Annotated in this window: 39 protein-coding genes and 4 tRNA genes; 34 read left to right on the plus strand and 9 right to left on the minus strand. The window is 35.2% G+C overall.

Annotated elements, in window-relative coordinates:
- Positions 1-329: 329 nt before the first annotated feature.
- The 4 genes from PHI38_RS01980 to PHI38_RS01995 form a co-directional block, all read right to left on the minus strand.
- Positions 330-418 (minus strand) — tRNA-Ser (locus PHI38_RS01980).
- A 30-nt stretch (positions 419-448) separates the two neighbouring features.
- Positions 449-522 (minus strand) — tRNA-Cys (locus PHI38_RS01985).
- A gap of 23 nt (positions 523-545) precedes the next feature.
- Positions 546-632: transfer RNA gene (locus tag PHI38_RS01990), tRNA-Leu, on the minus strand.
- A 45-nt stretch (positions 633-677) separates the two neighbouring features.
- A tRNA-Gly gene (locus PHI38_RS01995) sits at positions 678-752 on the minus strand.
- A gap of 141 nt (positions 753-893) precedes the next feature.
- On the opposite strand from PHI38_RS01995, the gene ilvD reads away from it, so the two are divergent.
- The 4 genes from ilvD (at position 894) to PHI38_RS02015 (ending at position 6,954) form a co-directional block, all read left to right on the plus strand.
- Positions 894-2,579: a dihydroxy-acid dehydratase gene (ilvD, locus tag PHI38_RS02000; RefSeq protein ID WP_299852065.1), complete on the plus strand. Its 1,686-nt coding sequence runs from the start codon at positions 894-896 to the stop codon at positions 2,577-2,579.
- A 60-nt stretch (positions 2,580-2,639) separates the two neighbouring features.
- Complete coding sequence (gene thrS / locus PHI38_RS02005; RefSeq protein ID WP_299852176.1) at positions 2,640-4,406, plus strand: threonine--tRNA ligase; 1,767 nt, start codon at positions 2,640-2,642, stop codon at positions 4,404-4,406.
- A 23-nt stretch (positions 4,407-4,429) separates the two neighbouring features.
- Positions 4,430-4,921, plus strand: coding sequence for a translation initiation factor IF-3 (gene infC / locus PHI38_RS02010; RefSeq protein ID WP_299852179.1), 492 nt, complete (start codon positions 4,430-4,432; stop codon positions 4,919-4,921).
- Between the two features lie 116 nt (positions 4,922-5,037).
- Positions 5,038-6,954, plus strand: a complete 1,917-nt coding sequence (locus tag PHI38_RS02015) for a glycosyl hydrolase (RefSeq protein WP_299852068.1) — start codon at positions 5,038-5,040, stop codon at positions 6,952-6,954.
- On the opposite strand, the gene PHI38_RS02020 is transcribed toward PHI38_RS02015, so the two are convergent.
- Both PHI38_RS02020 and PHI38_RS02025 read right to left on the minus strand, forming a co-directional pair.
- The gene (locus tag PHI38_RS02020) at positions 6,935-8,704 is read right to left on the minus strand and encodes an ABC transporter ATP-binding protein (protein ID WP_299852071.1); all 1,770 of its coding nucleotides are present in this window, start codon (positions 8,702-8,704) and stop codon (positions 6,935-6,937) included. The genes PHI38_RS02015 and PHI38_RS02020 overlap by 20 nt on opposite strands.
- 7 nt (positions 8,705-8,711) lie before the next feature.
- Positions 8,712-10,028, minus strand: a complete 1,317-nt coding sequence (locus PHI38_RS02025; protein WP_299852074.1) for an MFS transporter — start codon at positions 10,026-10,028, stop codon at positions 8,712-8,714.
- Between the two features lie 109 nt (positions 10,029-10,137).
- Here PHI38_RS02025 and rdgB point away from each other — a divergent pair, with 109 nt between their 5' ends.
- Positions 10,138-10,737, plus strand: coding sequence for an RdgB/HAM1 family non-canonical purine NTP pyrophosphatase (gene rdgB / locus PHI38_RS02030; protein WP_299852077.1), 600 nt, complete (start codon positions 10,138-10,140; stop codon positions 10,735-10,737).
- 132 nt (positions 10,738-10,869) lie between these two features.
- On the opposite strand, the gene PHI38_RS02035 is transcribed toward rdgB, so the two are convergent.
- Positions 10,870-11,640 (minus strand): undecaprenyl-diphosphate phosphatase, encoded by a 771-nt coding sequence (locus tag PHI38_RS02035; RefSeq protein ID WP_299852080.1) that lies wholly within the window; start codon positions 11,638-11,640, stop codon positions 10,870-10,872.
- 272 nt (positions 11,641-11,912) lie between these two features.
- Here PHI38_RS02035 and PHI38_RS02040 point away from each other — a divergent pair, with 272 nt between their 5' ends.
- From PHI38_RS02040 to PHI38_RS02175, 28 genes are all read left to right on the plus strand, one after another.
- A complete protein-coding gene (locus tag PHI38_RS02040; protein ID WP_299852083.1) occupies positions 11,913-13,025 on the plus strand; it encodes an alanine--glyoxylate aminotransferase family protein in 1,113 nt (370 codons plus the stop codon).
- Positions 13,026-13,028: 3 nt separating this feature from the next.
- On the plus strand, positions 13,029-13,877 hold the full coding sequence (locus tag PHI38_RS02045) for an ATP phosphoribosyltransferase regulatory subunit (protein ID WP_299852086.1): 849 nt from the start codon (positions 13,029-13,031) through the stop codon (positions 13,875-13,877).
- A 9-nt stretch (positions 13,878-13,886) separates the two neighbouring features.
- Positions 13,887-15,137, plus strand: coding sequence for an adenylosuccinate synthase (locus PHI38_RS02050; protein ID WP_299852089.1), 1,251 nt, complete (start codon positions 13,887-13,889; stop codon positions 15,135-15,137).
- A gap of 40 nt (positions 15,138-15,177) precedes the next feature.
- Positions 15,178-15,597, plus strand: a complete 420-nt coding sequence (locus PHI38_RS02055; protein WP_299852092.1) for a flagellar export protein FliJ — start codon at positions 15,178-15,180, stop codon at positions 15,595-15,597.
- Positions 15,594-16,103, plus strand: a complete 510-nt coding sequence (locus tag PHI38_RS02060) for a PDP protein (protein WP_299852095.1) — start codon at positions 15,594-15,596, stop codon at positions 16,101-16,103. Before PHI38_RS02055 ends, PHI38_RS02060 begins: the two co-directional genes overlap by 4 nt.
- Before the next feature lie 60 nt (positions 16,104-16,163).
- Positions 16,164-18,035 carry a bifunctional diguanylate cyclase/phosphodiesterase gene (locus tag PHI38_RS02065; protein ID WP_299852098.1) on the plus strand — a complete coding sequence of 624 codons (1,872 nt, stop codon included), beginning with the start codon at positions 16,164-16,166 and terminating at the stop codon, positions 18,033-18,035.
- 64 nt (positions 18,036-18,099) lie between these two features.
- Entirely contained in the window at positions 18,100-18,651 is a 552-nt protein-coding gene (locus PHI38_RS02070; RefSeq protein WP_299852102.1) for a DUF507 family protein, read from the plus strand.
- Position 18,652: 1 nt separating this feature from the next.
- Positions 18,653-19,798, plus strand: a complete 1,146-nt coding sequence (gene carA, locus PHI38_RS02075; protein ID WP_299852105.1) for a glutamine-hydrolyzing carbamoyl-phosphate synthase small subunit — start codon at positions 18,653-18,655, stop codon at positions 19,796-19,798.
- A gap of 222 nt (positions 19,799-20,020) precedes the next feature.
- Positions 20,021-21,514, plus strand: a complete 1,494-nt coding sequence (ccoN, locus tag PHI38_RS02080; protein WP_299852108.1) for a cytochrome-c oxidase, cbb3-type subunit I — start codon at positions 20,021-20,023, stop codon at positions 21,512-21,514.
- Positions 21,515-21,529: 15 nt separating this feature from the next.
- Positions 21,530-22,222, plus strand: a complete 693-nt coding sequence (gene ccoO / locus PHI38_RS02085; protein ID WP_299852111.1) for a cytochrome-c oxidase, cbb3-type subunit II — start codon at positions 21,530-21,532, stop codon at positions 22,220-22,222.
- A 9-nt stretch (positions 22,223-22,231) separates the two neighbouring features.
- On the plus strand, positions 22,232-22,435 hold the full coding sequence (locus PHI38_RS02090) for a cytochrome c oxidase, cbb3-type, CcoQ subunit (RefSeq protein WP_299852113.1): 204 nt from the start codon (positions 22,232-22,234) through the stop codon (positions 22,433-22,435).
- 9 nt (positions 22,436-22,444) lie between these two features.
- Positions 22,445-23,368, plus strand: a complete 924-nt coding sequence (locus PHI38_RS02095; protein ID WP_299852116.1) for a c-type cytochrome — start codon at positions 22,445-22,447, stop codon at positions 23,366-23,368.
- Positions 23,369-23,378: 10 nt separating this feature from the next.
- Positions 23,379-23,588 (plus strand): DUF4006 family protein, encoded by a 210-nt coding sequence (locus tag PHI38_RS02100; protein ID WP_299852118.1) that lies wholly within the window; start codon positions 23,379-23,381, stop codon positions 23,586-23,588.
- A 111-nt stretch (positions 23,589-23,699) separates the two neighbouring features.
- Positions 23,700-24,404, plus strand: coding sequence for a 3-dehydroquinate dehydratase (locus PHI38_RS02105; RefSeq protein ID WP_299852121.1), 705 nt, complete (start codon positions 23,700-23,702; stop codon positions 24,402-24,404).
- Positions 24,391-24,897 (plus strand): FixH family protein, encoded by a 507-nt coding sequence (locus tag PHI38_RS02110; protein WP_299852124.1) that lies wholly within the window; start codon positions 24,391-24,393, stop codon positions 24,895-24,897. Before PHI38_RS02105 ends, PHI38_RS02110 begins: the two co-directional genes overlap by 14 nt.
- Positions 24,898-24,911: 14 nt before the next feature.
- Positions 24,912-27,257: a PD-(D/E)XK nuclease family protein gene (locus PHI38_RS02115; RefSeq protein ID WP_299852126.1), complete on the plus strand. Its 2,346-nt coding sequence runs from the start codon at positions 24,912-24,914 to the stop codon at positions 27,255-27,257.
- Positions 27,258-27,485 (plus strand): VF530 family protein, encoded by a 228-nt coding sequence (locus PHI38_RS02120; protein ID WP_299852128.1) that lies wholly within the window; start codon positions 27,258-27,260, stop codon positions 27,483-27,485.
- Between the two features lie 7 nt (positions 27,486-27,492).
- Positions 27,493-30,204, plus strand: coding sequence for a RecB-like helicase (locus tag PHI38_RS02125; protein ID WP_299852130.1), 2,712 nt, complete (start codon positions 27,493-27,495; stop codon positions 30,202-30,204).
- A gap of 50 nt (positions 30,205-30,254) precedes the next feature.
- Entirely contained in the window at positions 30,255-30,767 is a 513-nt protein-coding gene (locus PHI38_RS02130; RefSeq protein WP_299852132.1) for a C40 family peptidase, read from the plus strand.
- Between the two features lie 120 nt (positions 30,768-30,887).
- Entirely contained in the window at positions 30,888-31,310 is a 423-nt protein-coding gene (gene rplM / locus PHI38_RS02135) for a 50S ribosomal protein L13 (protein ID WP_011371728.1), read from the plus strand.
- Between the two features lie 10 nt (positions 31,311-31,320).
- Positions 31,321-31,710: a 30S ribosomal protein S9 gene (gene rpsI, locus PHI38_RS02140; protein ID WP_299852140.1), complete on the plus strand. Its 390-nt coding sequence runs from the start codon at positions 31,321-31,323 to the stop codon at positions 31,708-31,710.
- Positions 31,711-31,825: 115 nt separating this feature from the next.
- Positions 31,826-33,322 (plus strand): peptide-binding protein, encoded by a 1,497-nt coding sequence (locus tag PHI38_RS02145; protein WP_299852143.1) that lies wholly within the window; start codon positions 31,826-31,828, stop codon positions 33,320-33,322.
- Position 33,323: 1 nt separating this feature from the next.
- Positions 33,324-33,962 carry an HAD family hydrolase gene (locus PHI38_RS02150; protein WP_299852146.1) on the plus strand — a complete coding sequence of 213 codons (639 nt, stop codon included), beginning with the start codon at positions 33,324-33,326 and terminating at the stop codon, positions 33,960-33,962.
- Between the two features lie 118 nt (positions 33,963-34,080).
- The gene (locus tag PHI38_RS02155) at positions 34,081-34,638 is read left to right on the plus strand and encodes a pyruvate flavodoxin oxidoreductase subunit gamma (protein WP_299852153.1); all 558 of its coding nucleotides are present in this window, start codon (positions 34,081-34,083) and stop codon (positions 34,636-34,638) included.
- A gap of 10 nt (positions 34,639-34,648) precedes the next feature.
- Positions 34,649-35,044, plus strand: coding sequence for a 4Fe-4S dicluster-binding protein (locus PHI38_RS02160; RefSeq protein WP_299852156.1), 396 nt, complete (start codon positions 34,649-34,651; stop codon positions 35,042-35,044).
- Positions 35,044-36,267 (plus strand): 2-oxoacid:ferredoxin oxidoreductase subunit alpha, encoded by a 1,224-nt coding sequence (locus PHI38_RS02165; RefSeq protein ID WP_299852158.1) that lies wholly within the window; start codon positions 35,044-35,046, stop codon positions 36,265-36,267. The genes PHI38_RS02160 and PHI38_RS02165 overlap by 1 nt, the downstream gene beginning before the upstream one ends.
- A 10-nt stretch (positions 36,268-36,277) precedes the next feature.
- A complete protein-coding gene (locus PHI38_RS02170) occupies positions 36,278-37,234 on the plus strand; it encodes a thiamine pyrophosphate-dependent enzyme (protein ID WP_299852161.1) in 957 nt (318 codons plus the stop codon).
- 275 nt (positions 37,235-37,509) lie between these two features.
- Complete coding sequence (locus PHI38_RS02175; RefSeq protein ID WP_299852164.1) at positions 37,510-38,118, plus strand: LysE family translocator; 609 nt, start codon at positions 37,510-37,512, stop codon at positions 38,116-38,118.
- A 68-nt stretch (positions 38,119-38,186) separates the two neighbouring features.
- Here PHI38_RS02175 and PHI38_RS02180 read toward each other — a convergent pair whose 3' ends face one another.
- The gene (locus PHI38_RS02180) at positions 38,187-38,579 is read right to left on the minus strand and encodes a hypothetical protein (protein WP_299852167.1); all 393 of its coding nucleotides are present in this window, start codon (positions 38,577-38,579) and stop codon (positions 38,187-38,189) included.
- Between the two features lie 338 nt (positions 38,580-38,917).
- Here PHI38_RS02180 and PHI38_RS02185 point away from each other — a divergent pair, with 338 nt between their 5' ends.
- A complete protein-coding gene (locus PHI38_RS02185; protein ID WP_299852170.1) occupies positions 38,918-39,427 on the plus strand; it encodes a flavodoxin in 510 nt (169 codons plus the stop codon).
- A 17-nt stretch (positions 39,428-39,444) separates the two neighbouring features.
- On the opposite strand, the gene PHI38_RS02190 is transcribed toward PHI38_RS02185, so the two are convergent.
- A partial coding sequence (locus tag PHI38_RS02190; RefSeq protein ID WP_299852173.1) for an EAL domain-containing protein occupies positions 39,445-41,268 on the minus strand: 1,824 nt, incomplete at its 5' end.

A 41,268-nucleotide genomic window follows, 5' to 3' on the forward strand; every position in this document is an offset into this window, starting at 1 on the left:
TACTCTTCTTATTTTTATTATATAATGCAGAACCACTCTGCTTCTTGTTTTGCGCTAAACTTCTAAGTTTACATCTTAATTAATTTAATTCATTATGCATAATCCGAAAGTGTCAACTATGACTTCACTCTCTCTTTGTGCCATGCATTTTATACTTTTTAAGTAGGAACTTCAATTTTGTCAAACATAGTAGTTTGAACATAAAAATTTTAACCGAAAAAAGTAAATTTGTAAAAGATGGGTAGCAATAGGGTAACAATGAAGTTTTTTTCGTAAGCTTAAAGTGTTGTTTAGAAGCCTATTTTATGAGGTTTTAAAGGATTTTAAAGTGGTGGACCCTCAGAGATTCGAACTCTGGGAGGTATAACCCTCGCCGGTTTTCAAGACCGGTGCAATCGACCAACTCTGCCAAAGATCCACGTTTGTAAATGAAGTAATTATAAATAATTGGAGGTGCCACCCAGATTTGAACTGGGGATAGCAGCTTTGCAGGCTGCGGCCTTACCACTTGGCGATGGCACCAGATCAACAAAAATTTATAACAATGGTGCCCGAAGCCGGACTTGAACCGGCACACCCTTACGAGCGAGGGATTTTAAATCCCTTGTGTCTACCGATTTCACCACCCGGGCAGGGTATTTCTAAGATATCGGATATCTTCTATTTTGTATATTTAATGGAGCGGGAAACGAGGTTCGAACTCGCGACCCCAACCTTGGCAAGGTTGTGCTCTACCACTGAGCTATTCCCGCATCTACGCACTTATTGATTTTAAGTGAGCGGAATTATAGCCACTTTATTTTTGTTTGTAAAGAGTTTTTATAAAAAAAAATAGAAATAATGTTATAATCGCATCAATAATGAAAAATAACAAATATATATAAAGGATTTTTATGAGAAGTGATACTATAAAAAAGGGATTTGATAAAGCACCTCACCGCTCACTACTCCGTGCAACAGGCCTAAAAGACGAAGATTTTGACAAGCCGTTCATTGGAATAGCAAACAGTTATATAGACATTATCCCAGGGCATTTCTTTTTGCATGAGTATGGCGAAATAGTTAAAGCGGCGATTCGTGAAGCGGGCGGAGTTCCGTTCGTATTTAACACTATTGGCGTCGATGATGGTATTGCTATGGGGCATGATGGAATGCTCTACTCTCTTCCTTCTCGTGAAATTATTGCAGACTCTATAGAGACAGTTATGAACGCACATAAACTTGACGCACTTATCTGTATCCCAAACTGTGACAAGATTGTCCCAGGTATGATTATGGGTGCACTCCGCGTTAATGTTCCTACTATTTTTGTCTCTGGCGGGCCAATGGCTGCAGGGCATAAAGCAGATGGTACGCCTATCGATTTATCGACCGCTTTTGAGGCTGTTGGTCAGCATGCCGAAGGAAAAATGACAGATGAAGAGCTGTATGAGATAGAGTGCAACGCATGCCCAAGTGGCGGAAGTTGTTCTGGTATGTTTACTGCAAACTCTATGAATACTCTTTGTGAAGCCATGGGTATAGCTCTTCCTGGAAATGGGACAGTTCTGGCTATGACACCAAAACGTATAGAGATGGTTAAAGCGGCTGCTAAGAGAATTGTTGAGATGGCAAAGGCTGATGATAGCAAGTACAATCTGAAAAATGTACTCAATGAAAAAGCTATTCACAACGCATTTGTTGTAGATATGGCAATGGGTGGAAGCTCAAACACTGTTCTTCATATGTTGGCAATTGCAAGAGAGGCTGGCGTTGAGTATAAGATTGAGAAAATTAATGAGATAGCTGACAGTGTCGCTCACATCGCTAAAATATCTCCTTCATTAACAACTGTTCATATGGATGATATAGACAAGGCTGGCGGAGTTAATGCGGTTATGAAAGAGATAAGTAGAAGAGGGGGACTTCTTTATCTTGATAACCCTACTGTTACTGGCGAAACACTTGGCGAGAGAATAAAAGATGCAGTGATTTTGGATGAAAGTATTATTCATACAAATGAAAATGCTTACTCTCAAATCGGTGGACTCTCAATCCTTTTTGGAAACTTAGCAACTGAGGGTGCAGTTGTAAAAACTGCCGGAATCGAGCTAAGTATGAGACAATTTAAAGGCACAGCGATCTGCTTTAACTCTCAACCAGAAGCCATTACTGGAATAATGAAGCATAAAGTAAAACCTGGAAATGTTGTAGTTATCCGTTATGAAGGACCAAAAGGTGGACCAGGTATGCAGGAGATGCTTGCACCTACTGCACTTATTCAAGGAATGGGACTTGGCGATAGCGTAGCTCTTATAACTGATGGTCGATTCAGCGGTGCTACAAAGGGTGCTAGTATCGGGCATGTCTCTCCAGAAGCTGCTGAGGGTGGTTTGATAGCGTTTATCGAGGATGGTGATGAGATAGAGTTAGATACTGATAAACACCTCTTACGCTTAAATGTTAGTGACGATGTAATAGCAAAAAGAAAAGCAAACTATAAACCTTACAAAAATGAGGTTAAATCAAAATGGCTAAAGCGTTATCAGCTTTTAGTCTCAAACGCTTCAAACGGCGCAATTTTAAAAACTGAACTTTAAGAAAGATAGGAAGATATTTTGGATGCAATAGCAATAAAACATAATGGTGAAATTATCGACATGCAAACTGCCAAAGAGTGTGGGTTTGAAGGAGAGCAGATACATCTTGATAACTCTGAAGAGTCTTTAAATGTTTTAAGACATTCAACCGCTCATCTTATGGCTCAAGCTATAAAATCTCTCTATCCTGATGCTAAGTTTTTTGTTGGACCAAATGTAAAAGAGGGGTTTTACTATGACTTTAAAACTTCTAGCGAGATTGGTGAGGGTGATTTAAAAAACATTGAAAAAGAGATGTTGTCTCTTGCTAAGAAAAAATACGAGATACAAAAGTATGAAATCTCTATGGATGAAGCAAAAGAGAAGTTTAAAGACGACCATCTAAAACTCTCAGTTATGCAACGCATCAAAAGTGATAGAGTATCGATATACAAGCAAGGCGAGTTTGAAGACCTATGTCGCGGCCCACACTTACCAAACATTGGACTTATAAGACACTTTAAACTTACTAAAATAGCTGGTGCTTATCTTGGAGGAGACTCTAAAAATGAGATGCTAACTCGTATATATGGTATAGCATTCGCAGATAAAGAGTCTTTAAAAGCTTATCTTGACATGATGGCAGAAGCTGAGAAGAGAGATCACCGTAAGATAGGCGCAGAGATGAAGATGTTTACTTTCCGTGAAGAAGTAGGGGCTGGATTTCCTATCTGGCTTCCAGCGGGTGGACGTCTTCGTGCAAGACTTGAATCACTTCTTTTTAAAGCGCACCGTAAACGTGGATATGAGCCTGTAAGAGGCCCAGAGATGCTTAGAAGTGATCTTTGGAAAACATCAGGGCATTACCAAAACTATGGCGAAAACATGTACTTTACAAATATAGACGAGATAGAGTTTGGTGTAAAACCGATGAACTGTGTCGGACATATCAAGATATACGAAGAAAACTTGCACTCATACAGAGATTTACCTCTGAAATATTTTGAATATGGTGTTGTTCATCGTCATGAGATGACAGGTGCGCTTCATGGACTCTTCAGAGTTCGTGAGTTTACTCAAGATGATGCGCATATCTTTTGTAGAGCAGATCAAATTGAAGAGCAAATCATTGAAGTAGTTGATTTTGTTGATAAAATCATGTCTACATTTGAGTTTAATTATAAAATGATGCTCTCAACTAAACCAGAAAAAGCAGTTGGAGATGATGATGTGTGGGAAGTTTCTACACAGGCACTAAAAAATGCAATGGACAAAAACGGCCTTATTTATGAGATAGATGAGGGTGGCGGAGCTTTTTATGGTCCAAAAATAGATATAAAAATCACTGATGCAATTGGGCGAGAGTGGCAGTGTGGTACTATCCAGTTGGACTTTAACCTACCTGCAAGATTTGAGCTAGAGTATAACGGTGAGAATAATGACAAAATTCAGCCAGTTATGATACATAGAGCAATTTTAGGTTCTTTTGAGCGTTTTATTGGTATATTAACAGAGCATTACGCTGGAGAGTTTCCAATGTTTATCGCTCCAACTCAAGTAGCAATCGTTCCAATTGCCGCTGCGCATAACGATTATGCCAAAGAGTTATCAGACAAATTGCTTGATTTAGGGGCTGATAGTGAAATCTACTCAAAGAATGACTCTTTAAACAAAAGAATCAGAACAGCAGAGAAAACAAGAGTGCCTATGCTTGTGATTATAGGTGATGAAGAAGTTGCATCTCGTAGTGTTGCCGTGCGTGACAGAAGAACTAGAGAGCAGTACAACTTAGGTGAGAGTGAATTTCTCTCTCTTATACAAACTAAAATAAATGAGGTAAATTTTTGAGTAAAAAAACAGACCGTGTCATAATGAATGACGATATCCGCGTTTCAGAGTTGCGTTGTAATGTAGATGGAGCAGAATCACTTGGGATTATCTCAACTGATGAAGCTATGAAAAAGGCAAATGAGTTAGGTTTAGATTTAGTTTTAATTGCTCCAGATGCGACACCTCCTGTTGCCAAGATTATGGATTACGGTAAGTATAGATACCAAGAAGAGAGAAAACTCAAAGAGCAAAAGAAAAATCAAGTAAAAATTGATGTTAAAGAGATTAAACTCTCTGTGAAAATTGCCGAAAATGACATTAACTATAAAGTTAAGCATGCTAAAGAGTTCTTATCAGAAGGCAAGCATGTAAAGTTTCGCGTATTTTTAAAAGGCCGTGAGATGGCTAACCCAGAATCAGCAAAAGATGTTCTTTTAAGAGTTTGGACAATGATAGAAGATGTTGCAGTGATGGATAAAGAGCCTAAATTTGAAGGCCGTTACTACAACATGTACGTAGTTCCTCAGAAATAATACATTTCCTTAAAAAATAAAGCCCTCTTTTTCAAGAGGCTTTAATCTTCAAAAACAAATCATCAAAAAATTGAGTACTATTGCGTTTATAATTTAAAGCACAAAAGATACTACTTATGAAAAAAATATCAGCACTTACTTTAAGCATCTTAACAATAGTTATTTTTTGGCTTTTAGCTGGAGAATTCTTTACTTTAAAAGAGAGTAGTGCTTCATCTTCAAAACTTCAATGTGTCTCTTATGCACCTTTTTCAAAAGATGAATCTCCTCTTACTTCTTCAGGCGTAATTGTTGTCTCAGAAGAGTTGGTAAGAAATGATTTGGTGCTACTTGCAAAACAGACTTCTTGTATAAGAACATACTCAACACTAGGGCTAGAGATAGTTCCAAAGATAGCAAGAGAAAATGGACTTATGATGTACATGGGTGCATGGGTCAGCAGTGATAAAATCAATACTCAAAAAGAGATAAATAAACTTATAGAGCTTGTACGTAAAAATCAAGATGTGATAAAAGCTGTAATAGTAGGCAATGAAGTCCTTCTTCGCGGGGACACAAGTGAAAATCAACTAGTGAGTTATATCAAACAAGTAAAAGAGGCGCTGCCAGAGACTAAAGTAACTTACGCTGATGTATGGGAGTTTTGGGTAAAGCATCCAAAGATAAGAGAAGTTACAGATTTTGTGACAATTCATATCTTGCCTTACTGGGAAGATGAGCCAAAAAATATAAAAAAATCTATTGGTCATTTAGCGGATGTAAGGGGCGAAGTAGAAGCCCTTTTGGGAGATAAAAATATTCTCATAGGTGAAACTGGCTGGCCATCAGAAGGCAGAATGAGAGAAGATGCGCATCCAAGCAAGATAAATCAGGCTATTTTTATAAGAGAATTTGTTAAGTTAGCAGATAAAAATTCTTGGGATTACAACATTATTGAGGCGTTTGATCAACCTTGGAAAAGAGTAAGTGAGGGCGCAGTTGGGGGCTTCTGGGGACTTTTTGATAAAGATAGAGTTGATAAAGGAGTTCTAAGTTCAGAGGTATCAAACTTTTCAAACTACAAAATTTTGATGTTTGGCTCAATCACTCTTGTATTACTCTTCTCTCTAGTTCTAAAAAATAAGGAAATAAGCAGAAAAAACTTAGCTCTTTTTTATCTATTTAACACTCTTTTTGCTATTTTATTTACTCTTGGACTTGAGCAGTACAGAGTTACCATAAGAGATGTCTGGGAGTTTATTTGGGCGACACTGGTTATATGTGTACATCTCTCTCTCTATTATTTAACAGTTGCATATATCTCACATGATAGAGCAGCCTATGTTGTTGGGGTTAAAGATGTTTTATCACAGAAGACAAGAGGTGTGGATGCCTTTTTAATGCTTCTTTTTTATATCTCATCTGTTTTAGTTGTTATTTTAAATCTCTCTCTTGCATTTGATGGAAGGTATAGAAACTTTGAAGTTTATATGTTTGCAATCTCTATTATCTCATTTGTGTTTTTATATAGAAAAGCATACACAAAATTTATCTTTGGCAGATTTGAAAAAATCATTTTTGCAATAATTTTACTAACATCGCTTACTATTTTTATAAACGAGACATATCTGAATCTATTTTCAAATATATGGGTTCTAATCTCGCTTGGATATGCTTATATGCTATATATAGGAACTAAGCAGGTTTCATATAACGAGCTAAGAAAAGTTACGATTTATATTATCCTCTCTCTTGCTCTGTTTTGGGCACTGAAATACGGTTTTTTAAGAAATAGTGCTCTTATTTTGGAGTGTGGTAATAAGTCATCATCTTTGTATTGCTCTATCAGAGACTCTTTAGGACTTTATATCTATCTTGGATATTTTGGTATTGGAGCTTTAATAGTGGCGCTTGTTGGGTATTTTACAAATGATAAAGTGGTGCTTTTTTTAGCTTTGATAGCCTCCATTGGAGCTATCGTTTTAGGAAATACCACTCTTGGAGCAATTGTGTTTTTAGCTACGCTTTATAAGTCTATAGAAGTTGATTCTTGATAAACTCTAAGTAGTGCCCCTCTTCATCTTCTAACTCTGCGTGTGTGCCTCTTTGAACAATCTTGCCATTGTCTAAAACATAGATAGTATCTGCATTTTTTACAGTGCTTAGTCTATGTGCGATAGTGATGACAGTTTTGTCTTTAAGGAGCGGTACTATAGATGCATAGAGTTTTGCTTCAGTGTGAACGTCAAGTGCAGAAGTTGATTCATCAAAAAGCACAACGCTAGGATTTGCGATAATCATTCTAGCTATGCTTAAGCGTTGACGTTGACCGCCTGATAGTCTGATGCCATGATGACCTACGATAGTGTCTAGCCCATTTGGCATACCACTTACCATCTCTTTGAGCTCTGCTATTTCTAAAGCTTTGTGTATCTGCTCATCTGTTATGTTCTCATCTCCCATTGAGATATTAAATCTCAAAGTAGAGTTAAATAGTATTGGCATTTGAAGCACTAAAAAAATCTTCTCTCTTATAGAAGTTTTGTCTAAAGTTTCACTATCTTCGCCGTTATATTTAAGCGAGCCACTACTTTTTTCATAAAAGCCAGAGATAATCTGAGCTAGAGTTGTTTTTCCACTTCCACTAGCTCCAATGAGAGCGATTTTAGAACCAGCTTTAATATCAAGTGATATGTCTTGAAGTATGTCTTTATCTTTTGTATATGAAAAAAAGAGATTTTTTAAAGAGATATCTACCTCATTTGAGTCTATCTTTTTCTCACCACTATGCTCTTTTTGTAAAGCTAGGATTTTGTTTAAACGCTTGATAGCCCCAGAAGCTGAAGCATAGCTATACTGCATAGAGATGATATCTTGAACCGGAGTCATGATAAACCAGATATATCCAAACATGGCAAACATCATACCAATACTCAAATCACTATAAGCAACTAGTAAAAGCCCAGATGCACGTAAAAGCTCAAATATAACTAAAAATATAGTGTAAGAGAGTCTCTCGTATGCAACACTTTTATATCCATACTCATTTGAAGCTATTTGAATCTCTTTTGCATCTTTGATTGCATTTGAGAAGAAGAAAGACTCTTTATTACTCGCTTTTATCTGCCCAAAGAGCTCTAGAGTCTCCGCTGTATTGTTTTGAAAAGTCTCAATCTTTTGATTCTCTTCTTTTTTTAGTATGCCAACTTTCTTTGACATGTTTTTACTAAGTAGCATGATAAGAGGCTGAATAATTAAAATCAAAATACCCAAGATTGGGTCAATTGCAATCATTACCACACCAACTGCAACAAGTGTTAAAACAGAAGCTACAAAACGGCTCACACTGCTCATGATAAAGGTGTCAAGAGTGTTTACATCTGTTACTAAGTTTGCAGTAATCGCGCCGCTTCCTATAGTTTCATACTCATTCATAGAGGTTGCTCTTAGGTGATTTAAGAGCTCTATTCTTATCATAAAGGTTACATGTTTTGATATTTTTGTAAATATTTTTGTTGTAATAACCCCAAATACATAGTAGATAAAGCGTAAAAAGACAACTCCAAGAGCTACTAAAGCGATATAGAAAAATGGAGTTGTTTTGCCAAATAGATAGTCTATATTATTTACAAAAAAAGCTGGTTTGTCTAAAAGAATCTCATCGACCATAACAGGAAGCATAAGAGGTACAGGTATGCTTACTAGTATACCAAGTAGGGTGAGTAGTTGTCCATATATTAGAGCGGGTCTCTTTTGTAAAATAAGAGCAAAAAGCCTCTTTAGGGTAATTTGCTCTACTTTCATAAGAAGACTATTTAGAGATTTGAGATATCAGATCATCTTTTTGTATTGCATCTGATACATACTTGACGATGATAAGTTTTTCAGTATCGTTAATATACCACTCAGCGATATCGGCACTCTCTAAGTTTTTTAGTTTTGTAGTATCTACATCTTCTTGAGGTAGATAAAGATGAGAATATTTTGTTGGATTTTGAAGTCTAAGTGTCCATAAAAACCATAAGAAAGCAACTACGCCAACAGAGATACCAATAGTCTCACGGTCACTAATCCCTAAAAGAAGACCAGCAGATGTTCCTCCTATAAATGTAGCAAAATATGCGATAGAGTTTGAAATACCAAGTGCTGCACCTTTTTGATGTACTTTTGCAAACTTTGTTATCATTGATTGAACAAGCGGCTCCATCATGTTAAAGGCAACAAAAAAGAAAACTACTCCAACAACAAAAACAAAACTTGAAGTTGTAAGACCCATAATCAAAAATGAAGCAACAAAAAGAGCAATCGAGGCTAAAAATATCTCTTTTGGTTTATTGTATTTTTCGCCAAAAACAGCAGCTGGACCCATAGCAACAAGACCAAAAACCATAGCAGGTAGATATGCCATGTAAAGGTCTGATTTCTCCCAAGCAAAAGCATCACTTGTTAAAATAATAGGAATAAGAACAAAAGCGATAGTCATAAGACCTTTTTGCATTGCATTTATAATAATCATATTTAAAAGGTTAGGATCTTTTAAAATATCTGATGTTTTTGTAGTTGCGTGGTAAGTATGTTTAATCTTTGGTGGAGTTGGTACTTTTGTAAAGAGTAAGATTATCGCAAGAACAGCAAAAACTGCAGTTAATATAAATAGAAACTCAACACCATATTTTGCACCAATAACAGGACCAAGACCCATTGCAAGAGCAAAGCTAAGAGCGATAGAAGCACCCATAATGGCCATAGCTTTACCACGAATCTCCTCAGCAACTAAGTCAGAAATCATAGCAGTAATTACTGAGCCAATTGCTCCAGCACCCTGTAAAAAACGACCAATCATAAGTGTATAGATATCAGTAGAGTAAGCACACATTATAGAACCAACTAGAAAAATTAAAAGACCAACAAGAAGAGTTGGCTTTCTCCCGATTTTATCACTCATAGTTCCAAAAGGAACTTGAAAAATTGCTTGAGTAAGCGCATAACCGCCAACAACGATACCAACAAGAAGAGGAGTAGAGCCTTCAAGCTCTAAGGCAAAGACAGATATAACAGGTAGAACTAGAAATAGACCAAGAAATCTCAGCGAAAGAATTGCAGAGAGGGGGAAGACTTTTTTAAACATTGTGTGCCTTAATATAGTATATAATTCGCAATTATAATAAAAAGATTGTTTATGCAAACTTTGCCGAGCAAAAAAGTGTAACTTTAAAGTAAATACTAAGGAATCAATCATGACGCTTATATTGGCAACTTCCAACAAAGGCAAGGTAAAAGAGATCAAAGCACTTTGTAAAGATTTTGAGGTTATTCCTTACAGTGAGTTAATGGAAGAGTTTGAAATCATAGAAGATGCAGATAGCTTTAAAGGCAATGCTCTTATAAAAGCTAGAGCTGTATTTAAGGCACTTAGTAAAAAAGATGAGTATAAAGATATTGTAGTTTTAGCAGATGATAGTGGCATAAGCGTTGATGTACTAGGTGGTGCACCCGGAATTTATAGTGCTAGATATGCATCAAATGCTGCATCTGAGAAAGATAATCTTTATAAGCTTATTGATGAGGTAAAGAAAATGGGTGTAAATAGCTCAGCTGCTCATTACACAGCAGCAATTGCTATAGTTACGCCAAAATATGAGTACAGTGTGCATGGTTGGATGTATGGAAATGTGACAACAGAAACTAGGGGTGATAAAGGGTTTGGATATGACCCTATGTTTATTCCCCTAGGCTATGATAAAACACTCGCAGAGTTGGATGATGAGATCAAGAAAAGTATATCTCATCGTGCTAAAGCGCTTAGTTTAGCAAAGATAATTCTTCAAACTCTATAAAATTTTTTTACTTAAATTGTAAATAGAAGCCTCAAAACTCTCTAAAAACAGAGTAAGTTTTGATTTGTAGATAGCTAGTGTTTTCATACTCTCTCCTTATGATTAGCATAAGCAAACAGTATTCCAAGATTTTTAGTTAAAAATTAAAAGTAAAACTACACCAAAAATAATGCGATAAACCCCAAAAAATACAAATGTAAACTTCTCTAAAAATTTCAAAAAAAGCTTTATGCTTAGATATGCAACGATAAATGAGGTAACAAATCCAACACCTAAAACGATTAGATTTGCTTCGCTAAAATCTCTGTAATGTTTAAGCAAATCATATGCAGATACAGCTCCCATAACTGGAAAAGCAAGTAAAAAACTAAACTCAGCACTTGCCTTTCTGCTAAGACCAACAAGAAGTGCCCCAATAATAGTTGAACCAGCTCTGCTTGTCCCAGGGATTAGTGCAAAGATTTGAGCAAAGCCAATGATTAGCGATTGTTTAAATGAAATAGCTTCGACTTCATAAATGGTTTTTTCATCTTCATGTATAAAAAACTTCTCTACAATTAAAAATATAATACCGCCGATTATAAACATAATAGCCACGATTTGTACGCTAAATAGCTCTTTGATCTGAGATGAAAATATAAAACCAATGATAGCTAAGGGTAAAAAAGCGATAAAAACCTTCGTCCATAAATCAATCTTTTTGAGAGTAAATTTATCTTTGTAGTTAAAAATTACAGCTAATATTGCTGAGAATTGTATGATGACTTCATATGCTTTGTTAATGGTATTTTGCTCTAGGCCTAAAAGCTCACTAGCAACTATAAGATGCCCCGTAGATGAGATTGGTAAGAACTCTGTAAAGCCTTCAATAGCACCTAAAATTATAGAATCGAATATGGTCATAAAAAAGCCCTTGATAAAGTTAAATTTTGATTTTTTTATTACAATTTTAACACAAAATAGATGTTATACACTTTAGTAAAAAGAGTGATATCTAGTTCATAATTCTCGAAAACTTGTTTTCGTAGCTTTAGGGGGTTGGAAGGGACTTTAGTCCCTCCCACTAAAACGGACGTGTTCGTTTTAGTGCGTATATCAAATAAAAGTAAAGAGTCACTTTAGGTTATTTTGATATAATGCGAGGTTTTAAATTATAATATATTAGGAACTCTCACATGTTACTTTTCACGCCTGGACCTACTCCTGTACCTCAAAATGTTCGTAATGCGATGAGTGATGAGACTATGCACCACCGCACACCTGAATTTGAAGCTATTTTCGAAAAGACAAGAAAACATCTTTTTAATCTTTTTGGCAGCGATGAGGTAGTTATGCTCTCATCAAGCGGTACAGGTGCTATGGAAGCAGCTGTTATCAACCTTACTCACAACACTCTTTTAAATGTTAACTCAGGTAAATTTGGCGAGAGATTTGGAAAAATCGCTCTCTCTCATGGGCTTGGAAATGTTGAGATAAAAAATGAGTGGGATACAGCTGTAACTGTTGATGAAGTTATAAAAGCTATCAAAGAAAACTCTAACATTGACGCGATTGCAGTTCAGATAAGTGAATCTGCTGGTGGTCTTCGCCATCCAGTTGAAGCAATTGCTAAGGCTGTAAAAGAGTTAAATCCAAACATTATGATAATCGCTGATGGCATTACTGCTGTTGGTGTTGAAAAGATTGACATAACTAACATTGATTGTCTAATCGCTGGAAGTCAAAAAGCACTTATGCTTCCTCCAGGGCTTGCTATCTTAGGTTTGAGTAACGTTGCCATAGAGAAGATTGGCAAAGGTAGAGGTTACTACTTCAACCTTGCAACAGAGATAAAATCTCAAAGAAAAAATACCACTGCTTGGACAGCTGCTACAACCCTTACAATAGGGCTTTTAGAGATACTAGAGACTATTGAGAGAAATGGTGGACTTGATAACCTCTACGCTGAAACTGCAAATAGAGCAGAAGCTGTAATGGCTTCTCTTAGAGCAATTGGGTTACATGTATATCCAAAAACTCCAGCACTTTCAATGACAACCATTGATGATGAAGATGCATCAAAAATTAGAAAAATTTTAAAAACTGATTTTGGTGTAAACGTTGCAGGTGGACAAGATCACTTAGATGGAAAGATTTTTCGTATAAATCAGATGGGGTTAATCCCAGCATATGAAGTCTCTTGGGTTGTAAACTCTGTTGAGCTTGCTCTTAGCAAACTTGGACGCAGAGCATACAATGGAGAGGCAAACAGAGTCTTTAATGAAAAATATTTCAAAGTTGGCAAGTAAATAATGATACTTGAACATGAAATTCCTAGTGGCTCAAAACTCTACTTTGGCAATAGTGCTAAGATAAAAAGAGAGATTGAAAAAGTTGCTAGTGATATTTTGTACTCTAGAGGATTTGAAGAGATAGTTACACCGATATTTTCATATCATCAACATAAAAGTATAGCTAATGAAAAAGAGCTTATAAAAGTAAATGATGAAAAAAATAACTCTATCTCTCTTAGAGCAGACTCTACGATAGATGTTGTAAGAATCATAGAGAAGAGACTTGGAAGAAATACAGAGCATAAAAAGTGGTTTTATATTCAGCCTGTTTTTCGCTATCCTACAGAAGAGCAGTATCAAATTGGTGTTGAGTTTATGGGAGAAGATAAGCTCTCATCAGTTTTAAACATTGCAATAGAGATTTTTAAAGTGTTAGAAGTTTACCCTCTTATCCAAATCTCAAATATGATGATACCTAAGCTTTTAGTAGAGATATTTGATGATTTAACTCTTGATGATTTTAGACATACAAATATAGAGAAATTTTTAGCTCAAAAGAGTGATTGGTTAGAGAAACTTGTCTATCTTCAACATCCAGAACAAGTAGATGAACTCTTAGAAATTGTTCCCTCGAAGATAAAAGTTGAGTTAGAAAAAATGAAAAATCTATGCGAAGCAATAGGTTGCCCAAATAGTGTTTTAGCACCTACATACTACGCAAAAATGCTCTATTATGATGAGCTATTTTTTAGAGTTATTGATAAAAATGAGGTTTACGCTAGAGGCGGAAGATATAAAAATCTAGAGCTTAGTTCTGTAGGTTTTGCAATTTACACAGATGTACTTATAGAGACGAAAGCAAAATAGAGGAATGAAATGAAAGCAGATTTGATAGTTGGCATACAGTGGGGCGATGAGGGCAAAGGAAAAATTGTCGATAGATTGGCAAAAGAGTACGATATGGTTTGTAGAAGCCAAGGCGGTCACAATGCTGGACATACGATTTGGGTAGATGGTGTTAGATACGCGCTTCATCTTATTCCTTCTGGTATTTTAAATCCTAAGGCGATAAACGTTATAGGAAATGGTGTTGTTCTCTCTCCTGAGTCTATCATCAAAGAGATGGTGCAGTTTGAAGGGCTTGAGGGAAGACTCTTTATCTCTGATAAGGCGCACCTAAATCTATCTTACCACTCTTTGATTGACCAAGCTCGTGAAAAACTTAAAGGCGATAAAGCCATAGGAACAACGGGTAAAGGAATAGGACCTGCATATTCGGATAAAATTAACCGTGTAGGTCTGCGAGTTGGAGAACTTTTAAATCCAGCAAAGCTTTGTGATAGCATACTTGAGTATTTTGAGCAAAATAGAGATATTTTTAAAATTTTAGATATTAAAACACCAAATAAAAATGAGTTGTTAGAAGAGTTAAAAGGGTATAGCCAAAAACTATCTCCTTTTATTACAGACACAACACAGCTTCTTTGGAGAGCACTTGATAAAGAGAACAAAAGAGTTCTTCTAGAGGGTGCGCAGGGAACGATGCTTGACATTGACCATGGAACTTACCCATACGTAACTTCAAGCTCAACTGTTAGTGCTGGTGCATGTACAGGGCTTGGTATAAATGCTAAAGATATTGGCAAAGTTATAGGAATCGTAAAAGCTTACTGTACGCGTGTTGGTAATGGCCCTTTTCCTAGTGAAGATTTAGGTGCTGATGGAAAGCTTCTTGGGCAGAGAGGACATGAGTTTGGTACAACGACAGGACGTGCAAGAAGATGCGGTTGGTTTGATGCTGTTGCATGTAGATATGCAAGTCGTTTAAATGGATGTGACGAACTAGCTCTTATGAAACTAGATGTCCTTGATGGTTTTGATGAGATCAAAGTATGTGTAGCTTATGATTTAAATGGTGTTGAAATTGATTATCTTCCAGCAAACTTGGAAGATGTTAAACCAATTTACAAGTCATTTAAGGGATGGGATAAAACAGAAGGTGCTAGAACATTTGGTGAACTTCCAAAAGAGGCACAAGAGTATATAAAAGCTATAGAAGAGATAACAAAAACAAAAGTTGGTATAATCTCTACATCACCAGAGAGAGAAGATACAATAATTTTATAAAGTCTCTTCTTTCGTAGAGGCAAAAAAGGAGGATACAATCGTGAAAAGCAGATTTACTCCACTTGTTAAAATTAAAAAAAGTGCTATGCAGCGTAGCGAACAGTTCATGCAAAGAGCAAACGTTAATCTCAATAGCGCTTCAACTGCACTTGAACTCTCTTATGGCTCTCTTAAAAATGTCGACTCTCCACAAAAAGGGAGTATGAGTGAGATGCTTGCCTCAAGAGCACTCCTTGCTTCCCAGCGAGAAGTAATAAACCACAACAAAGGGTGGGTAGCATTCGCCAAAAATCAAGTTATTCAAGCAAAAACCCAACTCAAAACAGATATGATTGAGTATGAAAAATTCCAATATTTAGAACTTCAAGAGATAAAAGCAGAGTTAAAAAAGATAAGTGTTAAAGAGGCAAAAGATTTGGATGAGATTGCTCTGATAACATATACGGGAAAAAAAAGATGATAAAAATATTTTTAATAGCACTGCTGATGCTACCACTTAGCGCACTTGAGACAAGTGATAAACTTTTTGAGTGTACAGAGATTTTTAAAGCTAGAAAAAGTGAGCTTCTTATCGAATTAGAGAGAATAGACGAGCAAAAGCAAGCACTTAGTGCACTTAAAGTAGCAACAGAAGAACTCTTAAAAAAAAGAGAGGCAAAAGTATCACAAGATGAGGAAAATATTTCAAAAGCACTTAGTGAAATAAGCCTTAAAGAGGAGTCTACTAAAGAGATGCTTCAGAAAAATGAAGAGATTTTAAAAGAGATAAAAGGTATTAAAATGCTTAAGATGTCGGAGACTTTTGCAAAGATGAAAGCATCAAATGCGGCAAACGTTTTATCTGAAATGGACGCGTTAGAAGCGGCTTCCATTTTATCATCACTTAAGCCAAAAACAATAGGAACAATTTTAAGTAAAATGGATGCTAAAAAAGCCTCAGAGCTGACACAACTCTTAAGTAAGTGAGTTTGATTTAAGAAAAATAAGATAAAATCAGCCAGAAACCATTTAAAATAGAGAGTTCAAATGTTAAGCAATATTAACTTTTATAATTTTATGCATAGACAAATATTAGTTTTAATTGCTCTATTCATCTCTACTGCTACCTCTTATATCCTTATCGGGATTGCTTACTCTTCTTATATTATTGAGCCTTTATGGTATCTGTTTGTGCTCATGCTTTCATACTGGGGCTATAAACTTTACAGAGAGTATTCAGACTATATCTTAACACTTCAAGAAAAAGAGATTTGGCTTAAAAAATTACGCTATTTTATATTTTCCTACTTCTCTTCATGGACAATTATGTTTGTTGTTTATGTAATGCGCGATAATATTGAACTTCACTATCTAGCTATCTTCACTCAGCTAGGCGTATCTGTAGTCGCTACTACAATCCTTGTTTCAGAGAAAAAACTGGCAATTTTTATACTAGCTTCCTCCATGCTTCCTGTTACAATATATCTTTTATTTATTGGGAAATTATATGCATATGTAATTGCAATATTAACTATTGTTCTTGCATGGGTTCTTCTGTATGGTGCAAGAAACACTTATGCTTATCTTCAAAGAAATAAATTTGAAGCTTATCATGATTACTTAACAAAACTTGGGAACAGACGCTACTTTGTTGAACTACTTAAAGATGCTATAAAGAAGCAAAGAAACAGTGGTGAATTCATGTTCCTTCTTTTAATAGATTTGGACCATTTTAAAACTATAAACGATACTCTAGGCCATGATATAGGAGACAAACTACTCAGAGAAGTTGCTTATAGAATGAAAACACTTGCAAAACTCAACCATAGCAATATATCAAGACTTGGTGGAGATGAATTTTGTCTGCTTAGTGATACTTACGAAGATAAAGTAAGTTGTTTAAAGCGTGCGCAAAGTTTTGCACAAGAACTCTTAGATTCAGTTAAACAGACTTATATAATAGATGCACAGCACCTATATATTAGTGCCAGCATTGGAGTAAGTATTATTGATAATCCAAAGATAACAGCAACCACTCTTATAAAAGAAGCTGATATAGCTATGTATGAAGCTAAATCAAAAGGTAGAGATGGGGTAATACTCTTTAGCAATGAGCTCTCAATTAGAGTAGAGAGAAAATTAGAAATAGAGAGACTTCTTCGTTTTGCTATACAAAAGGGCGAAATAACACTAAATTATCAGCCACAAGTAAATTTAAAAGATGAAATCATTGGGTGTGAAGCACTTGTTAGATGGAATAATGAACAACTGAAAAATGTTGGGCCAGATGAGTTCATACCCATTGCTGAGCAGTCAGGAATTATTATTGAACTTGGAAAATATATCTTAGAAGAGAGCTTTAAAACACTTAGTGAGTGGGATAAAAAGGGGATAAATTTAGAACAATTCTCAATAAACATTAGTATGAGACAGATGTTTTGTAACACATTTGTAGATGATGCAAAAGAATTATGTAACAGATATCTTTCTCCTACTCTTAGTTCAAAGCTGATTTTTGAGATGACAGAGACGAGTGCTGCGGAAGATGTGTCAAAACTTATAGAGATAATGAATAAAATCAAATCATGCGGTGTCCGTTTTTCAATGGATGATTTTGGTACAGGCTACTCATCGCTTAGTTATTTGCGTCAGATTCCAATCTATGAGTTAAAGATAGATAAATCTTTCATTAGTGAGTTGGATAATCCAAATAAAGAAATTAACATGGTAAAAATAATCCTAAATATTGCCAAAAACTTAGGACTAAAAGTTGTTGCCGAAGGCGTAGAGACCAAAACACAACAAGATTTTTTAATAGATGAAAAATGTGACATATTACAAGGATTCTATTTTTCAAAGCCTCTTAGTAAAGATAAGTTTGAAGAGTTTTTCTTAAAGAGTAAAATAAGTTCTTCCTAATGGTAATCTAACCTAAATTATTGTAAAATTACAAAATTTATTTTAATACATATAAGGTCCTCGGATGAAAATATCACTTAAAACTATCCCTCATATAGCTAACAAGATTGCAATTGATCTAAATAAGAGTGATGTTGTCACAATGACAAAAGGCCTTGAGTCTGTAGCAAAAGAGGCAGAAAAAATACTCTCTCATAATGCTAAGCAAGAGATGGCGCTTGAAGAGAAGACGCATGAAATATGCGAAGAAAATGAAGAAGAGATAGAGTTTAACCTTGTAGATGAGAGACAACTCTTCTTTATGATTAAGAAAAAATTAGCTCCTGAGTTTGGCATCATTTTAAATTATGAAGAGCGCTATTCTGATATTTCTCACAAAATACTTGATGAACTTTATGAAGAAGACTTAATCCATTTTGACGTAACAGAAAACCGCATTAAAAATATTATCTATAATTCGATTACATCATTTATTACTGAAGCTTCTGAACTTGACAATATCATTATGGATAAGATTAAAACATACAAAAAAAGATATATTCCAGGAACGGATGAGTTTGATATCTTATATGAGAAAATTTACAAAGAAGAGTTAACTAGAAGAGGTATGGAGTAAAATGAGCATGGAACAGTTTACGAAGAAAGCTTGGATTTATCTTGAGAATGGAACATTTTTAGAGGCTAAGAGTTTTGGCGCAGAAGATACCGTTGTTGGTGAAATCGTCTTTAACGTTTCAATGAGTGGTTATCAAGAGATTATGTCTGATCCATCTTATGCAGGGCAGTTCGTAACATTTACTATGCCAGAAATTGGAAATGTTGGTGTTAATAGCGAAGATATGGAAAGCAAAATAGCGCACGCTAAAGGGATGATAGTTAGAAAATATCAAGATAGATACTCTAATTTTAGAGCAGAGGGATCACTCTCCGATTTTCTAAAGAAGCAAAACGTTATGGGTATTTGTGATATCGATACAAGATACTTAACAAAGATGTTAAGAGAAGAGGGAGCTATGATGATGATAGCTTCTACTGAGATTAGTGATAAAGATGAGTTAAAGAAAATCTTACTTCGTAGCCCAAGAATAGAGCATGTTAACTATATAGAGCAAGTAAGTACAAAAGTTACATATAAGCATACTCAATCAACATATAACGAGAGAGAGTTTAAATTTGATGATGCACCAAAGGCAGAGGCAAATGTAGTTGTTTTTGATTTTGGAGTAAAGAGAAATATTCTAAATGAGCTTGTTAGTGCAAAAATTGGCGTAGAGGTTATTCCAAACAACTTTAGTGGTGATGAACTTATAAAAAGATATAACAATAAAGATATAGATGGCGTTTTCTTATCAAATGGGCCAGGCGATCCACTTATGTTAAAAGATGAGCAAAGAGAAATAAAAAAACTCATAGAGGCAAAAGTTCCAATATTTGGAATTTGTCTTGGGCACCAGCTCCTCTCAATAGCTCATGGATATGACACATTTAAATTAAAATTTGGTCATCATGGCGGAAATCAACCTGTAAAAAATATGAAAACAGGTTTGGTAGAGATTACTGCTCAAAATCATAACTATAATGTTCCAGATAATATTGTAGAAGTTGCAGAGGTAACTCATACAAACCTATTTGATAACACAATTGAGGGTTTAAAATACAATAACTCTCCAATATTTTCTGTTCAACACCATCCAGAATCAAGTCCTGGACCAAAAGAGAGCAGATATATCTTCAATGAGTTCTTATCTTTAATTAAAAGATAAGGGCACTTTCCCCTTTAATTTCTTCAATAACAGACTGCGCCATAACATTCTTTTGTTAATATAATGTTAAGAGCGGATAAATATACAAAAAATGTCAAAATCTTGGCAATAATTAAGAATTCTTAAACATTTATACTGTTACTATGTCGTAGTTGATTAGTTTAGTAACTTTAGATTGAGTTAATTAAACGAAATTACTTTGAATCTTTAAGGAGGCTATATATGGAAAATCGTCCATTAGAGTACGACTATACAATTGCTAAGATGTTTATGCTTACAACCATCGTTTTGGGAATTGTTGGTATGCTCATCGGTGTAATATTAGCATTTCAACTTGCATTTCCAGGATTAAACTTAATACTTGGAGATAGCCTAGCTGAATATACTAACTTCAGTCGTCTTCGTCCGCTGCATACAGATGCAGTAATATTTGGCTTTACGCTAAGTGGTGTTTTTGCTACTTGGTATTATGTAGGTCAGCGTGTTTTAAAAGTATCAATGGCAGAGTCAAAGTTACTTATGACTCTAGGTAAGCTTCATTTTTGGCTCTATATAGTAGTTGTAGCTGCAGCAGTTTTTTCACTTTTTGCAGGTGTTACAACTTCAAAAGAGTATGCTGAATTTGAGTGGCCAATAGATGTTGGTGTAGTTGTTGTATGGGTACTTTTTGGTATGAGTATGTTTGGTCTTATCGGTATTCGTCGTGAAAAATCATTATATATTTCTGTTTGGTACTACATAGCAACTTTCTTAGGTATAGCAATGCTTTATCTATTTAACAATATGGAAATTCCTACAATGTTCGCTACATCACCAGCTGGTGAGAGTGGAATTGGCGCATGGTATCACTCTGTATCAATGTATGCAGGAACAAATGACGCTTTAGTTCAGTGGTGGTATGGTCATAATGCTGTTGCATTTGGTTTTACTGTTCCTATCGTTGGTATGATTTATTACTTCTTACCTAAAGAGTCAGGTCAAGCTATCTACTCATATAAACTCTCATTACTCTCTTTCTGGGGCTTGATGTTTGTTTATTTATGGGCTGGTGGACATCACTTGTTATACTCTACTGTTCCAGATTGGGTGCAAACTATGGCATCTATTTTCTCAATAGTATTGATTCTTCCATCATGGGGTTCAGCTATCAATATGCTTCTAACTATGAAGGGTGAGTGGCAACAAGTTGCATCATCTCCGTTAATTAAGTTTATGATTCTTGCTTCAACTTTTTATATGTTCTCAACATTAGAAGGCCCAATTCAAGCTATTAAATCAGTTAATGCAATTGCACACTTTACTGACTGGATTGTTGGTCACGTACATGATGGTGTTCTTGGTTGGGTTGGATTTATGATTATGGCATCACTTTATCATATGGCTCCTCGTGTATTTAAGCGTGAAATCTACTCTAAAGCGATTATGACAGCACAATTCTGGATTCAAACTCTAGGAGTTGTTCTGTATTTTACTTCTATGTGGATTGCAGGTATTACACAAGGGATGATGTGGCGTGCTCATGATGAGTTTGGTAACTTAGCTTACTCATTTATTGATACGGTTACAGTTTTACACCCTTACTACGCTATTCGTGGTATAGGTGGTCTTTTATATCTAGTTGGTTTCTTGATGTTCGCATACAACATCTATAAAACTATGTCTTCTCGCCCTATTGAAGAGCGTGAACTCCAAAGTGCATCGCCTATGGGCGCTTAATTGAAAGGATAAAATATGTTTCATTGGTTAGAAAAACATCCGTTCTTTTTTGCGGTTGGTGTATTTATAGCGATTGCGTTTGCGGGTTTGGTTGAAATTCTTCCAAACTTTGCTCACTCATCTCGTCCAGTAATCGGTACGGCTCCATACTCTACTTTAGAGTTGGCTGGTCGTCATGTTTATATTAAAAACAGTTGTAATGCTTGTCACTCTCAGCTTGTTCGTCCATTCAAATCTGAAACAGATCGTTATGGGCATTATTCACTAAGTGGTGAATATGCATATGATAGACCATTTTTATGGGGCTCTAAAAGAACAGGACCAGATTTAATGCGTGTTGGTAACTATAGAACTACTGACTGGCATGAAAATCACATGAAAGATCCTAAGAGTGTTGTTCCAGGCTCAATCATGCCAGCATATACTTGGCTCTTTACAAATAGTGCTGATATAGATACGACATATGCAGAGCAATTAACTGTAGCTAAACACTTCTCAGTTCCTTACAACCAAGATGTGCCTATGAAAGATGGTTCTGTAAAAAATGTAAAGATGGCTCAAAGTCTTGCAGAGGCTCATGAAATAGCTCTAGAAGAGGCAAAATTAGTTACTGCAGATATGAAAGATCAAGATGTAAAAGATGCTGTTAATCGTGGAGAAATCCCTGAAATAGTTGCACTGATTGCATATTTGAACAGTCTTAAGTAAGGATTAGAAGTGAGTATTGCACAATTTCAGGCTTACGGATACTTTATACTGATATTTCTTCTTGTAGTAGTTTTATATTCTTATATATATCACCTCTACACAAAGAAGAAAGATGCTGATGGAGTCGACTATGAGAGTTATAGCAATATGGCACTAAAAGATGATATAGATGATACTCCAGTGTCAGCTATATCTGAAGACAAAGAGAAATAGGAGGGATCTATGAATAAGCTTTATATTGGAGGAGCTATTTTTATCGCTTTGATGGTAGTACTGACATATCTGTCTGTTGGCACATCAAAGGGCGGTTTTAATGGTGACATAGTTAATATGCTTGCAATTGCAGGGGCAATAGCACTTGTAACAATTACAGTTTTTGTTGTAATCAAATATGTTCGTCAGATGCAACAAGACAATGCAACTGGTGAGCTAGCTAATGAAAGTTGGGATGGCATTGGTGAGTATAAAAACAGCCTACCAACTGGCTGGGCTGTTATGTTTTTACTTACAATGGTTTGGGGTATGTGGTATTGGACTATCGGTTACCCTGTAAATGCGTATTCGCAAATTGGTGAGTACAATGAAGATACAGCAGTTCATAATGCTAAATTTGAAGTTAAGTATAAAGATATTACTGGCGATAGATTAGTAGAGATGGGTGAATCTGTATTTTTAGCAGAGTGTAAAGTTTGCCACGGAATCAATGCTGATGGTATTGATGGAAAAGCAGCAAACTTGAACCATAGATTAGATGCTGCTTCTGTTAAACATGTTATTGAAAATGGTTCAAACTATCAACTGCTTGGCTCTGAAATGCCGATGCCTGATCGTAATGGACTATTTAATAATAATACGGGAGCACTTATAACAGATGCTGAAATAGAAGTGGTATCACACTTTGTAGCAAATGGTATGAGTGGAGAGGGTGCTGATATATTTATTGGTGCTTGTTCTGCTTGTCATGGTGAAGATGGGAAAGGTATGGAATATGTTGCTCCAAATCTAGCATCATTTACACCTGCTTTAGTCGTAAACGTTCTTAATCATGGTAAAAAAGGTATCATAGGTGTTATGCCTAAGTTTGATAGACTTAACGATAAACAAAAAGAAGCTGTTGGTGCATATATCACTGACATAAGCAAATAAGGGGTCGGTTATGAATGAAAATAGAAACATATTCTCTATTGATGGGATAACAGGCATGCTAATAGCAACAGGATTGTTGATTGCAATTTTAGTTGGATTAAGTATTTGGGCTATTAATGTTCAAAACACAACAGCAACAAATTTTTATGATTTAAAAGATGCAGAATCTATCAAAATGATTGGTTCAAAAGCATCTGATCATATTGTTGATGTAAAGTAAGGAGTGTAAAATGGAAAAAATTATTGCGTGGGGCTTAGTCTTTATGGCCCTTTACACACTCTATGCGGTTGTAACATCTAACCATCTTTTTCTTAGTTAAAGGGAATTTCATTGAAATACTCAAGAGGGCTTTTAGCCCTCATCCTCACACTTTTTTTTAACTCCTCGTTAGTTGCACAATATTTATATAAAGATGAACTGATATTTAACCCAGCTTTTAATGCTGAGATAGAAAAACTCGGAAGTGAGCTTTACCAAACAACAGGTATTTCTCTTAGACTTGTAATGCTAAAAAAACTACCAGATTCTAAAAACATAGTAGAGTATGAAAAAGAGTTACTTGGTGAGTTTAATACGCCTACTATTTTACTTACATTCTCGCAGATGGAGAGTAAAGTTGATATCTTAGCAAATGAGACATCTTTATATAACTATTTTGACAAAGAGCAGGTATTAAGTCCTGTTGCTTCACCAGTACAAGCGTTTATAATAGCGCTTTTTTATAGCAATAGCTTTTCCATGTTTAAAGATACTTTGAGCAATTATGGTGGAACAATCATTCCTCTTTTAGCTCAAAAGTCAAAAGATGAGGAACTGCTTGGAAAATACTCAGGCTCAATGTTTAATGGTTATGCAGACATTGCAGAGCAAATCGCAGCAAGCAAAGGCGTAGTATTAAAAAATGCGGTTGGTAGTGTAAACCAGCAGAGTATATTTTTCGTAAAACTATTCTTCTATGGTTTCATCTTCTATGGTATATTCCTTTATATTAAAAGAAAACTATATTTACGAAAGCAGAAAAATGAAACTAAGTAACGGCAGAATTTGGCCATATGCAATCGGCGCATCAATTATTTTTATATTTGGTGCATGTGTAGCAACTATAGTTGTAACAAGTACTCTTCCAGTTCAAGAAAGTGATACCTATATGATGAGCTACCATCATGCTGATGCTCAAGCAAATGAGCTTATAAATGCTAAGATAGATTTTGATAAGAAGTACAACATAGAGTATGTAACCGATACTTTTACAAAAGAGAAGTGCGTTATAGCTTATAGGGTAAGCGATAAAGAGTCAAATCCAGTAAATAATGCAACTATAAAAGTGATGCTTACAAGACCATCAACTCATAAAAATGATCAAGAGATAAATAATCCAAGTGTAGAGAATGGTATCTATACATTTGAAGCAATGAAGCTACCTGAAGATGGAAGATGGGATATAATGGCTCAAGTAAGTGTGGGCGAAGTTAGCAGATTTTATAACATCAAAACAGATACAAGAGGGATGGATATAGTAGAGTATTAGGCTATAATTAAGCCATGAATAACCAAACTATAGTACTTCCATCAGCTCGTGCGATTCGCCATGAGCAACTAAGAGTAGAGGGTGAGAGCCTCTTTTTACCGCACTTCATCACTATGAGTGATTTCATATCAAGACTCTGCATTGTAAAAGATTTTAAAATTCTCGATGAAGATAGCAGAGTTCTTCTTCTCTTAGAAGCTAGTGATTTTAGTGATTTTAAAAACCTCCAAATAGAACGCAACTTTTTTACATTTACAAAAAACTCATCATATATATTTAAATTTTTTCAAGAACTTAGTGCAGAGATGTATGACATAAAAGGGCTAGAGCATTCAGACATATATGCAGAATTTGGTGAGCATATAGCAATCCTTGAGGAGCTTTATAAAAGATATGAGAAGCTATGTCATGAGCGTAAATATCTTGATAGGATATTTCTGCCAAAACTTTATACGTTCAATGAAGAGTATGCAAAGAGCCATAAGAGCATAGAGCTACATGTAGATGGACATCTAACAAATTTTGAGTTTGAACTTTTGCATAAGTGTTGTGAGTTTTGCAGTGTTGAGCTACTCTTTAGTACAAGCAGATTTAATTCAAAGATGAGAGCAAAGTTTGCAGAACTCGGCATAGAATTAGAGGTTGGATTTAGATATAAAATCTCTTTAAATAAAAATAAGATAGTAGAAAAAGAGAAAATAACACAAAACAAAAATGTTACATGTCAATCTTTTAGCGAGCCAATTCTCCAAGCTGCCTTTGTTAAAAAGAAAATATACGACTTTATAAAAAAAGGCTACAAAGCTGCAAATATAGCCGTTATCTTGCCAGATGATAAGTTTGTTCAAGTGCTGGGAGCGTTTGATGAAAAATCAAATTTCAACCTTGCCATGGGTGAGCCATTTACAACCACGCAGATATACAAAAAACTAAACGCTACATGTAAGTATATAGAGCAAGATTCAAAAGAGAACTATGCAAGACTCGTAAGAGAGGGTGATGAGTTTTTTATCAAACTCCGCGTAATATACAATGAGAAAAGCAAAGATGTTGATATTTTAGAGTTTTTAAAAGAGTACAAAGAGAGCTTTAAAAGCAAAAAAGAGATAAAAGTATTCGATGAGGAGATTTATAGTTTCAAAAATATTTTGCCTTTTATGAGAGAGATGAGTGTAAAGTCGGTCATAAACTTATTTATGCAGAGATTATCCAATAGAACACTAGATGATGTAAGAGGCGGAAAAATAACTCTTATGGGGGTTTTAGAGACTCGCTCTGTAAATTTTGACGCACTTATCATAGTAGATTTTGATGACTCAAATGTTCCTAAAAAGAGCGATAAAGATATGTTTTTAAACACTCAAGTAAGAGAGATGGCAAACCTTCCTACAATGAGTGACAGAGAAAACCTACAAAAACACTACTACGAAATGGTAATAAACGGTGCAAAAGAGGTAGCAATAGGATTTGTAAAATCAAAAGAGAGCAGTGCTTCAAGATTTTTAAAACAGCTAAATATTAAAGAGAACAACCTACATGATGAGCAAGAGTACGCTTCACTACTTTTTGATAGAGCAAAAGCACACAAGCAAGAAGAGCATGATATTTCTTTAGAGTACAGTTTTAGGGGCAAAACACTCTCAGCTACAAAACTAAAAACATTCCTTACATGTAAGAGACAATATTATTATCGTTATATAGTGCAACTAAAGAATCATGAGATTCCAAAAGATATGCCAAAAGAGCATGAGATAGGCTCTGCGGTTCATGAAGCGTTAAAACAACTATACACTAAGAAAAGCTTTTATGAGAGCCTTGAAGAGCTAAAGAGAGACTTGCATAAAGAGATGATTGCATCATGTGGAGCGAGCGAGCTTGAGCGTTATCTTATAGCGATACAAGAGAGAAGAATGAGCGTCTTTGCTGAGGATGAGATTAAAAGATTTGCTGATGGATATAGAGTAGTAGAGTGTGAAAAAAGCCTTAACGTAGAGTTTGGCGGAATGATTTTAAACGGTCAGATAGATAGAATAGATAAAAAAGATAATAAACTTTATGTACTTGATTATAAAACAGGCTCTTATCCGACATACACGCTAAAAAACTTCACAGAAGCAACAGACTTCCAGCTTGAGTTTTATTACCTTCTTGCCTCAACGTTAGGTCAAGTAAAAGAGTGTGGATATTATGATCTGAAAGAGTCAAAGATAGTAACAGAGCCGCTACTAAATGAAAAACTCTCCATCTTAGGCTCACATGTAAAAGATTTGTTAAACATAGAACATGTGAACTTTAGTAAGTGCGAAGATATAAAAAATTGCCAGTTTTGTGAATATAAAATTATGTGTAAAAGAGAATAGATGAGCGAACAAGAAAAAAACAAAAATAACCCGTTGCATGGGGTTACACTGCAATATATTTTAGAGACGCTGGTTGAGCGTTATGGGTTTAAAGAGTTGGGTGCTCAAGTGGATATCAGATGTTTTTTGATAAATCCGACTATCAGTTCATGTTTGAGATTTTTAAGAAAAACACCGTGGGCTAGAGCAAAAGTTGAAGAACTTTATATAAAAAGCTTGGGCAAGTAAAACTAAGATGCTTATAAATAACCTAGCTTACGAGGCGAGTGCTGGAAGTGGGAAAACTTTTATGCTTGTTGTTCGCTATCTTAGTCTGCTGTTTTTAGGAGCGAAACCATCAAGAGTGCTGGCTCTTACCTTTACAAATAAAGCTGCAAGTGAGATGCAAGAGCGGATAATCGCAACGCTTGAAGAGTTAGAGCATAGAGGAGAGCTAGCGGAGATTATGAGAGTTACTGAGCTCTCTCGTGAGTATCTTTTAGAGAATCGTCAAAGAGTTTTGGATGAGTTTTTAAACTCACATACAAAAATCATGACGATAGATAGTTTTTTTACAAAGATACTTAGAAAGTTCTCTCTTTATGCCTCTTTGATGCCAGATTTCTCAACATTCTCTTCTCAGCATGAGCTAAAACTTCTCTCACGATTTTTAAAAGAGGTATCTGTTGCAAATCAAAAAGAGACGCTTATCTCACTTTCACTCTCTTCTAACAAACGACTTAGCGATATCTTTGAGCTCTTAGATGAGTTCTATATCAAGTTCTCAGAACTTAAACATATAGAATTTAAAAAGCAGAGCGTAGAGCCTTTTGAAGAAGAAGCGCTCTCTTACATGTCAGAGCTTAAAAAGATTGTGACATCATCTCCAAACGCTTCAACTACAGCGATAAAATCTGTTGAAGCAGAAGACTTTGAAGAACTTAGTGCAAAGGCTTGGCTAGAGAGAGAGAGCTTAGATTATAGAACTTTTGCAAAATGCTTTACTCCTGTTATGGATGAGTTGTTATTTAAAATTAAAGATGCCATAAAAAACCAAAATCGCTCTCGCGAGCAGAACTTCTTTTATTCACTAAAAGGGCTTGTTGATACCTATATAAAGAGCAAAAAAGCGCTATATATGGATGATAGTGAGCTTAGTTTTAGTGATGTTACCTATCTTGTGTATGAGATTTTAAAGCTTCTTGGCGATGATAGTGAGTTTTTATATTTTAGACTAGATGCGCAAATAGAGCATATTCTCTTGGATGAGTTTCAAGATACGAGCATATTGCAGTATGAGATACTAAAACCCCTTATTGATGAGATAACTTCAGGAGAGGGAATCTTTAAGAATGGAAGCTTCTTTTTTGTAGGCGATGTTAAGCAGTCTATTTATAGATTTCGAGGTGGAGTGAGCGCACTTTTTGAGAGTGTTGCGGAAGAGAACTCTACACATGTAGAAAAACTATTGACAAACTATCGCTCACAAAGAGAAGTAGTCTCATTTGTAAATAGCGTCTTTATAAAAAGAATAAAAAACTACACTCCACAACTCTTTAGAGAAGAGGCAAATGAGGGATATGTTGAAGTTATACAAAACGATGAGGTTTTAGAAGAGGTTGTTGCGCAAGTTAAAAACCTTCTAAAGCTTGGAGCAGATATAGATGAGATAGCGATTCTTTGTGCTACAAACAGAGATGGCAGTTCGGTGAAAGAGGTCTTAGAGGCAGAAAATATTGAAGTCGTAACAGAGACAACGACAAAACTTATAAATCAAAATAGTGTAAAAGCTATTTTAGAGTATCTAAAGTATCACTACTTTGGCGAAAATATATATGCACATAACTTTTTTGCTCTTATTTCGCAGGAGTTTCGAGTGCTCCCAAAAGTTGACTTTAATAGAGTTACACTCTTACATGTAGTGAAAGGTGCGATAAAAGAGTTTAACCTCTTTAGCGATAGCTTCAATCTGCTTAGATTTTTAGATGCAATCTCAAGATACAGTGATGTAGAAGCGCTGCTTTTTGAGTATGAGAGAATGGACGTAAGCGCCGCAGCTTCAGAGCTTAGAGGTGTTAGAGTGCTAACTGTTCACAAATCAAAAGGGCTTGAGTATGAACATGTCATAGTAATGGACAGGCTTACAAAAACTCCGCCATCACGCGACGCTATCATTTATGAGTATGATGGGCTAACACTAGAGAATGTATATCTACGTATTAAAGGCAGAGATAGTGTTGATGAAAAGTACGCAACAGCTCTTCTAAAAGAGAAAGCTCTGCAGATAGAGGATAGCCTAAATGCCCATTACGTGGCCTTTACAAGGGCAAGAGAAAACCTTATAGTAATTTTAAAATCAAAAGATTCCATCTTTGATATCTTAGATTTAAGAGTGCAAAAAAATGGAACTTTAAAGTGTGCGCATAAAGAGAAAAACATGAAAGTAGAGTTTAAACCACTAGAGTATCAAGAGCTATATTATGGAACGCAAAGCGATATCTTAGAACTTGAAAAAGAGCAAGAAGAGGACTTTGTATCTATAAACTTTGGAATAGCAATGCATTATATGTTAGAGATGCTAGGAGAGTTTAAAGTCAAAAATATTGCTCATGCAAAAGATAGTATGATAAATAAATATGGCGCACTATTAGAAGTGAGCGAGATAGAAGATATTCAAAGAAGAGTAGAGATGCTACTTGAAAATAGTGAATTTATCTCTATTATTGATGGCATATGTCACAAAGAAAAAGCACTTCGATATAAAAACTCACTTAGATATATAGATCTTTTAGTAGAGAGTGAAGATAGTTATAATATCGCTGATTATAAGAGTTCAAATCTGTATATGCATGAACATGTAAAACAGGTGCGCTCTTATGTTAAGGCAGTCGAAGAGATTACTAAAAAAAGTGCTCAAGGCTATATAATTTATCTACTTGAGAATGAGATAAAGATTCTCAAAATCTAAATTTTATCAAACATAGAGTAAAATTTCATAAATTTGTACAAGGAGAGAGAGTGTTTAAAAGCTTTTTTATCATAACTCTTACTCTTTTTTTTACAACACTCTCAGCTGATATTCAGAGTTCTGATGATTATGGATTCCCATACATAGGCGAAGATATCAGTGAACAAGAACAGATAAATGAGCCAATAACACATAGAGTTTTAACAAAAGCGCAAGAATTTTTAGGGACTCCTTATAAGTTTGGAAACAATGGCGAAAAGAAGACTGATTGTTCGGGTTTTACACAACAAGTCTTTAGCGAGTTTGGCATATCACTTCCAAGATCTGCTATCGAACAAGCAAGATACGGAAAGAAAATTGAGCTTAAAGATTTGAAAGTAGGAGATTTGCTCTTCTATCGTACCTATAAAAAAGCACCCTCACATGTAGCTATATATGCAGGAGATGGAAAAATCATTCATGCTTCATACAAAGCTAAGAAAGTTCAGTATGATGAGATAGACAAGAAATATTACAAGCAACGTTTTTTATATGCTAAGCGTATTGTTTCAAAAGAAGATTAATTTTAAACCTTAAAAAAACCATAAATTAAGGTTTACGTAAGTAAAAAAAGATATACTTTCGCCAATTAAACAGGCATTTAAACATGTTGATGTTAAGAAAATTACTTGAAAGGTTCAAGAATGAAATTTACGAAAATTGCAACTCCTGAACAAATCGATCAAAAATGGGTTTTGATTGATGCTGAAGGTAAAACTTTTGGTCGTATTATTACTGAAGTAGCAACTCTGCTTCGTGGTAAAAATAAGCCATGTTTTACTCCAAATATCGACTGTGGTGACTATGTAGTAGTAGTTAACGCTTCTAAAGCAAAATTCAACGGTCTTGGCAAAATTGCTAACAAAGAGTATTTTTCTTACTCTGGTTATTTTGGTAGTGTTAAAAGTACTAAAATGACTGAACTTTTAGAGAAAAATCCTGAGAAGCTTTACAAACTTGCTACTCGTGGTATGCTTCCTAAAACTAAGCTTGGTGCTAAAATGATTAAAAAATTAAAAATTTATGCAAGTGCTGAACATCCTCACTCTGCACAATTAGCAAAGTAAGGACAACTATATGAGAAAAATATATGCAACTGGACGCCGTAAAGCGTCAATCGCAAAAGTATGGTTAACTCCAGGTTCTGGAACTATGACAATCAATGGTCTTTCATTAGACGCATGGTTAGGTGGACTAGAGGCTAAAAAACTTCGTGTTAAGCAACCTCTTGCTTTAACAAAACAAGACACGTCAGTAGATATCGTAGCTACAGTTTTAGGTGGTGGTTTTGGTGGTCAAGCTGATGCTCTTCGTCATGGAATTTCTCGTGCATTAGTACGTTTTAATCCAGAATTAAAAGCTATACTAAAACCTGAAGGTATGATGACTCGTGATTCACGTATTGTTGAACGTAAAAAGCCAGGTAAGCGTAAAGCTCGTCGTTCTCGCCAGTTTTCTAAGCGTTAATCGTCTTTTAAAACTTATTTTCCAGTGCTCTTTGCACTGGAAATATCTTCTGCTATTTTTTATTAACATTTTCCTCTATCTTACTTTGGTATAATCACTCAAAAAAAGAGTAATTTTGCGCTATTTACTACCTCTGATTTTATCATTTCATCTTTTTGCTTCAACACTTCATCTAGCAACGTCTACTAATCCAGCAAGATTAAATCCTATTTTAGCAACAGATTCAAGCTCATCTGAGATAAGCGGTTTTATATTTAACGGGCTTGTAAAGTATGATAAAGACCTCTCAACAATAGTTGGAGATTTGGCGGAGAGTTTTTACTTTGAAGATGAAAAAACTCTGCTCTTTAAACTTCGCGCTAATGTAAAGTGGCATGATGGAGAAAAATTTACCGCAAACGATGTTCTCTTTACATACAACACACTTATCTCACCAAAGATAAGCTCACCATATAGTTCTAGTTTTAGGTTTGTAGATAGCGTTGAAGTTGTTGACGCTTTAACACTTAGAGTTAGATATAAAGAGTCATACTTCAAGGCACTTGAGACTTGGATGATGGGTATTTTACCAGAGCATCTGCTTCGAGACGAGCAAAATCTAATGAGCTCTAGCTTTAACACAAACCCAATAGGAACAGGCCCATACAAGCTTTATCAACTAGAGTATTCTAAAAATATAGTACTTAGCGCATTTGATGAGTATTTTGAAGGACGTCCAAAGATAGATACAATCTCTTTTCACGTTATAGCTGATTCAATGACTCGTTTTTTGATGCTGAAATCTGGTGCACTTGATATCGGAAGTATAGAGCCTATGCAATATGAGAGACAGTTAGAGAAGAGTTTTTTTGATAAGTTTAACATTTACGAAAACATATCTCAATCATATACTTATCTGGGATTTAATCTAAGGCTTGAAAAATTTAAAAACCCAAAGGTAAGAGAGGCTTTATCTTTGGCTATTAACAGAGAAGAGTTAGTAAAGATTCTTTTTTTTGATCATGCAAAAGTTTGCAGTGGCCCTTTTTTACCAGCAACAAGCGCTTTTAATGAAGATGTAAAAACGCCCAAGCAAAATATTAAAAGAGCAAAAGAGCTTTTACGTGAGGCTGGGTATGATGAGAGTAACCCATTTACGTTTGAGATAGCTACATCAAATTCAAGTGATGTTAGACCTTATGCGGCGCAGATAATTCAAAATCAGCTAAAAGATTCAGGAGTAGTTGTGACTTTAAGAGTAATGGAGTGGCAAGCATTTTTAAATATGGTTGTATTTCCAAATAAGTTTGATAGTGTCCTTCTTGGATGGGGACTCTCTCCTACGCCTGACCCATATATGTTCTGGCATAGCGATAGTGATAAGCAAGGAGGTTTTAACCTTGTTGGATATCACAATGAAGAGATGAATAAGATGATAGAGGAGTCTCAAAGCATGGTAGATGCTAAAGAACTTTCCCTCATCTGGAAAAAAATGTTTAAGATAATAACTGATGATAATCCATACCTATTTTTATTTATCCCAAACTCAATAACTACTGTAAATAAAGAGATAAAAAACATTGAAGCAAGCCCAAGTGGAATTTGGCATAATTATATAAAATGGGAGAAATAGTGTGATAATTTTGTTTGATTTAGATGGTACTTTAATCGACTCAACCGATGCAATTTTAGAGTCATTTCATCACTCGTTTTCTAAGCACGGACATGAGTGTAAAAAAGATAAAGACATAAAGGCTCTCATAGGTTATCCGCTTGATATTATGTTTGAAAATTTAGGGATAGAAAAAAAAGAAATTTGGGACATGGTAGCGACTTATAAAGAGCGTTATAGAGAGATTTCAACACAAAAAACAGAGCTTTTAAAAAATGCAAGAGAGGCTGTATTATTAGCAAAAAAGTTCGCTACACTCGGTATTGTTACAACAAAAACGGCACAATACTCAAAGGAACTCATGCAGCATTTTGACCTGATGCAATATTTTGAAGTTTTAATAGGTAGAGAGGACGTTCAAAATCCAAAACCTCATGCTGAACCAATCCTAAAAGCACTAGACAAAATGGATACCAAAAATAGAGAAATATGGATGATTGGAGATACAAAATTAGACATTATTGCAGCAAAAAATGCTAATATAAATTCCATTGCAGTATTGAGTGGTTATGATGATTTAGAGACATTAAAAAAGTTCACAAATGTTATATTTAATGACGCCTTAGAAGCAACGTTTTATTTGCAAAATAGGAAAAAATAACACACTTTCTTTAGTAAAATTAAAAGTCTAAAATCTCAAGCTTTTTTTAAGAGCAACTTGTCTAAAATGGGAAGCAGAATAGGATTACGGTTCTATAAAAAATTAAGAAGGAGAGTTTATGCTGGAGATTAGATGGCATAGTCGTGCCGGACAAGGTGCTGTTACAGGTGCAAAAGGGTTAGCAGACGTAATTTCTACGACTGGTAAACATGTACAAGCGTTTGCATTTTATGGATCTGCAAAAAGAGGGGCAGCAATGACGGCTTACAACCGTGTAGATGATAAAGTAATTATGAATCATGAAAAATATATGATACCAGATTACGTTTTTGTTATTGACCCGGCATTGGTTTTTACAAGTGATGTTACAATAAATCATAAAGATAGTACAAAATATATTATTACAACTCATTTAACAACAGAAGAATTAGTAAAAGCTCAGCCTAAACTAGAAGGTAAAGAAGTTTATACAGTTGACTGTATAACAATCGCCAATGAAACAATAGGACGTCCAATCCCAAATACACCAATGCTTGGTGCATTCATGAAAGTTTCTGGAATGTATGATATAGAATTTTTTAAAGAGAGTATGCAGAGAATTCTTGGGAAATTACCACAAAAAATTATTGACGCAAATATGTTCGCTATTCAGCGCGCTTATGACGAAGTAAAGTAAGGAATCAGTTATGGCAAAAAAAGGATGGGATGAGTTTGAAATCGGAGCTATGCTTCGCACTTTCGACGGAAAAATAGATGATATTGCTGGAACGCAGCAAGAGGATCGTGCATATTCAGAAAACAGTTCTTATACTGCGAGTGTTGCCGATTGGAGATTAATTAAACCAATTTTTAATAAAGACTACTGTATTGATTGCCAATTTTGTTGGATTTATTGTCCAGACGTTTCAATTATAGCAAGAGATAAAAAGCTAATTGGTGTAGATATGGATCACTGTAAGGGGTGTGGAATTTGTGTAGAGGTTTGTCCTACAAACCCAAAATCACTTTTAATGTTCCCAGAACAAGCAGACGAAGAGACAGAAATAGCTTCGTGGCCTAAAAAAGATGAAGAGGAAGCGTAATGGCATTTGATAAAATGGAATTAAAAGATATCGAAGTATGGGATGGGAATTTCGCTGCTGCTCAGGCAATGAGACAGTGTCAAATCGACGTTGTTGCAGCTTATCCTATTACACCATCAACTCCGATAGTTGAGGGTTATGCTAAATTTTTAGCTGATGGTTATGTTGAGGGCGAATTTGTAATGGTTGAGTCTGAGCATGCTGCGATGAGTGGTTGTATTGGTGCTGCTGCTGCTGGTGGGCGTGTAGCAACTGCTACATCATCTCAAGGTTTTGCGCTTATGGTTGAGACACTTTATCAAGCTTCGGGAATGCGTCTTCCAATCGTACTTAACGTTGTAAATCGTGCACTTGCTGCTCCTCTTAACGTAAATGGAGATCATTCAGATATGTATTTAGGGCGTGATAGTGGTTGGATACAATTTGATGCATATTGTCCTCAAGATGCGTATGACTTAAACTTTATTGCTTTTAAAGTAAGTGAAGATCATGATGTGAGACTTCCATGCATGGTTCATCAAGATGGATTTATAACTTCTCATACAGCGCAAGGTGTTCATACTCTAAGCGATGATGTAGCATATAGCTTTGTTGGTGACTTTAAACCGATGAATGACATGCTTGATTTTGAGCATCCTGTAACACATGGTGTACAAACTGAAGAAGATTGGCACTTTGAGCATAAGGCTCGTCAACATAATGATTTAATGACAAAAGTTATGCCAAAGATTCAAACAGCGTTTGATGATTTTGAGAAGTTAAGTGGACGTAAATACAATATTGTTGAAACATATGATATGGATGATGCTGATGTATGTGTTGTTTGTATGGGAACATCAGTTGAGACTGCTCGTGAAGTAGCAACAGAGATGAGAAAAGAAGGCATTAAAGCAGGAGTCGTAGGTATTCGTGTTATTCGTCCTTTCCCATTCTTTGAAATTGCAAAAGCTCTAAAAAATGTTAAGGCAATTGCAGCACTTGATCGCTCATCTCCAAATGGTACAGCGGGAATGCTATTTAACGAAATCGCTGGATCTCTTTACAATACAGAAAAGAGAGCGCTTCTTTCTGGTTATGTTTATGGACTTGGTGGACGTGACTTAACAAAAGCACATTTAGTGGCTCTATTTAAAGAGTTACAAGCAAATGTTGATGCTGGTAAAGTAACTACTCAACTACAACAGTTTATCGGTGTTCGTGGACCGAAACTGGCATACTTATAAGGAGAAAACTATGAGTGAAATGAAAAAAATAAAAAACTTAAAAGAATTTTCAACATCAGCTGATCGTTTTGAGGGTGCAAATCTTTTATGTCCAGGTTGTGCACACTCTATTATTGTTCGTGAAGTTTTAAATGCTACAAATGATGACTTGATTTTATCAGCATCAACTGGCTGTTTAGAGGTTTGTACAGCAGTTTATCCATATACTTCATGGGATGCTTCTTGGATTCATATTGGATTTGAGAACGGTTCAACTGCGGTAGCTGGTGCTGAGAGTATGTATAAAGCGCTAAAGAACAAAGGCCGTCTAAAGCAGCCAGAGCGTAACCCTAAGTTTGTCTCTTTTGCTGGAGATGGTGCATCTTATGATATCGGTTTTCAGTGGATTTCTGGATGTATGGAACGTGGGCACAACATAATGCACGTTGTTCTAGATAATGAAGTTTATGCAAACACTGGTGGACAAAGATCATCTTCAACTCCAATTGGTTCATCTGCAACTACATCACCAGCAGGCCGTGTAAGCTATGGAGAGAAGAAAAATAAAAAAGACATGGTATCTATCATGGCTGCACATGGTATTCCATACTCTGCTCAAGTTGCTCCAAACAAATGGAAAGATATGGTTAAAAAGATTCAACATGGTTTCTCAGTAGATGGACCTGTATTTATTAATGCTGTTTCTCCATGTACAACAGAGTGGAAATTTGATCCAAAAGATACAATGTATATTACAGACTTATCTACGGATTCTTTAGTATTTCCTCTTTATGAAATTATTGATGGGCATGAGTTAAATATTACATATAGACCTAAGAATGTTGTTCCTGTTGAGGAATACCTAGCTGCTCAAGGACGTTTTAAACATCTTTTTAAAGATGAGTATAAATACCTAATAAAAGAGTGGCAAGAGCGTGTAGATTCTAACTGGGCGTATTTACAACGTCGCGAAGAGTCACGCGTATAAGTTTTTGACGCTTTTTGCGTCAAGAACTTCTATTTTTATGCTATTTACGAAGATTTCTTCGCTTTTTTATCACTACGTTTTTCTTTCAACGATTTTTCTGGTTTTTTCTTAACCGCTTTTTGAACATCTTTACCTTTTGCCATGATATCTCCTTTATTATATTTTTTAGAACATACTTCTTGACTCATTGTATATGATATATACTTAATTAGATGACTTTTGTATCAATATGGCTACAATGACAAAGATAAAACATCGACTACAAAGGTTACAATTTGATACTAGAATCATTTAGTGAAGGGTTTCTACTTGGGCTTGGTGCGGCTGTCCCTTTTGGTCCAGTCAATATACTCATAATGAATTTGGCTTTAAAGAACTACAAAGCAGGAGTTGCTTTTGGTTTAGGTGCTATGAGCTCGGATATACTCTATCTAGCTTTGATACTTGCGGGAATGATAGGATTTATGAACTATCCTCTATTTTTAGATGTTGTAGGAGTTGTGGGAAGTTTTTTCTTGCTTTATCTTGCATATGGCATATATACAAATAGAGATAAAAAGCTTGATACAAAACAAAAAACTATCAAAACAAAGAACTTACTAAAGATATACACACAAGGATTTGCCATAACCCTTGTCAATCCATATACGATAATTTTTTGGTTTAGTATTGCAGGATATGCCGCAAACAAGGATTTAAACATCACGTTTACGATGTTTGGAATGGTAAGTTCTCTTTTGCTATGGATAACGCTAATGCCCTATCTCGTGCATAAATCCAAACATAAAATTTCTCAGAGAGTATCTAAGTATTTGAGCCTTTTTTCTTCTCTTATATTGCTCGGTTTCGCACTTTCTTTGTTTATTGATGTGGTGTTTTTGTAGAGAGTTTTGCGCTATTTTTAATTGAGTAGAAACTAGGAAAAGGCTAAGAAAGGTGTCTGCCACCTCTTTTATTTCAGTTCAAAATGTGCAAAGGCGCCTTCTACACTCAACACATTTTTATAGCTAGTCTTTGAAATTCTTACATTTTTTGTATTTAAGTCACACACTGCGATACGAAAGCTTGAACTCATGTATGGTTCAACAATGCATATGATTTTATCATCGAGCTGTCTTGTTGCGTGGATAACACCTTTAAGTGTGTGAAAAAAATATTTTGGATAACTTAAGGGGGTAATCTCGACAACCTCTGTAACAACTCTTTTACCAAGATTCTGTCGAATGAGATTAGCATCTTCATAGTTGTCAAACTGAACACACCAGTCGTCAAACTCTTTATTGAAACGTTTTAACCCTTCATCCAAAAAGCCGCCTGCCGCTGACTGTAAGGCAAATATACTCATCTGTTAAACCCTATAAAAATATTAATATCCTTTACAGCTTCACAATCCGCTGAAACATCTCTTTTATGGTCTGCAAGGCTTCTATTATCTGCATTCTTCTTGCCTCATCTTGACTTTCAAACACTTTATCAAACGTTAAAAAGCATACACCGCAAGTTTTAACTTCTACCACTGAGGCTTTTAAATATTTTACCTCAAAAATGCTTTTTAAAAAAATAGACGAAGAAAAAAATGAAAATATAAATTTGAGGTTATACAAATGTATAGTAGATTTTTTTTTATAATATAGAGATATGCACTTAGTTAGAATGATATATTAGATATAGGAGGAGGGTGATATGAAAACCGCAATTTTCTATGGAAGTAGCACTGGAAATACTGAGAGTGCTGCAAAGATGATTTTTAAAAAACTTGGTGGCGAGGAAGTTTTGGATATTTTTGATATTGTAAGTGTTAAAGTTGAAAAAATGTCAGAGTATGAAAAACTGATCTTAGGCACATCTACTTGGGGTGATGGAGATCTTCAAGATGACTGGGATAGTGCTTTTGAGAAGTTCAAAAGTATAGATTTTAGCAAAAAAACAGTCGCTTTCTTTGGCTTGGGCGATCAAGAAGAATACCCAGATGAGTTTGTGGGTGGTATAGGGACTCTTTATGAAGTTGTTAACTCACAAGGAGCGAAAGTTGTAGGTAAGTGGCCAGTTGATGGGTATTACCATGATTCTTCAAAAGCACAAGATGGAGATTATTTTGTGGGCTTAGCGCTGGATGATGACAATCAAAGCGATATGACTGATGGCCGTATTGAAAGTTGGTGTGAACAAATTCGCTCAGAGATACTTGGCTAAAGCCAACAGGGAGGATATTAAATCTCTCCTTTAGGCTCAGAAAAATAATATCCTTGAGAATAGTCAACTCCTAAATCTCTCACAATATTGAAAATCTCTTCGTTTTCTACAAATTCAGCAACTGTTTTCATGCCAAGTTTCTTTGAAAATTCAACAATTGTTGATACAACTAAGAGAGTATTTTTATCTTTGTTTAGATTTTTTATAAGCGAGCCATCTATCTTTAAGTAGTCTGCTTGGAGTTTTATGAGATACTCAAAGTTGCTATACCCAGTACCAAAATCATCTATGGCAATCTTACATCCATATTTTTTAACTTCATTTATAAAGTTTATGATATCTTCAAAGTTATCTATAGACTCAGATTCTACTATCTCAAAAACTACTTTCTCTCCTATGCCATACTTTTGCAGCATCTCAATGATATAAGCCAGCGTTTGAGGCTCTAAAATATCTAAGACAGATAGATTTATAGAAAACTCAGCATCTTTGTCCTTAAAGAGCTCAAAGGCTTGATGTATAACAGTTTTAGTAATCTCAAAATACTGTCTTGTCTGCTTTGCAACATCTAAAAAGCGTGCAGGAGATACTATTTCATGTTCATCAAGCATCCTAATTAAACATTCATACTTAATAGGTTTTTCTGAATTACCTTTTTTGTTATCTACGATCGGCTGATAGTAAGTAACTAAATCGCCATCTTTAATGGCACTTGAGAGTTTTTTTGTCCAAAGAAGATTGTTTTTATATTGACCCTCTAAAGAGTTTTCAGGGCTATATACTAGAAAGTCAATGTTACTCTTTTTTGCAATTTTTAGTGCCATGTTTGCAGTAGAGAGAAGATGTTCTCTTGGCTCAAAAGATATACCAGCACTACAAGAGAGAAGCATCTCCTCCTTTCTCACATAAAACTTTTTCTTGATAAGACTTATGATTTTTTTTGTTTTTTTGATAAGTTCTTCTTTTGGATAGTTAATCGCTAAAGTTAGAAATTCATCACCTTGAAGTCTGTAAAACTTGAAGTTTTCATCTTCAGAGATAGACTTATAAATTTTATTGGCAATGGATTGAATAACCAAATCCCCAAAATCGTGTCCATAAAAGTCATTTATCTGTCTAAAATTATCTAAGTTAAAAATAACAGCGGATAGGTTATCGTTCTCTTGCATATCATAGTTAAGTCGAAGCCTATTTCCACATCCTGTTAGTGAGTCTGTTTTAGCAGCTAGTTCAAACTCCTCTTTATGACGCATAATCTCTGTAATATCAAAACGGATTTCAAGATACTCTATGATTTCATTATCTAAATTTTTTATCGGGATTATTGTTGTTTTTGTCCAAAAATCACTCCCTAGTTTTGTCTTACTTTTGATGACTCCTTCCCATAGAGTCTTATGGTCTATTGTAGTACCATCTTGAGCGTTTAAAAAGTTATGGTTTTTTCCAACTAGCTCTTCAATGGAATATTTACTGATTTGTAAAAACTTATCGTTTGCATAGGTAATTATCCCATTTATATCTGTTCTTAACAAAATAGTACTAGAGTCAATAGCTTTTTCATACTCTTTTGAGAGATGCATAGAACAGTTAAAGTTATTTGTAGAAATTTTTAATTGATCTTCAAAATAGCTAGTTATCTCTTTTTGTTGAGTAATATCGGTACGCATAGCGATATACTCTATGATGTTTCCATTCTTGTCAATTATGGGGCTAATAATAGCCTTGAGCCAGTATGTTGATCCATCCTTAGCAAGATTTTTCATTTCACCGACCCATGGCTTTTTAAGGTCTTTAATAGTATGCCACATCTGTTCAAAGATTTTTACATCGGTATTTGGATG

The organism is Sulfurimonas sp. (assembly GCF_028694895.1).
Classification (GTDB): domain Bacteria; phylum Campylobacterota; class Campylobacteria; order Campylobacterales; family Sulfurimonadaceae; genus Sulfurimonas.

Excerpts from the sequence above, each read along its gene's own strand:
- ilvD (WP_299852065.1), top strand. The coding sequence starts at position 894 with ATGAGAAGTGATACTATAAAAAAGGGATTTGATAAAGCACCTCACCGC.
- thrS (WP_299852176.1), top strand. The coding sequence starts at position 2,640 with ATGCAAACTGCCAAAGAGTGTGGGTTTGAAGGAGAGCAGATACATCTT.
- infC (WP_299852179.1), top strand. The coding sequence starts at position 4,430 with ATGAATGACGATATCCGCGTTTCAGAGTTGCGTTGTAATGTAGATGGA.
- PHI38_RS02015 (WP_299852068.1), top strand. The coding sequence starts at position 5,038 with ATGAAAAAAATATCAGCACTTACTTTAAGCATCTTAACAATAGTTATT.
- PHI38_RS02020 (WP_299852071.1), bottom strand. The coding sequence starts at position 8,704 with ATGAAAGTAGAGCAAATTACCCTAAAGAGGCTTTTTGCTCTTATTTTA.
- PHI38_RS02025 (WP_299852074.1), bottom strand. The coding sequence starts at position 10,028 with ATGTTTAAAAAAGTCTTCCCCCTCTCTGCAATTCTTTCGCTGAGATTT.
- rdgB (WP_299852077.1), top strand. The coding sequence starts at position 10,138 with ATGACGCTTATATTGGCAACTTCCAACAAAGGCAAGGTAAAAGAGATC.
- PHI38_RS02035 (WP_299852080.1), bottom strand. The coding sequence starts at position 11,640 with ATGACCATATTCGATTCTATAATTTTAGGTGCTATTGAAGGCTTTACA.
- PHI38_RS02040 (WP_299852083.1), top strand. The coding sequence starts at position 11,913 with ATGTTACTTTTCACGCCTGGACCTACTCCTGTACCTCAAAATGTTCGT.
- PHI38_RS02045 (WP_299852086.1), top strand. The coding sequence starts at position 13,029 with ATGATACTTGAACATGAAATTCCTAGTGGCTCAAAACTCTACTTTGGC.
- PHI38_RS02050 (WP_299852089.1), top strand. The coding sequence starts at position 13,887 with ATGAAAGCAGATTTGATAGTTGGCATACAGTGGGGCGATGAGGGCAAA.
- PHI38_RS02060 (WP_299852095.1), top strand. The coding sequence starts at position 15,594 with ATGATAAAAATATTTTTAATAGCACTGCTGATGCTACCACTTAGCGCA.
- PHI38_RS02065 (WP_299852098.1), top strand. The coding sequence starts at position 16,164 with ATGTTAAGCAATATTAACTTTTATAATTTTATGCATAGACAAATATTA.
- PHI38_RS02070 (WP_299852102.1), top strand. The coding sequence starts at position 18,100 with ATGAAAATATCACTTAAAACTATCCCTCATATAGCTAACAAGATTGCA.
- carA (WP_299852105.1), top strand. The coding sequence starts at position 18,653 with ATGAGCATGGAACAGTTTACGAAGAAAGCTTGGATTTATCTTGAGAAT.
- ccoN (WP_299852108.1), top strand. The coding sequence starts at position 20,021 with ATGGAAAATCGTCCATTAGAGTACGACTATACAATTGCTAAGATGTTT.
- ccoO (WP_299852111.1), top strand. The coding sequence starts at position 21,530 with ATGTTTCATTGGTTAGAAAAACATCCGTTCTTTTTTGCGGTTGGTGTA.
- PHI38_RS02095 (WP_299852116.1), top strand. The coding sequence starts at position 22,445 with ATGAATAAGCTTTATATTGGAGGAGCTATTTTTATCGCTTTGATGGTA.
- PHI38_RS02100 (WP_299852118.1), top strand. The coding sequence starts at position 23,379 with ATGAATGAAAATAGAAACATATTCTCTATTGATGGGATAACAGGCATG.
- PHI38_RS02110 (WP_299852124.1), top strand. The coding sequence starts at position 24,391 with ATGAAACTAAGTAACGGCAGAATTTGGCCATATGCAATCGGCGCATCA.
- PHI38_RS02115 (WP_299852126.1), top strand. The coding sequence starts at position 24,912 with ATGAATAACCAAACTATAGTACTTCCATCAGCTCGTGCGATTCGCCAT.
- PHI38_RS02120 (WP_299852128.1), top strand. The coding sequence starts at position 27,258 with ATGAGCGAACAAGAAAAAAACAAAAATAACCCGTTGCATGGGGTTACA.
- PHI38_RS02125 (WP_299852130.1), top strand. The coding sequence starts at position 27,493 with ATGCTTATAAATAACCTAGCTTACGAGGCGAGTGCTGGAAGTGGGAAA.
- rplM (WP_011371728.1), top strand. The coding sequence starts at position 30,888 with ATGAAATTTACGAAAATTGCAACTCCTGAACAAATCGATCAAAAATGG.
- rpsI (WP_299852140.1), top strand. The coding sequence starts at position 31,321 with ATGAGAAAAATATATGCAACTGGACGCCGTAAAGCGTCAATCGCAAAA.
- PHI38_RS02155 (WP_299852153.1), top strand. The coding sequence starts at position 34,081 with ATGCTGGAGATTAGATGGCATAGTCGTGCCGGACAAGGTGCTGTTACA.
- PHI38_RS02160 (WP_299852156.1), top strand. The coding sequence starts at position 34,649 with ATGGCAAAAAAAGGATGGGATGAGTTTGAAATCGGAGCTATGCTTCGC.
- PHI38_RS02165 (WP_299852158.1), top strand. The coding sequence starts at position 35,044 with ATGGCATTTGATAAAATGGAATTAAAAGATATCGAAGTATGGGATGGG.
- PHI38_RS02170 (WP_299852161.1), top strand. The coding sequence starts at position 36,278 with ATGAGTGAAATGAAAAAAATAAAAAACTTAAAAGAATTTTCAACATCA.
- PHI38_RS02180 (WP_299852167.1), bottom strand. The coding sequence starts at position 38,579 with ATGAGTATATTTGCCTTACAGTCAGCGGCAGGCGGCTTTTTGGATGAA.
- PHI38_RS02185 (WP_299852170.1), top strand. The coding sequence starts at position 38,918 with ATGAAAACCGCAATTTTCTATGGAAGTAGCACTGGAAATACTGAGAGT.